The organism is Legionella steelei (assembly GCF_001468005.1).
GTDB lineage: Bacteria > Pseudomonadota > Gammaproteobacteria > Legionellales > Legionellaceae > Legionella > Legionella steelei.
Genome location: NZ_LNYY01000009.1, coordinates 1 through 57671 on the forward strand (window position 1 = coordinate 1; position 57671 = coordinate 57671).

Here is a 57671-nt window from a genome sequence, read left to right on the forward strand (position 1 = left end):
TTCTCAACTCATGTGTCAAGGATGTCCCCGAACAGTGTCAGGGATGTCCCCGGCTATACAACAGCCCAGCCTACGATGGGAATTTTTTCAAATTTTAATGTTTTTGCTCAGGTACCTGTACATCAGGAATTTTTGCTTCATCAAACTGTGGCTCAGGTTTTTTTGAACGATGATCTTCTGCGATGTATGTATACAACGTGGGTACTACAAACAAAGTGAACCCTGTTCCAATCAATAAGCCTGTGGCAATAACTAGCCCTATATCAAAGCGGCTCACTGCCCCCGCACCACTGGCAATGAGTAAGGGGAGTACACCAAATACCATTGCAGCGGTTGTCATGAGAATCGGTCTTAATCGAATTCCAGCTGACTCTTCTACTGCAGCGCGTTTATCGAGATTTTTTTCACGTTGCAAATGATTGGCGAAATCAACGATCAAAATTCCATGCTTGGAGATTAAGCCAATAAGAGTAATCAAACCGACTTGGGTGTAAATATTGATGCTTGCTAGTCCTAAATTCAGAGGAATTAATGCGCCGCAGATGGACATGGGCACACTAATTAAAACAATTAAAGGATCACGGAAACTTTCATATTGAGCAGAAAGTACCAAAAAGATAATAATGATTGCAAAGACGAATGCAAATAACAAAGCGTTTCCTTCTTGCATAAACTGCCTTGATTCACCACCATAGTCGTATGCGAAGCCTTTAGGTAATGTATCGTTCGCCGCATCTTGTAAAAACTGCAGACCTTCTCCAAGCGTTTTTCCAGGCATCATTACTGCTTGAATGGTTGCTGAATTCATTTGTTGAAAATGCGAGGCTGCATTAGGTGCAGTTTTTTCCACAGCAGTAACTACAGTTGAAAGAGGAACCATGGTCCCGTTGATGGTTTTCACATAGATTTGTCCTAATTGTTCAGGCGCCATACGAAATGAACGGCTTAATTGCGGAATAACTTGGTAACTACGACCTTCAAGGTTAAAGTAATTGACATAATTACCGGATAAAGCGCTGGTTAAGCTGCTTCCTACCGCTTGCATATCTAACCCCATTTCGGAGGCTTTAGAACGATTAATATCCAATATAATTTGTGGTTTATTAAATTTGAGTGAATTATCTACATAAATAAATAGACCACTCTTACGGGCTTTATCGGTAAGCTTATTGGAAACGTCTAATAGACTCTGAAAGTCATTTGTCGTTTTGATAACGAATTGTACAGGGGTACCGCCTCCGCCGCCTGGCAACGGAGGAGGAACAATTGCAAAGGCATTTAAACCTGCAATTTGTGATAATTTATCTTGCAGTGGTTGTTTTAAAGCAAACTGACTTTTACTGCGTTGATTCCATGGTTTCAATACCATTCCTGAGATGGTTTGGCTGCTGTTGTTTACAGTAAAATAATTTTCTGTTTCAGGAAAACTTTTATAAATTTCATCAAATGGTTTGGTGAAAGACTCAATATAATTCAGTGTTGCAAATTGCGGGATCATGGCCATGACGAAAAAGAAACCCTGATCCTCATCAGGCGCTGTTTCTGCTGAAGTATGTAGGTAAAGATAAGGTAGCATCAGGATAACAACTGCCGAAAAAAACAACATAATGACTCGAGTATTCAACAGGCTATGCAAGGCTTTTTGATATTTCAATTTAAGTTTATTGAAAAAAGTATCGAGAAAATGAACAAACTTGCCACTACTAATCTCTTTAGATAATACCTTTGAGCACATCATAGGAGATAATGTTAATGCAATGATCCCAGAAATGATTACTGCACTGGCTAGCGTAAAAGCAAACTCCTTGAATAATGCTCCTGTCAGTCCGCCCATAAATCCAATAGGTGCGTATACCGCAGCGAGAGTAATGGTCATTGCAATGACTGGTGTGGCTATTTCACGAGCACCAATTAATGCGGCATCAAACGGAGTTTTTCCTTCCTCAATGTGTCGATGGACGTTTTCGACAACCACAATGGCGTCATCGACTACTAAACCAATAGCCAAGACAAAAGCCAGTAAGGTCAGCAGATTAATGCTATATCCTAACGTCAGCATTAGGGTGCATACACCAACTAAGGAGAGAGGGATGGTGACAATTGGAATAAGCACCGAGCGCATGGAGCCTAAAAATAAGAAAATAACGACAATAACAATGAGGCCTGCTTCAATAATAGTATGAGTTACTTCATCTAGAGACGCTCTAATGAAAGCTGTTGCATCGTAAACTATTGTTCCCGTTAAGGATGGTGGAAATTCCTTAATTATTGAAGGAAGTATTTTTCTTACATCACTGATTACTGTGAGTGGGTTGGCCGTGGGGGTTGGGGTAATGGAGAGGAACACCGCCTTTCTTCCATTAAATGTAACAGAAGTATCATAGTCTTGTGAGCCTAATTCAATTTTACCAACATCGCGTAAACGAACTATTGACCCTTTATCACTTTTAACAATCAAATTACTAAATTGTGTCGCATCGTTAAGGTCTGTTTTTGCGGTGATGCTGATGGCGACGTATTCACCTTTAGTATTGCCTGCTGCAGTTAGGAAATTATTTTTAGCAAGTACAACCGATACATCCGAGGGAGATACACCTAATGCTGCCATTTTTATTGGGTCGAGGAAAATTCGCATCGAATAGGTTGCACCACCTAAAATGTCCGCTTTAGCCACACCATCTACTGTTTGCAGTTGCGGTTGCACAACACGGGTTGCGTAATCGGTAATTTGTTGCGGTGTCATTTCTGTACTGTCCAAACTGATGTACATCAATGCAGTTGAGCTATCGGATGCTTTTAATATAACTGGTTGTTGGGATTCTTTGGGTAGTTGATTTAGGGTTTGTTGTACTTTACTCATCACATCAGTAAAGGCTACTTGTGGGTCAAAGTTTAGTTTAATGTTTAGAGTAATCGTGCTTAAACCTTGTGTACTTGAAGAGGTCATATAATCAATCCCCTCCGCACTGGCGACCGCTTTTTCTAGAGGTGAGGTAATGAATCCGGCGATAAGATCAGCATCTGCTCCTGGATAACCTGTCATAATGGTAATTACTGTATTATCCATACGCGGGTATTGACGAATTTGCATTTTATAGATGGAGTTAATACCAAAAAGAAAAATGAGCAAACTTATTACCATGGCAAGTACGGGCCGTTTGATAAAAAGATCGGTAAATTTCATAACTTTTCCTGATTAAAAATGTAACTTGAGTGCGTTGTAGCCTGGGTGGAGGCATAGCCGTAACCCAGGGTATCTATAGTAGAAAGCTCCGGGGTTACGTTGTGCTGCACCCAGGCTACGATTCAACTTGGTTTTTTATTGTCCTAAGATATCCGGATTACTGACTTCATTTAGTTTGACCTCATTATTGATTACAACAGGCGTACCATTTTGTAATTTTATTTCTCCAGCACTCACAACTAATTGTCCTGCTTTAACACCTTTTTTGATGACTGTATAATTTCCATGCTGCTCACCCGTGCTGACAAAGACACGTTTAACAGTAAGCAAATCAGAACCGTCTGGATTTTTCTTACCCTCAGCATTTTTCTCAATAATGTATACCGCATTACCGTATAAGCTATAGGAAATCGCAGTGGAAGGAACAATAACTGTATTGGGTACAGGAGGTTGGCTGATTTCAATTGAAGCAAACATTCCTGGTACAAACGTAAAGCTGCGAACTTTATTTTTACCATTTAAGTCGGTATCGCAGGTGATAATTCGCTTATTTCCCATAGGCTCTTTTCGTATTTTCACTAAGGGTGAGTTTTCGGGATCCTTAATGGCTGATGTAGGACAATTAGCGAGAGTACCCTGAACCAACATATTGTGGGTATTGAGATCTACCTTGGAGTTAATTGCAGTGACTTTGGCCTCAAAAAGCGCATTAGGGAATCCTTCAACGGAAAATGTAATGGTTTGATCAGGGCGAATCCGTTTATAAAGTTGTTCCGGAAGATAAAACTCCAAATACAATGGATCTAATGACTGTAATGAAACAATTGTTGTTTGCCCTGGGCTAATAAATTGTCCCAAGTTAATTTGTCTTATACCTAATTTTCCGGCAAAAGGTGCAGTAATATGCTTTTGATTGATTTGTGCTTGCGTTTGCTCTAGTTTTGCTTGGGCTTGTCCAAGATTTGCTTTAGCTTCATCAACATTTGAAATAGGGGAGGCCCCTCGTTTAAATAAATCATTTTGACGTTGATAACTTAGGGTCTTTAACGTTAATTCGGCCTGATTAAACTTTAATATCGCTTGATCCACGCTGTCATCGATGGTAATTAACGGGGCATCTTTATCAACATATTGTCCTGACTCAAAATCAATTTTTACGACATTGCCAGATGCTTGGGCACTTACATCGACTCCATTTAGGGCAACGAAATTACCTACTGCATTTATAGTTGGTTGCCAATCTACGGCTTGAGCAACAGTAGAAGCAACAGAAACGGCGGGTGGTTGATAGCTTGCAAAGAAGCGCTTAATCAAGATGGATTTGATCAAGTTAAAGGCAATGATCCCACCAAAAACAATTAGTAAGGCTATTGCCATGATGGTCATTCTCTTTTTCATTATGCTCCCCTGAATACTACAAAAAAAAGGTAATTTTTAAAGTCCGCCAAATATAACATGAAAGATGAATATTATTACCCTTATTGTGCTTATAAGCTTCATTTTTATTTATTTCATGGTTATAAAAATATCCTATTGACTAAATACAACACTTTGTTACTATGCAGACTTTCAATAAAGTCAAAGGAGAAACCATGAAGTTGAAGTCCTTGTTATTTGCTCTTTGTTTTTGCTTAATTGGCCAAACTTTTGCTGCAAATGCTCATTTGCATCCAAAAGCTACTGAAGCTGATAAAAAGCCTGCTGGTAAATCAATGATGTTTCCAGGTTATTGTGAAATAGAAATCATCAACAACAGTATTGACAACGTTCGCGTATACGGTTCTTTTGATGATTCTACTCCATTAGAGCCTTTTACAATATTTTATTATGATGCACCTCATTACATTAGCTTGTACTACTATGGTTACTGTCATTCTGGTATGAACCTTATGATCCAAGGTCCTTACGGAACTATTTATTCTGGTTGGACTAATGTAAATAGCACTGTTCGCATTGTTAATTACCTGAATAAAGGTATTAAGAGTGAGAAAGTTGAAGTTACTGCAAAGAAATAAGTAATTTATAAAAAATAAGCGATAGTTTATTTGTTGATAGGGAAGTTGCATGTAATGCACCTTCCCTTTTTTTATGTTTCAGGAGTAGTTCATGAAGCGTTTAATCCCTTGTCTTATATTAGTTCCTTTTCTAACTTCATGTGATATTAGCGATCCCGAATATTATGATGCTGGTTATTATCATTCTGTTCCGCCACGAGCTGAAATTTATGGTTACGATGAGCGTCCCCATGATTATCGTCATCATTCTCGTCATCATCGCGGTCACAATGAAACGTATGTAGTTCCAAATCAACCTAAGACGCATGAGCATGGACATGGTCATCAGGAGCGCGGCCATAAAAAACATCATGAGCAAGCGGTTGTGACTGATAAAAATAAAAACAAAACGCACAAACATGATAAGGTCCGTATGATAAAGAAAAAAATTGGATGGTGAATCCAGTAAACAGTCTATAGGTTCATATTCACAATTCGTAACCAGTTAAATTTTGTGGTAATCTTATGGCGTTTTTTCTTTAGGGAGTTTTTGGATGTGTAACTCACTGAAAATGTTGTTTGTGGGACTTTTATCTATACTTATCATAGCATGTGTTGCTTCTCCTGGTACTGAGAGTACTGGGGAGTTTTTGGACAGTTCGACCACCACTACTAAGGTAAAAGCAACATTAGTGAATCAATTAGGGCGCACAGGTTTAGCAGTACAAGTTAAGACCTTTAAAGATGAAGTGCAACTCAGTGGTTTTGTTGCTACTCCTCGATTGAAGCAAAGAGCAGAGATCATCGCTGCGAACGTAGATGGTGTTAGAAAAGTGCGTAATGACATCATCGTTAGACCTTAACCATTTTCCCGAGGATTACTCATGTTTGACCAAAGCGATACCATAGAAAACTTTGATGATGAATTATTTCAAGCTATTGTTGATGAACAACGTCGACAAGAAGAGCATATCGAACTTATTGCATCGGAAAATTATGTGAGTCCTCGTGTTTTGCAGGCTCAAGGCTCTGTATTAACGAATAAATATGCAGAAGGATATCCTGGAAAGCGCTACTATGGTGGATGTGAGTATGTTGATGTTGCTGAAGAATTAGCAATCGCTCGTGCAAAAAAACTGTTCTCTGCTGATTATGTTAATGTGCAACCTCATTCTGGTTCTCAAGCTAATGCGGCGGTAATGATGGCTCTATTAGCCCCTGGAGATGTCGTTTTAGGTATGGCATTACCCCATGGAGGTCATTTAACTCATGGTTCTAAAGTTAATTTTTCGGGTAAGCTTTATCAAGCAGTCCCTTATGGTGTCGATGTAGAAACTGGTTTAATTGATTATGATGTTTTGGAGCAGCTGGCCCTTGAACATAAGCCTAAATTGATTATTGCCGGATTTTCTGCCTATTCACGTGTTCTTGATTGGCCACGATTCAGAGCAATCGCAGATAAAGTAGGCGCTTACTTGATGGCGGATGTTGCTCATGTTGCTGGTTTAATTGCTGTTGGTCTTTATCCTTCCCCGGTACCTTATGCTGATGTAGTGACCACCACTACTCATAAGACACTCAGAGGACCGAGAGGGGGAATGATTTTATGTCGTGCTAATGAAGAAGTAGAAAAAAAATTGAATTCTTCTGTTTTCCCTGGCAGCCAAGGTGGACCATTAATGCATGTCATTGCAGCGAAAGCTGTTTCTTTTGCTGAAGCGTTGTTACCCGAATTTAAAGACTATCAACAACAAGTATTATTGAATGCTAAGACCATGGCCTCTGTGCTTATGAGTCGTGGTTATAAAATTGTTTCTGGTGGCACGGATAACCACTTATTATTGGTGGACTTAATTGATAAAAACATCACAGGTAAAGATGCGGATGCCGCTTTAGATAAAGCAAATATTACAGTGAATAAAAATACGGTACCTAATGATCCTCGTTCTCCTTTTGTGACCAGCGGCTTACGTTTAGGAACTCCGGCAGTTACCACCAGAGGATTTAAAGAAAAAGAAATTACGCTTCTATCTAATTGGATAGCTGATATTCTTGATGATATTAACAATGAAACGACCATCGCAAAAGTTAAAGAGCAAGTATTGCTGTTGTGTCGTGAGTTTCCGGTTTATAAATAATTATGTTTTGCCCGTTTTGTCATGCAGAGGAAACAAAAGTAGTCGACTCACGCCTAGTTGCTGATGGTGCTCAGGTGCGTAGAAGGCGCGAATGCCTTATATGCCATGAACGTTTTACTACTTTTGAGACAGCCGAATTAATCATGCCGTTAGTTGTTAAGCGTGACAGCCGACGTGAAGCATTTAACATTGATAATTTACGGTCAGGCATGTTACGTGCCTTGGAAAAGAGGCCGGTGAGTGTTGATGCATTAGAGGCATCGGTTATTGCAATTACCCAAGAAATTCGCCGTCGAGGAGAGCGAGAAATCGATTCGCAGATCATTGGTGAATTGGTGATGAAGGAATTATATAGTTTGGATCATGTTGCTTATGTGCGGTTTGCATCGGTATATAAACGTTTTAAAGATGTCAGCGATTTTAGGCAAACAATCGATCAAATGAATAAAGATTAGTGTTTAATTTAGATTAGTATGTGCAAGGTGTAAGAGAGTGGGCACACACATTCACGTAAAGTTTGCGTGTCTGTGCCTGGTTTGTTACGCTTTGTCAGATTTTTTTTCCCCTTTTCAGGCGAAAAGGGGCTTTATAGATGTTACGAAGAGTTCATGAGGTTAAGGTGGAAAAGCAGTCGATAAGCGGTAAAAGAAAAGCCAGAAAATTAGCACTTCAGGCTCTTTATCAATGGTTAATGTCTGGAAGTGAATTACATGAAATCGAAGCACAATTTCGAGTCATTAATAATATGGATAAAGTTGATGTAGATTATTTTTGCCGTATTTTACACGGTGTTCCAGCCCATGTTGAAAACTTAGAAGCGAGTATTACTCCTTTTCTTGATAGAGAAATCGCTGGACTCAACCCAATTGAATTGACTGTATTACGTATTGGTGCTTTTGAATTATTCCATTGCCCTGAAATTCCTTATAAAGTTGTTCTTGATGAATCAATCTCCTTGACTAAAGAATTTGGTTCTCAGGATGGATACCGTTATGTCAATGGTGTATTAAATAATTTGGCACAACAGGTACGTTCAATTGAAATCAATTCATAACTATGGATGAGTTTTCACTTGTTGAGAATTTTTTCAAACCACTTGATCTAAAGCGTGATGATGTACTGTTAGGAATTGGTGATGACGCCGCGTGTGTACGTATTCCTCAAGGAATGAACATGTTGGTAAGTACAGATACTTTAGTTTCTGATGTTCATTTTCTTCCGCAGTGGGATGCGTATGACATTGCGTGTAGAGCAGTTATGGTAAATGTAAGTGACATGGCTGCCATGGCAGCAGAGCCTCGTTGGCTCACACTGGCTTTGACTTTACCTAAACTCGATGAACAATGGCTTACTTCGTTTGCTCGTGGACTAAAAGATTCGTTAAGTCGATATAATTTGACTTTAATTGGTGGTGATACAACACAAGGTCCTTTATCAATCACGCTAACTATTTTGGGTACTGCTCCAGACGGACACGCAGTATTGCGTAGTGGCGCAAGAGCTGGAGATATCATTGTCCTTTCAGGTAAGTTGGGTGCTGCAGCTTTGGCCGTTAAATTTCTCGAAAATCCTGATCTTCCTCCCCACGAACATGCAGAGTTAATGAATAAATTGCTCCATCCCAAGCCGCGTATTGATTTAATTGGTTTTTTGCGAAATTATGCCACTGCAGCAATCGATATTTCGGATGGACTTAGTGCTGACTTAAATCATATTTGTGTTGCAAGTGGCGTTGGGGCTTGCCTCAATGAAGACGCAATTCCTATACATGCTTTGGTAAATCAATATTGGGCTGATGCTGTTGACTTAGCTTTGACTGGCGGCGATGATTATGAGTTATGTTTTACTGTTGCGGAATATCGATTCGCCTCATTGATGAACGAGTTTAAAAAAGCTAATTTACTTTGTTATCCTATTGGCGTAATTGAGGAGACCCCTGGGTTAAGAATAAAAGATGCGAACAATCAATATCATAAGCTAACACCTGCTGGGTACTCACATTTTTGATTGCAGTCTATCAGCAAAACAAAATTTAAGGACTTGACCAGGATAGTTAAATTGTCAATAGACCCTATTGTAAGTTAGAACATTTTGATCCAACCTTTACGATTAGCTAAGCATAGAGAAAGAATAAAATGAAACAAATAAATTTAGCAAAAAGTGTTTTCCAGGATCCTATTTACTTTATCGCCTTTGGTTTTGGCACGGGTTTAATGCCTACGGCACCTGGAACATGGGGAACATTGGCAGCAATACCTCTTTATTTACTATTGGTCGGCACCCATTGGGGCGTATATCTTTTTTTTACACTCATCGCATTTATATTGGGTGTCTGGGTTTGTGATAAGGTGACTCAAGACTTAGGGGTGCATGATTATAAAGGAATTGTTTGGGATGAAGTTGTAGGGTATTTATTGACTATGTTTATGGCACCTCAAGGGGTGTCCTGGATGATTTGTGGTTTTATTTTGTTCCGAATTTTTGATATTTGGAAACCTCAGCCCATTGATTACATCGATCAAAAGGTACGAGGTGGTTTTGGAATTATGTTGGATGATGTGTTAGCTGCGGTGCCCGCTTGGTTATTGATGCAACTATTAGCATGGAGTCTTACTTAATGAATGAGAATCATAAAGAACTCATTAGTATGGGTTTGACTATTGGAATTGTAGCGCTTAGTTTATTTATTATTCATCGTTTTATCCCGTCACTGATATGGGCTTCTATCATTGTTATTGCAACTTATCCTTTGTATAAAAAATGGCGTCGTTTTTTTGGCAATAAAGAGAATCTCTCTTCCTTGCTGTTTACTACTTTAATTGGATTGCTGTTTATCCTTCCCTTAAGCTGGATACTAAGCCTTTTGATTAAAGAATCGCAAATATTTGTTAATTTTTTGCAATCCTTAAACCAACAAGGGGGGGCTGCTCCCGGTTTTTTAAAGGAATTCCCTTTAGTGGGAAATGATTTGGTAACTTATTGGGATAATCATCTTGGAAAGCCAGGAATGATAAAGGGGATTTTATCGAATGTTCATTTATCATTAACCCCAACGAGCTATTACGTAAAACAAATTGGCTCTAGTTTGGCACATCGAAGCGTTCAATTGGGCTTTACACTTTTAAGTCTATTTTTCTTTTATCGTGATGGGGATCGATTATTAGCACAGATTTACCAGGTAGGGGAGTATTGTTTGGGTAAAAGATGGTTTCGTTATGCCGACCGACTTCCTCGAGCATTGAGAGCCACAGTGAATGGAACTATTGTTGTAGGTCTTGGTGTGGGTATTTTAATGGGGATTTGTTATGGCTTAGTTGGTTTTCCAGCACCTACTTTAGTTGGATTTATCACTGCGCTTGCGGCAATGATCCCATTTGTTGTTCCCATCGTTTTTATTACCGTTGCGATTATTCTGTTGTCATTAGGCAGTATGGTTAGCGCAATCATTGTTTTGGTTTGGGGAACTATAGTCATGTTTGTTGCGGATCATTTTATCAAGCCCGCACTGATTGGTGGTGCGATCGAGTTGCCCTTTTTAGCTGTGTTATTTGGAATTCTCGGTGGCGTGGAAACTATAGGATTGCTTGGTTTATTTGTTGGGCCTTTAGTTATGGTCCTCTTTATGACTTTATGGCAAGAGCCGCAAGTTCTGGCTACTTCCAAAATAGGTCATTCATAAGAGTCCAACCTCTCAAATTACAGTCATTCTGGGGAGTTTACGATGAGGGATCTTCCTGATACCGGAGATCCCTCCTGTCGTTAGGGACGATGTATCGTTACAACCATTACTTATAATTGCAGCGATCGAAGCGATAAACAACACCTACATCACCTAAGTGAGCCTGGAATTTACGTCCAAAATCGTCTGATCCGCTTGTTGCCAAATAACGATAAGAAGCGTTCAATGCCCAGTTTTCTTCAAAGTTGAAGGTCAGTCCAGCCGTTCCTTGATAAGCAAAAGAATTGGCTTTTGCATTAAATGAAATTCCGTCAAATGGACCAGTACTGTTTAAAGTAATTTTGGTCGTTGCAGCGCCTATACCTACCCCCAAAAATGGTGAAATGGTTGGTAGAATGGCATCAGAGAAATCGTAATAGAGATTTATCATGCCTACATTAGATCGAGCTTCTCCAGATATTCCAGATTGTAGGACATCATCAAACTTGAACCTTCTAGTTTTAGCCTGAATATAAGTATATTCCAGTTCATAACGTATTGGATTACTTTGATAACCTAAACGAACCCCTGCGTTAAAACCATTGTGGTATGAAGCATCGGTGAGCTCTATGAGATCTCCAAGGAAGTGTATCGATACATTATTTGGTAAATAAGCATAACCACCAAATACACTGCCATACCACCCATTAACTGGAGTTGCAGCTGCAGCAATACTACTTGCTAATAAAGAAGCAGAGAAAAATGCAAATTTCATAACATCCCTTTGTAGTTATTATTTTTTTTGTGGAATCATGTTAACGTGTTACTTTAAATTTGCAAGTATTGGAAATGCATATTTTTGGAAAAGGGAAGTGTTAATGCAATTTTGTTGATAATAAAGTTGTTTTTTTGCTTAAAGGTGTTCCATTCGTCCTCACGAAGTACTCCTGGATAGTAGCATTATCAAACATGGTATTGATGTAAATTTGCATAGATCAATTTTTGTGGCAGGATCTAGAACAGGGACTATACTTCCAATTGGCATCTTATATTCTAGAGATGCATTTCAATAAAATAATGCCGTAAATAATGTATTCCGTGATTAAAAACACCGCAGCCCATATTGTGCTCACGCACTGCTTTTCAAGCTGAAATGAATCCAATTTTTATCTTAGGAAGATGAAAATCCAGCCTCTTATCTAACGGAAAGGATGATGTTTAGATGGTGATAATTATTAGTATTTCGTGTGGTGTAGAAAATTAACATGACTACATTTGACGAGCAATTTAGCATAATAATTTTCTACTTGTATAAATTTAATATTAATGCAATGATAAATTTTGCATTATGAAAAGGAGTTTCAATAAATGCCAAAGAATAAAAAAAAACCATTGGAAGTATCTAAAGAATTTGTTGAGCAAGTACTCGCTATCATTGCAAATGAGACAGAGGAAGGACGCAAAAAAATAGTTGCTATTGCTCGCAGAGCTGAAGAGAAATATGAACAGCCAGTCAAATCATGGATAACAGGTTGGGTTTATCAATACACCAGAACTCGCGGTGAAAAAGTAGAGCAATCCATTAATGTAATGGAAAACTTTCCTGATGCTTATACGCGCTTACAAGAATTTAAATTGATGATCAGCGAAGGCAAGTGGGAAGTTGGCTCCTATAATTATTACCTCTTTCTTGAATTAATCGATGCTGTTCCTGATTACCAAACTTTGCCAGACGTTCTTATTCAGCCATTTGTTATAGAGCTTAAAGAACAAGTAATGATGCAGATTAATGATTTTATGGCTCATTATAAAACTGTATTAGCAGAGATAAAGGCTCGAGAAATAGAGCGTGAAGCGGCACGCGAAAGTGCACGCCTATTAGCTGAAACGGTCGCAGTACTTAATAATTTGGACGCGGCGAAAGATTATCAATCCAATAAACAGGACAAAATTACTTTCTCACTAAATTATGAAAATGAACAATGGCATCTTTCTTGGGTTGATACGACGGGTGAAGTTTATCCGCTTATAGCGGGCGATGAGTTGGTGCAAAAACTAGCAACGTTAGAAGATAAAGACATAGAAAAATTAAGTCAAGTACGGTTAAGAGGAATTAAGAGGGAGTGCCTCAAAGCAAGAGAACAATATATTGCTAAGGTGCAAGTACATATTAATCCAAAAGATACTAATGCTGAGCAGGGCAATGACTATCTTAGTGAGCTGATCGAAAAGGGCACTACCTCAGCTTTTGTTTTACAGCATAAAGAAAAAGTGGCAAGTCTTTGTTGGATAAATACCAGGGGCATTTCCCAGGAGATTTCTTTGGCCAATTCTCCCAAACTATCTTCTTGGTTGGCTACTCATGAGGGGCCATTTAACGAAGCAGATACCCTGCAATTGAAAGCTTATTTGTTGCAAGTGAATATCACCCAATCAAAAATTGCTTCCGCAAAAATAGATAAAATGAATGCTATGTTTGCTAAAGTATTACAAAAGAAGGATGAGGTAGCTAAAGAAGAGACTCATAAAGATAAGGCACCGCAACCTAAAATAAACCTGAAGCAATTTGCCTTTCTTGAGCAGCATATGAAAGATCAAATTGAAAAAGTGGTCTCTAAGAAATCATCTACAGAAGTGGTTTCTAAGCCCGCACCAAAACTAGAACAGGGTGTAGACACTACCTCTCCGAAACTAACTACGGAAGAAGCAGTCTCTGAACTGCCAGCAAAGCTAGAGGCAAGTAGGTATACAGCGCTTTCACAGCTATCTACCTTTTGGCAACAACGTAAAAGAGTAGTGGAAGGCACAGTGGACAATGAAATAAAAAATTCGAGCCATCCTTAATCTTTGTTTAGGCCGGGTCTAGCGAAAGCAAGTGTAGGCTGGGCTGTTAAGCCCAGCATTTGCTGAATTAATTTTTATGCTCCAAAACGTCTATTCACGAAATCCATCACTATAAACCCAATTAACAAATACTTATCCATTGTTCTTAGAGAAAGAAATATATTGGCGTTGTTATATGCTGGGCTTAGCAGCCCAGCCTACGGTTATTTGTCTAACACATACCGGGATGACAGAGATGCTCTGGATGATAGCATCTTACAGATCAAAAGCCATTTGTGATTGGATAACGCCAGTCTTTACCAAAGGCAATAGGGCTTATTTTTATTCCTGGTGGAGATTGGCGACGTTTGTATTCATTGCGTTTGATTAATTGAATTACTTTAGTGACTGTCTCTTGCGCAAAACCTTGCTGAATTATCTCTTCAGGACTTAAGCACTTCTCCATATAGGCAACAATGATCGCATCCAATATTGCATAATCAGGTAAACTGTCCTGATCGGTTTGATCTGCCCGTAACTCAGCGGATGGGGCACGCGTAAGAACGCGTTCAGGAATAATTTCAGAAAGGCTATTGCGGTAGCGTGCTAGGGCATAAACCTGGGTTTTAAGCACATCTTTTAATACCGAAAATCCTCCTGCCATGTCGCCATATAAGGTGGCGTAACCAACGGCGGATTCACTTTTATTGGAGGTTGTAAGTACCATTTTGCCTGTTTTATTAGACAATGCCATAATCAACAAACCACGAATTCGTGCTTGAATGTTTTCTTCTGTAGTATCTGGGGTTAATCCTTTGAAAACTGGCTCGAGAGTCGTTATCAGAGTATTAAACGCGGGTTCAATTGAGAGAATGGCGTGCGATACATTTAATTTTTCTATTTGCCTTAAAGCGTCTTCATTGCTCATTTGTGCTGTATATCGTGAAGGCATAAGTACAGCATGCACTCGCTCTGCTCCTAATGCATCGACTGCCACAGTCAAAGTTAATGCCGAATCTACTCCTCCTGAGAGTCCAACTAAAACTCCAGGGAAGTGGTTTTTGTTGACGTAATCTCGAGTGCCGCAAACTAATGCTTGATAGATTAATGGTTCAAAATCAAGAAGAGGGGTGACTTCTCCCTTAACTTGATTTGCTTGGATCTCAACAGTGCGCAAATCCTCTTTAAATGCAGGAGCGCGTGCGCAAATTGTACCATGTGAATCAATTGCGAGTGATTGGCCATCGAATAAGAGCTCGTCTTGACCGCCAATTTGATTCACATAGATTATCGAAATTCCGCGTTTTGCATAAGCTTTTAAGAGGGTCTCTCTTTTCTGGTATTTGCTGTAATCAAATGGAGACGCATTTAAAACGAGGAGTATAGAAATCCCATTTTCAATTAAATCTTCAGCAGGACCTGGATGCCATAAATCTTCACAAATAATTACCCCTATTTTACTGTGATTTATCTCAATGATGCATGGATTTTTTTTCCCTGGAGTAAAGTAGCGTGCTTCATCAAAAATGTCATAGTTTGGTAAATTTTGCTTGTGATATTCTGCTATCTTTTGTCCTTGATAAAAAATACTCGCGCTATTATACAATCGTTGTTTCTCTCGGCTTGGATGTCCTACAAGAACGTAGCAATCTTTTGTTGCATCTTGAATTTGTTTTAAATGCTCAGTAATTGCTTGTTCAAACTCCTTGCGATAGAGCAAGTCTTCGGGGGGGTAACCCGTTAATGCCAGTTCAGGAAAGAGTATGATATGGTGATTTGCTTGCTCGCTTTCTATCACGTCAATAATTTTATCCCTGTTGGAGGCCAAAGCCCCTACAGTAGGATTAATTTGTGCCATAAGTACAGTAAGCTTATTCTGCATGATATATACTCTATTAAAGAACCCCAAGATGCGACAAACAGGATTTGTTGATAATTCTACTATCTTAGCTAAGATGATGAGATTTTAGCGCGTTTCATGTATGCATTGCTTCGATGCGCTAAAATCTCATCATTTTGTCTTAATCTAGAGAATTGTCAACAGACCCTAATACAAAAAATAAATCCTTAATTTAAAGATAAAATTGTTAATTAATTTAAAAATTGTCTAAAATAAACCCTTTGTCCGATAAAAAGCACATTTATGTTAAATGAAGCACTCTCAAAAATGCCAGAGGTCTTTGAGGCCAAAATATTATTGCGTGGCCAAGAATATTTTCAGAATGGACATGTGCTCAATATTCGTTTTAGTGATGGTTTACTAAAAGGTCGAGTAAAAGGCAGCTCAAGTCAGATTTATGATGTACATATGGATTTGAAGGTTTGGCCAAAAAAACTGGCGCACTGCACTTGTAATTATCAATATAATTGCAAGCATGCTGCTGCGTGCTTGTTCGCTTTACGTGATCGAGAAAAGGAAAACCTACCGTCGGTATTTGTCAATAAATTAGATAAAAGACTCGATAGCTGGTTGAAAAATTTACGAGCGCAAGAAGCAGCGGTAGTAAAGGCTCCGGAAAGCACCCACCATTTAGTCTATCTCGTAGAGTTAAGGCTTGCTGGACATGAGCATCGAGTCGCGATTAAGTTGGCTTTAGCCAAGTTATTAAAACGGGGTGGTTATGGAAAAATGATCACTTTTAATAGTCTTTCCGATTCTAAAAAACAGCATTTTGTGGGTGATGATAATGATTTGGTCGCCTTGCTGTTGTTTAAATGTGGTGTTTCTGGCTGGTTTGATACTTTAGTCATACGGAATAGCGAATTATTAGAACGAATCATTGCAACTGGCAGGGCTTTTTTTATACAGAATCAGCACGAGCCAATCCACTTAGGTGAGCCCATCCAAGGAACTTGTGAATGGAAGCTATCTCTGAACGGCAGTCAAAATTTATTATTAATGCATCAAAGTGAGGTTCTTGAACCTTTGCTATTGGATGATAGTTGGTATTTTAATCATTTAGAAAGCAAAATGGGGCATTTAATTACTGCATATCCAATAAAACAGCTGGGCTATCTCTTGGAGGCGCCTCCAATACCCATGGAACAAGCCGAGTTATTAGCAAATAAAATGGCTAAAACATGCCCTGAATTTCCTGTGCCGCAAGTTTTTGCACAACGAGAAATTCGCAATGTGATGCCAGTCCCTGTGATCGTTCTCGATGCGATTAGCGAATTTGATGAAGATGCTTCTTGGCTGTATGACGCTGAAGAAGAACTACATGTTTTATTTATTGCGCGCATTGTTTTTGATTATGAGGGTTTAATGATTGCGGGTTCTGAGGCGTGTGAAACCGTTGTTTGCCAACAGGATGGGGTTTTAGTTGAATACATGCGTCATAAGGATTTTGAGAAATCAAAATGGGATGAAGTGCAGGAAATCCTGGAGCTAAGAGTACCAAGGGCTTGGGAAAATGAACAATGGGAAAAAGTAAAGCGAGCTGATTTCGTTCTGCAAAATATTAATGTCTTGGCGGATTTAGAATATCTTTATAGTCAATTAATACCTGAGTTAGAAAGTCGAGGTTGGCGGGTTGAGCGTATCAGCTCTTTATATCAAGAAGTGATTAGCGCCGATGAAGTAGAGTGGTATTCGAATCTATCTGAAAGTACAACAGACTTTTTTTCCTATCAATTGGGGATTTTAGTTGAAGGTAAACCTGTCAGTGTCGTTCCTTTGGTAGCAGATTTAATTCAACGTTATCACGGTAATGACTTAGATGCTCTTCCCGATACACAATTAGTCAAGTTACCCTTGCATGATGGGCGTGCACTGCAGTTAGAAATGGGGCGAATTAAGCCATTAGTTCGATTGCTGCTACAGTTTGGCATACGCCATGTTGACGAAAATCAACAGGTGCAAATGAACAAATATCAAGTGATTTTGATGCGTGAAGCGGAATTGGCTATTGCAGCTACCAAAACCCGTTGGCAAGGGGCTGAAACTTTAAGAGAACAAATAAGAACACTTTCACAATTAACCCTTATTCCTGAAATAGAGCTGCCACTAGGTTTACATGCTCAGCTAAGGGATTATCAACGTTATGGGTTGAATTGGCTGCAATTTTTGAGAGTGAGCCATTTTAGCGGTATTCTCGCTGATGATATGGGGCTAGGTAAAACGGTGCAGACTTTAGCTCATTTACAGTATGAAAAGGAACAAGGGCGTATTAAAACTGCAAGCTTAATTGTTGCGCCGACCAGTCTTGTGGGGAATTGGCAGGCAGAAGCAAAACGCTTTACCCCTCAATTGAAAGTCTTAATTTATCATGGTTCTGAACGTCATCAGGATAATTTTGATGACTATGACATTGTGGTGTCTACTTATGGATTGATTCATCGCGATAAAGACAAATTTATTACCTATCCTTTCTATTATTTGATTTTAGATGAAGCACAGTTTATTAAAAACGCGCGCACCAAAACCACACAAATTATTCAACAATTGCATGCAACTCATCGTTTATGCTTGACAGGCACACCTTTGGAAAATCACTTAGGGGAGTTATGGTCTCTATTTCATTTTTTGATGCCAGGATTATTAGGTGATGCAAAACAATTTAGACTATGGTTCAGAACCCCCATTGAAAAATACGCAGATTTGAACAGAAGGGAAGTACTCATAAAAAGGATTCAGCCTTTTATATTAAGAAGAACAAAAAATCAGGTGGTTCGTGAATTACCACCCAAAACGGAAATGACTCGGACTATAGAAATTATTGGTCCACAACGTGACTTGTACGAAGCGATTCGCATGAGTATGGAGAAAAAAGTTCGTGATGCTATTGCAAAACAAGGATTGGGTAAAAGTCATATTCTTCTTCTGGATGCACTGCTGAAATTACGCCAAGTGTGTTGTGATCCCAGACTTTTGTCTTTGTCTGAAGCATCAATTGCACATGGGACCTCAGCAAAGCTCGAAGCGTTAATGGATTTATTGGACAATTTAGTGGGTGAAGGTAGGAGAGTATTGGTTTTCTCACAATTTACTTCTATGCTGCAATTAATTGAAGAAGAATTGCGTGCGCGAAACTATGATTATTTAAAGTTAACAGGCCAAACAGTGCATCGACAAGCCATGGTAGAAAAATTTCAGGAAGGAAACACCCCTGTTTTTCTCATTAGCTTGAAGGCGGGTGGTACTGGACTTAACTTAACACGTGCTGACACTGTAATTCATTATGATCCTTGGTGGAATCCAGCTGTTGAAGATCAAGCAACTGATCGAAGTCATCGAATAGGTCAGGAAAACCCTGTTTTTGTCTATAAGCTCATTACCTCAGGTACGGTAGAGGAAGCCATTTTAGGAATGCAAGATAAAAAGAGACAATTAGTTGAAGGGGTTTTATCGGCAGATCCCGCTAAAGCACTGACTTTAAGTGAAGAAGATATAGAACAATTTTTTATGCCATTGACAATATCGTAGCTTGAGTATAGCGCAGCGGAACTAGGGAGTGTATTGGCAAAGTTCCCGGGTTTCAGGCTACAACCCTAGATAATTCATTTTTTAAAATTTATTGCATTAAAACTGGCATAGTTATCAATCATGGCATAAGCTATTAAATGATTGTAAACATGGAGAAAATTATGAACTTATGGAAGCTCGCTTGTGGTTTTTTTATTGCTGTTTGCTATTTACCTACAGCACTAGCCGCATCTCAAGCACCGGTAGGTAGATGGGTCACAATTGATGATAAAACAGGTAAAAAGAGAGCAGTTGTCACCATTAGTGAATCTGGCGGACAACTAAGTGCGGTCATTGATAAGGTCTATCCACAACCTGGTGATACTGGGATTTGTGAGAAATGCCCTGGGGGTTTTAAAGGTAAAAAAATCCAAGGATTGCAATTTATGTGGGGATTAAAGAGTGAAGGTGAGAATGAATGGAGCGGTGGCTCTATTTTAGATCCTAAGTCAGGTAAAATCTATCGCGCAAAAGTCACAGTCCAAGGAAATAAACTCTTAGTCAGAGGATATGTGGGGATTTCTTTATTAGGTCGTACTCAAGTTTGGCAAAAACAATAATTCATCAATACATCCCGAACTGCTTTGTTCGGGATGATATTGTTTAAATATCACACAATTTCCTGTTCCAAATTGTCAATCTAATGACATCTTTTCAAAAGCACATTACAATATCCAGTTCCAAATTGTCACTGTGCTATTACTATGTATGATCTGCAAAACCCCAAAAAGACGGTTGATCCATTAAAACGCCCACCTCATTCAGTGGAGGCGGAGCAGTCCATTATCGGTGGATTAATGTTGGACAATCAGGTTTGGGACAAAGTCAGTAATAAATTATGTGAAGCAGATTTTTACCGCACCGAGCATCGAATTCTATTCCGCTCTATTGCTAATTTAGTAAAAAAAGATCAGCCTTTTGATGTAGTGACTTTGCTTGATGCATTAAAGTCGCATAATGAATTAGATGATGCGGGTGGTGAGGCCTATTTATTTGAACTGGCTAATAATACTCCTAGTGTTGCTAACGTGTCGGCTTATGCTGATATCGTTCGTGAAAAATCAGTTCAGAGACAACTGATTCATGTAGCTACTGAAATTGCGGATTCAGCATATAACCCCGCAGGCAGACAAGTTCCAGAGCTACTTGATATGGCCGAAACCAAAGTTTTTGCTATAGGTGAACAAACTGGTGGGGATGGTGGTCCTGAAAATATAAAATCAATTTTGGTGCGTGCAGTCGAAAAAATTGATGCGCTCTATCATAATGGCGATGCACTTACTGGGCTTGCTACAGGCTTATCCGACTTGGATGAAATGACTTCCGGGTTGCAGCCTTCCGATCTGATTATTGTTGCAGGCCGTCCTTCCATGGGTAAAACCACCTTAGTGATGAACATGGCAGAGCATGGCGCAATTAAGTCTGGAAAACCCGTTCTTGTTTTTTCTATGGAAATGCCGGCAGATTCTTTGGCAATGAGGATGATGTCTTCTTTAGGGCGTATTGATCAGCATAAGATTAGAACTGGTAAACTGGATGATGATGATTGGCCTCGTGTTACCTCTGCAGTACATATGCTTTCCGAAGCGCCTTTATTTATAGATGATACTCCAGCTTTAAGCCCAGGTGAAATGCGTGCACGTGCGCGAAGATTGGCAAAAGATCAGGGTACTAACTTGGGTCTCATCGTGGTGGATTATTTGCAGTTAATGAAAGTACCTGGATTTTCTGCGGATAATAGAACGGCAGAGATATCTGAAATTTCACGCAGTCTTAAGTCGCTTGCGAAAGAGTTGCAAGTACCCGTTATTGCCTTATCTCAGTTGAACCGGAGTTTGGAGCAACGGGCAGATAAACGACCAGTCATGTCTGACTTACGTGAATCGGGCGCGATTGAGCAAGACGCCGACTTAATTTGTTTTATTTATAGGGATGAAGTTTATAACGAAGATAGTCCCGACAAAGGTACGGCAGAAATTATAGTTGCCAAGCAAAGAAATGGCCCTATTGGTAAAGTGCGTGTTGCCTTCATAGGTAAATACACGCGTTTTGAAGATTTAGCTTATAATGGTTATCAAGGGGTAGACTAAGGTGTCCAGACCTACCAGATTGGTGATAGAGCCAAATGCTTTACACCATAATTTAGCACAAATAAGACGTTTTGCTCCTGGCAAAAAAATAATTGCTATGGTCAAGGCAAATGCCTATGGCTGTGGTGTGCATGTCGTAGCACCAATATTGGAAGGACATGTAGACGCTTTTGGTGTGGCTTGTATTGAAGAAGCGCTAGTTCTTCGTAAAATAGGGATTCGCACTCATTGTATTCTTTTTCAGGGTGTATTTAGTCCTGATGAATTTAAGGTGGTTGCACAGCATCAATTTGGTTGTGTCATCCATCAACCTCATCAAGTTCAGTGGCTTTTAAATACTCCGCTTGATACGCCTCTTAAACTATGGGTTAAAGCGAATACGGGTATGCATCGTTTGGGTTTTAAAACCCATGAACTGCCAGGGGTGATGGATGCATTGAAAACCTGCCCGTGGGTGGACAATGATATTGGTTTGATGACACATCTAGCATGTGCCGATGAGCCAGATCGCATAGAAAATGTTCAACAAATGGCTTTGTTTGATAGTATTTCTGTTGCAGGATTTAGTCAACGCAGTATTGCTAATTCAGCCGCTATTATTGCTTTTCCCCAAACTCATGCTGATGTGGTCAGACCTGGGATTATGCTTTATGGTGTATCTCCTTTTGCCAATCAGACTGCATTTGATTTGGGCTTGCTTCCTGTAATGCGTTTTGTTTCTGCAATTAGTGCAGTTCATTATAACCCACCATTGGCTCAAGTTGGGTATAGTGGTATTTGGAAAAGTGAAAAACCGTCAATCATTGGTATTGTTGCTGCAGGTTATGGTGATGGTTATCCACGGCATATTGCTGAAAATACACCGGTTTGGGTTCAGGGTAAAGAGGTTCCTATTGTAGGACGTGTCTCAATGGATATGCTGGCTGTGGATTTAACCAATCATCCAGAGGTTAAGCCTGGAGCACCCGTTGAGCTTTGGGGTACGCATGTTTTAGTTGAGCGAATCGCACAAGCAGCAGGGACCTCGGGCTATGAGTTATTATGTCAGATTTCCGAGCGAGTACGCCACGATTAAGTAACCATGCCTTAGTATCTATCGCTACGATGGGGATGAACGGGGTATGGATAATAACTGAACGTGATGTTAGAATCGAAACCGATTTATAACCTTTTAATTGGGTGAGATGTTATGAAAAAAATAGCAGTTACATCATTGTCGTTGTCTTTATTATTGGTTGGTTGTGCGCCAATGAATCATCAAGATGTAGGTACGCTCTCAGGTGGGGTTATTGGTGGATTAATTGGAAGCCAATTTGGTGGTGGCCCAGCAGCTAGATTGGCTGCAACAGCAGGTGGTGCTATTGCAGGTGCTTATTTAGGTGGTCAAATTGGTAAATATATGGATAAGGTAGATAGAATGGAAATGCAACGTGCCTTAGAAACTGCACCCACTGGCAGATCCGTACATTGGTCAAATCCAGACACTGGAAATAGTTATACTGTACAACCTACTCGTACTTATTATCGTGAGCGTTTACCTTGTCGTGAGTACTTAACTAAGGCAATCATCGATGGACGTCCACAGACATTACGTGGTAGCGCATGTCGCCAGCCAGATGGTACTTGGCATGTTGTAAATTAAAAACAATTCATGTTATCCATGTAGCCTGGGTGAACCCAGGCTACGCAATTAAATGTTATTTAACTTCTTCATCCTTTTTTTTGTCACAGCATATACATTTACAGCAACAAAATAGGTTATATAGCCAGGCAATAATAAAACCCATGATGAAGGCATCAATAAACCCTATAATACCTCCCAAAATACTTCCTTTAATTGAAGGAGTATATCCTGGATATAAAGAACCTACAGCGATTACAAAACCATGCCCATATGTATAAAAGTATGCGAGTAATCCTATCACCAAGATAGACACACCCCAGAGTACTCCAAATGCAAGACCTAGAGCCACAGGGCTTAATTTGCAACCTTTCATGTTCATCTCTCCTTAAGTATCTTGTAGCCTGGGTGCAGCGCAGCGAAACCCAGGAGATAGCAACAAAACCTGGGTTTCGCTGTGCCCAGGCTACGAAAACAGCAAAACTAGAATAAAATCAACTGCCTTTCTCAAAGTATAGACTAAGGTATTAATTAATTAACAATTTCTCGCAAATTGAAAAATATAAAGTTTCTAATTGATGTAAATCACTTAAAGAAACGCATTCATTCACTTGATGAATGGTGGCATTAACCGGTCCAAGTTCTACAACTTCAACACCATAGGGGGCTATGAAACGACCATCAGATGTCCCACCACTTGTAGAAAGCTCAGGAGAATTTTTTGTGAGCTCGATGATTGCTTCTTTACAGCTCTCCAGTAAGGCACCTTGGGCTGTCAGGAAAGGTTCGCCACTGAGACGCCATTCCATGATAGGATTCAGATCGTGATTTTGAAAAATAGTGGTCATTTTTTCTTTTAGCACACTATGTGTTTGCTCTGTCGAATATCTAAAATTTAAGTGTAAAACCAGATCCCCAGGAATTATATTGAGCGCTTGGCCTCCAGATTGAAGATGGGTAATTTGCATGGATGTTGGCGGAAAATGATGGTTTCCCTGATCCCAAAGCGTTGTACTTAGCTCGGCTAATACGGGACTAATTTTGTGTATTGGATTATCTGCCAAGTGAGGATAGGCAACATGACCTTGTTTCCCATGTAAGGTAATTTTCGCACTCAAGGAACCGCGTCGGCCAATTTTAAGCACATCGCCAACTCGATGTGTACTTGAAGGTTCACCTACAATACAATAATCAATGTGAATCCCTTGATTTTTTAAAAGCTGCATGACATAAGGTGTGCCCATATCATAATCATTACCTTCCTCGCCACTGGTAATAAGGAATCCCAATCTTCCCTGAAACTTGGGATAGGTTTTAACAAATCGTTGTGCCATAAGCAGCATACATGCAAGGCTTCCTTTCATATCAGCAACACCACGCCCAAAAAGCATTCCGTTTTTATGTTCCATGATAAACGGATCGGATAACCATTTTGTTGCATCACCGACAGGAACTACATCGGTATGGCCAGCAAAGACCAGAAGCGGGCCTGATTCTCCATAAGATGCGAAGAAGTTAGAAACGGGCTCCTTATTCATGCGTTGGCAACTAAATCCTATACGCTCCAAAAATTGGATCATAAACTCCTGACAACCTGCATCTTCAGGGGTAATAGATGGAAAGCGAACCAGTTTGTTTAATATTTCTTGTAATTCAGAATGTGGTGTTACTGATTCAGTCATTTTATCCTGCTCTCAATAATTCATTAATACTCACTTTTGCTCTAGTCTTTTCGTCCACCTGTTTTACAATGACAGCACAATATAAACTGTAGCTTTTATCTTCACTGGGTAAACTTCCAGCAACGACTACAGAACCAGCGGGAATTCGACCGTAGGTAATTTCGCCAGTTAGGCGATTGTATATTTTGGTGCTTTGCCCTAAATATACACCCATGGATAAGACCGAATTGCGTTCCACAATCACTCCTTCAACTACTTCCGAACGAGCGCCAATAAAGCAATTGTCTTCGATTATTGTGGGATTAGCTTGTAATGGCTCCAGAACACCTCCAATACCTACTCCACCTGAAAGGTGCACGTTTTTACCAATTTGCGCACAAGAGCCGACAGTTGCCCAAGTATCAACCATGACTCCTTCATCAATATAGGCGCCTATGTTGACATAAGATGGCATTAAAACGCAGTTGTTGGCAATGTATGCCCCTTTGCGAACCATGGCATGTGGCACTACCCGTACACCCGTTTGCTTAAATTGTTCTTCCGTATAGTTATTGTATTTGAGAGGAACCTTGTCATAAAACTGACAAAAACCTGAATCAATAACTTGGTTAGGATAAAGTCTAAAAGACAAAAGAACTGCCTTTTTTATCCATTGATGAACTACCCATTGCTCATTTATTTTTTCTGCAACACGGTATTGGCCGCTATCAAGGCAAGAAAGAACCTCATTCACTGCAGTGATGAGCTCAGGAGAAGCTGTTTCAATGGAGAGCGTTTGACGTTCTTCAAAAGCTTGTTCAATTGTAGATTGTAATGTATGCATCTGTTTTTCCTGTATCATTTTGTAGCCTGGGTGCAGCGCAGCGAAACCCGGGGAGTTCTAAAACAGTTAAACCTGGGCTCCGCAGCGCTGCACCCAGGCTACAATAATTAATACGCAAGTGCATATTCCAGATCCGCTTGTAAATCTTCCACGTGCTCTATACCTACTGAAAGACGAATAAACCCATCTTCTATCCCTAAAATTTTACGTTTTTCTGGTGGCACAGAAGCATGTGTCATAATCGCTGGATGCTCAATTAAGCTTTCTACTCCACCTAGGCTTTCGGCTAAGGTAAACAGCTCGCAGCGAGCAAGGAAGCGTTTGGCTGCATCAATACCGCCATCAAGTACCATGGAAATCATACCACCAAAACCATGCATTTGTTCTTTGGCCAAATCATGTTGAGGGTGGCTTGCAAGGCCTGGATAGATTACTTTCTTTACTTTAGGTTGCTTACTTAGCCAATTTGCCAGGTGATTTGCATTCTCACAATGTCGCTCCATGCGCAACGACAGGGTTTTCAAACTTCTTAAAACTAGGAAACTGTCAAAAGGACCTGCAACACCACCACAAGAATTTTGCAGAAAAGCAATTTTGTCAGCTAGATTAGGATTGTCACCAACAACCACAACGCCGCTGACTACATCTGAATGGCCATTAAGATATTTGGTTGCAGAATGAAGTACGATGTCGAATCCCAACTCGATAGGTCTTTGAATCCAAGGCGTCGCAAATGTATTGTCTGCAACGGCTATAAGATTATGGCGTTTTGCTATCTTAGCTATTTCACGTAAATTGGCTAGTTTTAACATAGGATTAGAAGGTGTTTCTACCCAGAGCATACGTGTTTTAGGAGTAATTGCTGCTTCAATATGGTCAGTATTAGACATATCTACAAAAGAAAAAGATAATTCTGACGTGCGGGTTTTAACTTTGTCAAATAAACGAAATGTGCCTCCATAAAGATCATCCATGGCGACTACATGATCTCCTGCATCTAATAAATCAACAACTGTATTAATCGCGGCCATTCCAGAAGCAAAAGCAAAACCACGTTGACCTGATTCCAAACTGGCAATACACCCTTCATAAGCATCGCGAGTAGGGTTATGTGTGCGTGAGTATTCATATCCAAGATGTTCGCCTGGAGCAATTTGTTTGTAAGTTGACGTTGCATAAATAGGGGTCATAACTGCGCCGGTACTTGGGCATGGTTTTTGACCTGCATGAATGGCTCGAGTTTCAAAGTGATTCTTCTTCATTGGATATCCTTAAGGGCGGTAAATTTTTATGCAATCGTTCACTATGTTCACTGAAAGCCATCTTGGTGGAGGTTAAATCTGACTTTTCGCTTGTGAATAGATACATTTTTGTGTTGATATCTTTCTTCCACTTGTGTACGAGTGATCTTTTCATAGTGGTTTATGTAGGATATTCTAGTGGGGGTTCTATTTATAGGCAAGTTCTACTTTGTGGGTAGCCAGGGGGCGGCTTAATGGCAATGCGGATGCAGCGAAGTTTGATACTTCAGGGGCGTTTTGATAATGAAATTTGATCTTCATGCTTTATTTTCAGCAAAATACGCACAATGGATTATTATTGCTTTTATTTCACTGTTTTCCATACTGATTATTACTGAATACGCTACTTTGATCTTTTCTCCTATAAAGATACACGCAGCACCTGAAGCTACAAAAGAGATGCCAGTGATACCCAAGCAGAATTCCTTCGATGCAATTTTACATTCCTCTTTATTTGGGGTGTATGTTTCTAATAATTTATCCAGTATTAAAAAATCCATGCTGAATGTTACTTTAGTAGGAATTTTACGTGCTCATAAGATCAATAATTCCCAAGTAATCATTCGTTCTGCAACTGGGGAGGAAAGAACTTATAAATTAGGCGATACCATCCCTGGGGGTGCCGTGATCAAGCGTATTATGACTTCCGGGATTTTGGTTGAACGCAATGGCGCATTAGAGAGTTTAAGTTTACCCAAAAATGAATTAATCTTTGAACCAGTGGCTAAGCCTTTGAAAGGGGAATAAAAATTTTATGAGACGCATATTTAATGTATTAATCGTTGTAATTTTTATTTCTACTCTTTCTGCCTGTGTTGTTACCCGTGCAAACAATTTGCGTGAAGGGATTGATAGCTTTAGACTCGAAAATTACCGTAAGGCGTTTATTCGCCTAAAACCAATAGCTGAAAAAGGCCAGCCTGATGCTCAATATGCCGTGGGCTATATGTATTATTATGGCAAAGGTGTAGTTGAAGATCGAAAGAAAGCGTGGTTTTGGATTAATGCTGCAGCAAATTTAGGACAGCCTGATGCCAAAGAAGCTATTCGCATATTGGCTCGTGGTGGCTCATTGAGTTAAAACTACAGTTCGATATTTTGTAGCCCGGGTGTAGCATGGCAGAACATGGGATTCTGAACATAGATAAGTATCTTAATCCCCGCGTTTCACTTCGCTGCACCCTGGCTACAAGGCAAAAATAATGCAGCCCTATTATTCTTTGAGGGCTTTAAATAAACATGCTGTAATGAGAAGACAATATTTTAGTAGTAGGTTGTGCTAATCCTAAGGCGTTTATTTGTTCTTTTGCAAACCACTGTCCCTGTTTCTCAGATAAGATGTTACCTAATGCTTTAGTTTTTATACTGAGCGCATTGATTTCCAAATGCAAATGAGTAAAACGATGTTTAAATGCGATCAATTTTTTTGGGGTTTCTCCTGATAAATCATAGTTCAGACGAATAAAATCAAGAGGGCAGTCCCCTTCATCCAAACTGGGTAAACACCATAAGCCTCCCCATAATCCAGTAGGGGGCCTTCTTTCTAAATAGATATGGCCTTGCGCATCGTGCAAAACCAGAAATTGCTGGAATTGCGTCGGTATGGTTTTTTTTACTTTTTTTGTGGGGTATAAATGTTGTTCCTTATGCTTCAATGCCAGGCAGTTATTCTGCACGGGGCAATTAAGGCAATTGGGATTTTTAGAGGTACAGCACGTTGCTCCCAAATCCATAATTGCTTGGGTGTAATCGGCACAATGTTCATTAGGCATGCATGAGTTAGCTAATTCCCACAGTGTTTTCTTTACTTGAGCCTGTTCTGGATATCCTTTGACCATGAAAAAACGAGTTAAAACGCGTTTTACATTGCCATCAAGAATAGCAACAGGTTGATTAAAAGCTTGTGACACGATGGCTGCCGCCGTAGATGGACCAATTCCTGGGAGTTCTTTTAATAACTGATAATCATCAGGTAAAACACCTTCATGATGTTCCATTACTCTTTTTGCTGTTTGGTGAAGATTTCTGGCGCGGCTGTAATAACCAAGTCCTGACCATAAAGAAAGTACCTCATCTTCCTGTGCCCGAGCCAAATCACTGAGCGTTGGGAATCGTTGCATAAAACGTTCGAAATAAGGGATAACTGTTTGTACTTGGGTTTGCTGAAGCATAATTTCAGAAATCCAGACTCTATACGCGCTACGAGGTAATTGCCACGGCAGATTGTGACGACCATAAAGAGCAAACCACTGTAGCAAAGGTTGACTAAATTGTTTGTATAAATTTTGTTTGTTCACGCGCCACTTCTTTGATGCTTTATTGTTGGCGTACTGTAAAAAAAGTAATGCTCCAGGTCAATGAGATATCGTCACAATATGTTAAGAGAGGCTATATATGCGCTAAGTTCCAAATCTACGGTTGGTGAATAAAAAAATGTGTTGGGCTCAGTGGTATAAAACTCATCATTAAATCGAGTTTTATCCTCTTCTTTAAGAAAAGGCCCAGGACCTAAATTTCTCATAATGGAAGTGACGGTATTATTTGGGATTAAATGAAATTTTGTAGGCTCTCCGTTGTCTAAGTTAGTCTGAATGGATAAGACTGGTTTTAGAGTTTCAACACACTGCGCGACATCTTTTTGAGTTTTTAAGTCGCTAATGCTATGAATAATATTAGAAGGGTAGGCATAAATGTTAACGTCTGCATAAATATTACGGATGTGTTGGAAAGTTTCCTTGTCAGACCAGCTCTGTTGTAGAATTACTGCATCATTGACCATCTGTTTAACACGTGCAAAGCCATATTGTTCCATTAGACTCACAAGTAAATCATGTAATTGTTTAAATGATTCCTCGTCAAAAATATCCATAGAAAACTGTTCTATCTTGTTTGCTTTTAAAAATTTAATAAAACCATCTACGAATAACAAGGGATTGGTTTCGGAACTCGAACTAAAATAGGCTTTGATTAATTTCCAACTGTCTGCAACTTGGGGACTTAGATCAACGATGATGATTTGAGGCACACTACTTACTTTTTCTCCTAAGTGAGAGGCTAAAGCAATAGAGCCAAAGATAGAGGTACCTACAAAGACAAAAGGTTTATCTGTTTGATACGGCTCCAGATCTTTCTTTTTAATAGGATCATTACCTAACCAAAATGCAAAGCATTCATTTAATTGCTCTGTTGGTAGTTGTCGGATTTTAGATAAAAGCTGAAGTCGTTTGTTTTGTGCTCTGTCACTTGGAGTTATTTCTAAATTTTCAAACATGATTGTGCATTGCTATTTGTATAAATTAGAATCATTATACCTCATTTTGATTTTAAATTAAACACTATGTTTGTTGTTTGTTGCTTGTTAGTTTTGAGCATCAAAATCATGAAAAAATTAAAGCGATACGCGGTGGCGATATGGCGATATATGGTCTATCGTTTTAAATAGGGGCCTGTTGTACTCAGGATGAGTCAAATCAAGCTGAATCATTTTGCTAGAGATTGTCGCGAATGCATTTACTGCATTGACGATGTGAGTTTTTTTAGGATTTTTTCAGGAAAAAAAGAAAATACTAAAGGGCAAAAAATCTTAAAAGCGTATCACGTCAATACATTAAATGAACGCAGTAAATCTGTTGGTGAGGGATTTAGGTAAAACAAGGAGAGGGATATGCGTCATAGCCAACACGAAATAGTAGTATTAAAACCTACGGCTGTTTTTTTATCATTTCTTGCCTCACAATTACCTGAGACTAAATTACCGGATCTTAGATTATTACAGATTGATAACACGGCTTACGTCTTACAAAAACAAAATTCAGATGACGCGACTCTAGATGAAATAGAGAAGTATTTTTCAAGGATGTTTCGTCATGAAATTAGTCGTTGGCTGGGCGATAAGGCACGTAATGCAATAGAAACCAATTTTCTTGATTTTCTTTGTTGTTTTAAATTTGAATTACACAATCATATTTTATTAATGGAACCCTCCATAGAAACAAGCCATCAATTGTTACTCATTAAGCCACGTCTAGCTTTACTTAATTGGATCAAAGAAAGCTTGGAAGGTCAGGATGATTTGGTGGATGTTATTGAAAAAGTAGAATTATCTCATTTGGAAGAAAATGCAACGGTGTTAGTTAAGAATTTTTCTAATTTGACTGAGATAAAACCTTTCATTAAAGAAAATTACATTCCCATTTATTCAGCTGCCATGAGCAGGATGTCGAGCCAACCCGATCAATGGCCATCAATTAATTCTTTTCAAGACTTTAATCGTTATTTTGCTATTGAAATACATACTCAATTGATTCATTTGTCTTAATTCAAGGAGTTGACTATGGAGCCAGTCAGTATAGCGCTTATTTGTGCCGCGGTATTGGGAACTGTTGTGGTTTTAGCTGCATTTATCCGACAAATCCTGCTAAGCCGAGACAAACAATTAAATGACGATGCGCAAACTAGGGCATTGTCTCATGAAGTCAAAGAATTGGAGCAAATGCGTGTGCAAATGCAAAGTGAGAAGCGTTTTGATTCTCATTATCAAGTTCTTGGTGCGAATAAAGAGGCGATTAGGTACATTGATACACAAATCGAAGAAATTTTACGTAAAAAAACAGAATTGATTGAGCGTTATGCTTTAGCTATTGTTAAAGAGTCCGGCTCTATCGTCAGTGGGGAAATTTCAGTTGATCGTAAAGTTGCTTGTGAGCGGTTAAGAGATGAAATTGATAAGAAAATTGCATTTTATGAGAGCGAGCTCAAGGAATTACAAGAAAGAAGAGGCTCTCTATGGGATGCGCATACTGATTTTCAACGATATCTCTTAAATCAAGAAAGGTCACGCAATGCCAGTTTGGATAGCGTCTACAAACAACATTCTGCTTTGTTAGAAAAAGTATATCTACGTCATATTGATGATACTGAAATTGTAGCGGTTAAAAGTATGGAAGCATCAACGATGACCTTTAAAGATATGTTTATGATTCCAATACAATTTTTGATGCAATTTTTTGGAGTATCAGTAACACCTGGGATTTCGCTTGTGCAAACGCGCGTCGAGAATATTGCGCGTACCGAAGTAGATAAAGTACAACACGAAATAAATGATCCCGCACCTGAGAAACAAGAAGATGTAGAGCACAAAGAGAATAAAAAGCGGACATCGCAGGAAGCCCATCAAGGTAAACCACAAGATGCAGAGCAAGATGAGGAAGAAAAGGAACATGTGACAATTAATGCAACGACATTTGCGTGAAAATTATTCTTCTGAGCCATTTAGTGACATTTTTGATTGTATATATTACAATTCACTTGCATTTGGGGGAATGCAAGGTTTTGAGCTAATTGGTGGAGATATATTGAATGGCAAGACATCGTTTTTTATGGTTAAGTACTTTTATGCTGTGTTCTATTCTGGCTTTTCCAGGACATAGCGCTAATGTAAGCTCTCTTCTTCCTGATGAACAAAATACTGTGACAGTTTTTCACGAGGCATCACCTAAAGTAGTTTATGTTCACAGGTTAGCAACAGTTACTAATAGAAATAGATCTGCTGCGCGTACAAAGCAAGTACCTGATGGTGCTGGCTCTGGAATTATCTGGAGTAATAACGGTTATGTAGTTACTAATTTTCATGTCATCAAAGGCGCTGATAAACTGGCTATTACATTGGGTAAATTGACAGTACCCGTTAAAGTAGTTGGAGCGGAGCCACGTAAAGACATTGCAGTACTAAAGATCGAATCACCACAAGCATTGGCTCTACTCAAAGGGTTCAAGCCGTTTGACGTAGTGCATCTTCATGATCTTATGGTAGGACAAAAAGCGATTGCGATTGGTAATCCTTTTGGACTTGATCATAGTTTATCTAAGGGTGTGATTTCTGCTTTGGGTAGAAAAGTTCCTGGAATTGGTGGGGTTACAATTCGCAATATGATCCAAACAGATACACCAATTAATCCAGGTAATTCAGGTGGTCCATTATTGAATAGTGCCGGACAGTTAATTGGTATGAACACCATGATTTTTTCTCATTCGGGCACTTCTGCAGGAATTGGTTTTGCTGTTCCGGCGGATGATATTGATCGAATTGTGACACAAATTATTAAAAATGGGAGAGTGGTACTGTCTGGAATAGGCATTCAAAGCGTACCGCCAAATATTGCCCGCCAATTAGGTATACGTAAAGGAATATTAATCGCAGATATTATTCGTAATACACCTGCGCATAAAGCTCATTTACGAGCTACTCACAGAGATGCTTGGGGACGTATCGAATTAGGTGATATTATTGTAGCTCTTAATGGGCATGCAGTGCCTAACTATGATGTTTTGTACAATATGCTTACTGAAATAAAAGTAGGCGAGCAAGTAACTGTTTCCATCCAGCGTGGTAATAAACAAATGGATGTAAAAATGAGAACAATTGATATAGCTGGTGTTTAGCCGTTTACTAAACTTCCACTAATAAATTGCTTATAGCCTAGATGAGGTTCCCCTCATCCGGGCTATAAGTTTTTATAAGTATTTAAATTTCAAGGTTCGTGCAAATATCTGCTTAAGGAGAATAAGGATGTTACTGAATAAAGAGGACTCACTTTTATTATTAGTTGATGTACAAGAAAAATTAACACCTGCCGTATTAGATAGTGAAGCATTTATCGCGCGATGTGAATGGCTTTTAAAATTGGCCAAACGCATGAGCGTCCCCATTCTTGTGAGTGAACAATATCCACAAGGTCTTGGTTCAACGTTAAACCAATTTCAAGCGTATTTTGATCAGCAAGAGTGTGTTGATAAAGTATATTTTTCCTGTATGGGTGAGCCAAGTTATGTTGCGCGACTCAAGCAATTCCATAAAAAACAATTAATTCTTATTGGTATCGAGACACATGTTTGTGTTTTACAAACAGCCTTAGAAATGCGAGAGGCAGGATTTGATGTTTTTGTTGTTGCTGATGCAGTGAGCTGTCGTGGTGAACAAAATATGAAATATGGACTGAAGCGAATGAAACAAGAAGGGGTACACCTAATTACCTCTGAAATGGTATTTTTTGAATGGTTAAGAAAGGCAGGAACTCCTGAGTTCAAACAATTAAGCAAGGAGTTTTTTTAGTTTAAGTCTGGGCTACAAATGATCCGGGCTACGTGACACACAAACCACAAATCATGGAGAGTTATAGTGAATTTTACGAATCAAATCGCATTAATTACCGGTGGTGCTTCAGGTATGGGCAAAGCATCCGTTCAATACTTACAGAAGCGGGGAATGCGGGTTGTAGCTTGGGATAAGCAGGAAGACAAGCAAAGCGAAGCCGATTTATTTATCAATTGTGATGTAACCAGTGATGAATCGGTAGAAAAAGCGATGCAACAAACAATCGAACAATTAGGAACTCCACGAGTTTGTATCAATTGTGCCGGAATTGCTCCTGCAAAGCGTATCGTTGGAAAAGATGGGGCTATGCCTTTGGCCGCGTTTAAACAAGTAATTGATATAAATCTTATTGGCACTTTCAATGTCATGCGCGTTGCTGCGCATGCGATGAGCCACCTAGAGTTGGAAGGTCATTCCCAGGAACGTGGCGTTATTATTAATACCGCATCTATCGCTGCATTTGAAGGACAAATCGGGCAAGCGGCATATAGTGCGTCTAAAGGGGGGGTTGTTGCGATGACACTTCCTGCTGCACGTGAGTTAGCCCAGTTTTCTATCCGCGTTAATACGATTGCACCTGGATTAATCGCTACGCCAATGTTATTGAATATGCCACAAGAGGTACAAGATAATTTAGTGGCGACTATGACTTTTCCAAAACGCTTTGGAAGACCGGATGAATTTGCTTCTTTAGTAGCACAGATTATTGAAAATGGGATGATTAACGGGGAAGTGATACGCTTGGATGGTGCGCTGCGCATGCGCTAATATGTATCAACGAGAGCTCCATTGAGTCTGCCTAAACGGTCAAAATTTCTCTGTTGTTGCTGACAAAGGTAGCAACAACAGAAAGAATATTGGATCGAGCTCACTTCATCCAGTATGAACTATTGAGGTTTAGTTGGATTAAACAACAATTGGCTTAGGGGACTATCACTGTTCACCGTTTCAGAAAGCAGGCAGCTATTGAACATGGTTAATTTCGTAGTTGAGTAACTTTGCTCCTGTCCTGTTGGGGTAGGAAATAAGCCTGGATCTTGATTAGGAAGAGATTCTGAAGCATGGATTGTGTCAAAAAAGACGCTTTCATCGCCTTCCCCATCCAACGCGTCTTTGTAGTAGGGATTTATTTCATGAGTATCAACTAAAACAACTTGTTTGGGAGAGGTCTCCTCAGGTCCTTGCATCCAGCCCATCTTCTTCACCTAGATCAACCCAGCGGTGTCCTGAGCTGTCAACAACTAAATAAGATTTATAGGCAGCCACTTCAGTATAGATACCTTTTTCAGCTAATTTTAGATGCAGAGCGGCAATGAATTCTTTCATTGCGCCTAAATGACAGGCGATGAGGGTAATTCGTTTAACTGCTGTCAATGAACAATCCTCTACTAGACGTTCTACAAGCATGTCAACATCACAGCCTGAAAACTTTTGTTTCTTTTCTCTGCCGTGACCAACCAAATAGAGGCGAGATTGTGTTGTTAATTGACTTAGATCAGGATAACTTTCAAGACGGGAAGAATATATTAAGCGATTTTTTCTTGCAAATGAACAGATAATAAGTTTTTAGCGTTTTCCTTGATTGCACTATCCTGTGTTGATTTATCTGAGTAAAACTCAACTACAACGGTCTGATCATATTTTTTTGAAAAGAATTTCATATAATGTGATAAAAAAATTTTGACCATTATACATTTATTTAACACGATTGCGTTAATTTAGAGCAAAAATAAAGTACTGTTTGGCAATTTACACAGTGTGATTTGAAAAATCTCCCTACAGTTGAGAGAGGGAACCCTTTGAAGCCCCTCTCCCTCAGGTGGAAGAGGGGGAGGGGAAATTTTTATCATTTATTAGTGAAAATCAGAAGTTTCATCCTGACAACACTTTCTCTCTTATGGGAAAAGAGGATGTGTCATTGAAGATGCTCCGTATTTAGGCTTCTTGATGATGTGTATTATCTTGAGATGATTTTATATTTCCAGTCGACGTGTACACACTGATCGCATCTGTTTTATTTCCTGACAGTGTATTGACAATTTCTTGACGTATATAAAGATTACTGGTAATTATTTGTCCGTTAACTGCATTTAACTCACGGCAACGAGTCAGAGTTTCAGCAAGTTTCGTATTTAATTGGTTAATTAAAGTTGCTTCGTCCACACTACAGTCTTTAAGAAATTCTGATAAAGCCAGATTCATCGATTGAGCGGGATTATTATGATTAATAAGCTGCATGCGCTGTTTAGCACTTTCTTCCAGTTTATTAGATAACTCCTGTTTTTTATTGGCAAACTCTTCAAGTCTATTGAATTGGCGAGATGATAATACTTCTTTTTCTTCAACCAACAAGGAATTGAGTGACTCTATCCAATTAATTTCCTGTTCCAAATGGTTACCTAACATGCCGATCTTATTATCCATATCATTGCCCTTAGAAATTAAGCAGGTTCTACATTTAACATTTTCATGGCAATTTTGTCACTATCAATCTGATAGTTTCCAAGCGCAATTTCAGTTTTGAAATATAAAACACGAGCTTCATTAACTTCAGAAACATCTTTAAGAGAGTTTTTTATCGCTTCTAACTGTTTGGAGGTATCACTTATGCTGACAAGTGATGAGGGATCCTCAATCAAGCTTTTGATTTTATCTTGTTGCTTCGTTTTTAAACGATTGTCAGAATCCATAGTTTTAACAGGAACTGCATCACTGATTTGATTAAACATAATTTATCCTCAATCACGTTCGACTTCTTTATGTATCGGCTTTTTTTAAAAAATCTTTAGTAAATTTTTAATTAGAGCTGTTTTTTGTTTCCTACATATTGGCGATCCGCTTATATTTTACGCGATCTGATGCTTGCACTCCCTCTGCCATCCCGTGCTTGTTAAATAATAACATTTACTTTCTTTATACCAGCAATTTGTGCTTCAATAATTTTTTTGGAGGATAAGTTGCGTACTTTTATGGTTTCGCCCAATGAGCCTTCCTCAATAGCCACCCCCTCCATACTTACAGTTAAATTGTTATCATTGACAACAATAGAAACACGCTCTCCTTTGTTAATTAATTTTGCAGCCTCAATATTATGTGGATTAAATGGACTGTTTGCGGGAATATTTTTTTTGCACACTTGTCCTATTAACAGATCCTTTTCAGTAAAGTATCCATTACTTAATCTTTGTACATCCATTTCTGTTTGGTAGATATCATCTCGGCTAAGCCTTGTCCCTTTAACAAGAGTACGTTTGGCCACATATATTGTTTTCGAAACGGTTATTCTAACAGGGACATACAAAGACCAGCGATTGTCATTTTCTTGGCATTTAATACCCATTGTGTTTGTGTTTAAGATAGGAGACTGATAAGGATTAAAAACAACTAATTGATCTTCAGCACAAGCTTTCAGATTTAAGCGAGAGTCAATTTTATCCGCTGTTACCCGAACTTTCCCTTCATTATATGAAGCAAGTTCGCTATGTATGTATTGTTCTACTTTATTTGTTAATACCTCAGGCGACTGTATTGCATCAGAATGCGATACAGTGCTTGCAAAAAATAGTAAAACACTTAGTATGCACTTTTTCACAAATAATCCCTCTTTGAGTAACTCGTTGTAATTAGCAAGTATTGTGCCAATTTTCTGGAGAGTATGACATGAACTTTTGCTTTAGTATTTATGCCATGGCTTTATTGATGTTTCAATTACCGGTTTATGCAGAAAGCCATCGTCCCCAAGAATTTTTAAAATCGATTAGTGGCAGCAAAAATGAAGGGGAACAAATTTATAATCATTTTTGTGTGAATTGCCATGCAAGTAAGCCATTAATTCCCATAGGTGCGCCAAGAATTGGAGAGGAATCTGATTGGAAAGGGCGATTAAAACAAGGAATGAATGTGCTTTTTGAACATACCAATGAAGGTCTAAATGCAATGCCATCAAGAGGTGGATGCTTCGAATGCACTGATAAACAGTTAATGCACGCTATTGAATATATGCTCCCAAAACGACCAAAAAAGTAATCATTAAATGCTCTCTGAGATCATAAAAAAAACACAATGTAAAAAAAATTTATAAAAAAACCTAAACCTATTTTCAAATCTCCCGATAAATAAGAAAAAAAGAGGGAGAAAAAAAGTGAAAAAATATCTAGCGTTAGTTCCAGTATGTGCTTTAGCTACATCCTGTGCTTCCATGGATAGATCGGTTCCTATAGTTGATGATGCGGGGAATACGCATTACACAATGAGTATGGCATCTGATCATAAGGGGGCTAGTTATTTTCCTAAGAAAAGAGCTGCGACAGGGAAAAAAGTGATTGTATTTGACCCTAAAGCAACTGCATGGGCCGCGTACGATAAAGAGGGTAACCGGGTAAATACTGGTAGTGCCTCTGGTGGTAAAGATTTCTGTGAGGACGAAGGCAAGCCATGTCATACAGTTACTGGAACATATAGCATTTACTCTAAAAAAGGAGAAGATTGTACCTCCAGTATTTATCCATTGGAAACACATGGTGGTGCAAGAATGCCGTACTGTATGCATTTCCATGGAGGCTATTCTATCCATGCAGCATATGAAGTACCAAACTACAACGCAAGCCATGGTTGTATCCGGGTTTTACCCAGTGCAGCAAAATGGTTAAACGAAGATTTTGCAGACATTGGTACTACAGTGATTGTTAAACCATACTAATCAATTTGCCATCAGAAAGAGTGTTTTATTTCTGGTGTCAAATTCACATTAATAAAAACATGACAATCTCCACAAAAGCCCTGCATAAGCAGGGCTTTTTTTATGAATTCTACTATCTTGTGCCAAAATGGCGAATTGTAATGTAAATAGAGCCTAAGAATTCAGCCGTTTTTTCATGTAACAACTTGCTAATAAGAGAATCACAATTTACTATCATATTTTTTAAAAATGGGCATGTGGCATTATGATTCTTTGTATTGATGTTGGAAATTCTCATATCTATGGAGGCGTCTTTGATGGAGAAGAGATAAAGCTTCGTTTTCGCCATACGTCTAAAGTAGCTACCTCGGATGAATTGGGTATCTTTTTGAAAACCGTTTTACGAGAGAATAATTGCTCTCCCGAAGCAGTGAAACAAATTGGCATCTGTTCTGTAGTTCCTCAAGTGGATTATTCACTGCGCTCTGCATGTGTTAAATATTTTTCTTTAGAACCATTTTTGTTGCAAGCAGGGGTTAAAACGGGGCTGAATATCAAATATCGTAACCCTATAGAAGTGGGTGCCGACCGAATTGCAAATGCGATTGCAGCAACTCATATTTACCCGAATCAAAACGTGATTGTGATTGATTTTGGCACTGCAACTACTTTCTGTGTTATTAGTGCCCAAAAGGCGTATATGGGCGGGGCTATTTTGCCTGGAGTTCGACTCTCAGTAGATGCTTTATCAAAAAATACAGCAAAATTACCTGCTGTAGAAATAATAAAAATTGAAAATGCGGTTGGACGCTCAACAATAGAAAGCATACAGTCTGGTGTTTATTACGGCGCTATTGGTGCGTGTCGCGAATTGATTCAGCGTTTGAAACAGGAAGCCTTCGGAGCAGAAAAAGCGTTGGTATTAGCAACGGGGGGATTTGCTTCCTTATTTGAAAAGCAAGAATTGTATGATCATCTTGTTCCTGATTTGGTTCTGCAAGGGGTAAGACTCGCTGCTTTGATGAATAATTGATTTAATTAGTAATAAGTATCTAATAGAATTGACTTATTCTTAAATTTAATATGTTAAAAATTCTTTGTTCGAGCAAACTACACAGATACTTTTTTAAAGATAATCCATTTAATCATAAAGAAAGTATCTGCAAAAACTAAATTATTGGAAGCTAATCGTATTAGTTCTTTCTTTATTATAATCTTCTTGGTGCTCTTCAAAATATTCCGTTAAGCTTTCTGGCATGATTCCTTTTATTTCCTCATGATCATCAAGAAATTGAACTAAATTTCCCTGCTCCATATCTTTTCCTGTTAAAAAGTTTTCCAAGACCTTAGCAAGCTGGCTTCCTTTACCAAATAATTCTGATGCAAGAATTTTATTATGTACTAAAGCCGCAGCTTGAACTCGAATAGGCTCCTCACAGTCTGTATGTTTTGAAATGGTATTTAAAAACTCAATTTCTTTGGCTCGGTCGCTCTTCCGAAATATGTTTTTAACCCATCCCCAAAATCGACCATAGGAATCCTCGTATGCTTTTTCATAGTGTTCAGCAATTGCTTGAATAGAGATTTCGTGACCCTTCAGAGACTTCATTTTCTTGTCTGCTAAATGCAAAGAAACCTCGTTTACTTTCTTTTTAAAAAAATCAACTTCATCTTTAAGAATTTCATTCTGCGCTTCTACATACCCAAATCGTTCATTAAAATCATTTCTATTTACTCGATTATACATAAGAAATGCTTCAGCCATTATTTGTTGATACTTTAAAAGAAGGTCCAAGGCTTGATAATATTGTTTTGTAGCTATTTCAAATTGATGTCTATTTTCTTCATTATCTACCCGCATTATTTTTTGTGCTGACTGAATGAAATGATTTTTATATGGAGAAAAGGCTGGTAAAAATTCGTCTTTATATATCCTTTGTTGCTCATTTAGGTCATCCATCCCTAAACTTAACATCTTATTAAAAATGCCCGTGTGAAGTAGGATTCTTTCATTTACACGAGTCATCTCACTGGCGTTTCCATATGGGTCATCTTTAGCAAGAGATTCTTTTGATAGTTCATATTGTTCAATTAAGAGATTAACCCTTGTTGTATTGGTGTTTTGACTCACTTTTCTCTCCGTTTATCAACGACAATGACTATAATACCGTTAGCAACATCAGCACAGTACTAAAATGATGCCTATAGGCTATATTGTATGCTATATTTTTCTACAATGTAATCTTTATATGGTCATTTTTCAGATTTTTAGTGCGTTGAGTGTATTATTATTGTTATGACTTTTTGATTTCGGCCTTGGATATTCTATTGAAGTTTGAAGTTCATTTTGATTATCTTTTCAAGACGCATTTTCTTTTAAATTACCCTGGCTCGTGGTGCCAAGAAGAAAAATAGATACTGAATCAGCACGCGCTACATCCCATGCCCCGGTTATGCCTTTTAATGAATTCCTTTTTTAATTGAGCACTGCTCATAATTTTTGTATAAAGATCTGTTTTTAATCATCTATTTCATGACCTCTAAATAAATTAATTAAAAAGTGGGTTTTTATCTTGACGCATGGAGAAATGTGTTCCTATAGTGTATAAAAGTGGGTTAAAATAATAAAAAAGTGGAGAATTGTGGGGGGATTAAAACTTCCACATAAAAGAAAGCAATGTTCCGTGGAATAAATGCCATCACCATCGATACCAAAGGGCGCTTAGCCATCCCTACGCGTTATCGTTCTGCGCTGGGTGCTGAAGAAAAAACGCCGCTGGTGGTGACTATTGATACGGAAGAAACATGTTTGTTGCTCTACACAGCGGCTCAATGGCAAATAATTGAAGATAATTTGCAAAAATTACCCAGTTTTAATGCAGCGGCACGAAGAATTCAGCGTTTATTAATTGGTCATGCGACTGACGTTGAGCTCGATGCAAATGGACGAGTGTTGTTACCTACAGTTTTAAGAAATTATGCGCAGTTGGAAAAAGATGTAGTGATGATAGGCCAAGGAAATAAATTTGAAGTATGGAATAAGGATCTTTGGGAAACCCGACGTGAACAATGGTTGGCTGAGGAAAGCTCTGGAACCAGTGGGTTACCTGATGAAATGAAAACGTTTTCTTTGTAATGGAAACAAAAATGGCAATGCATCAGTCAGTATTACTACATGAATCAATAGAAGGTTTGGCCATTAAAAATGGTGGAATCTATTTTGATGGTACATTCGGTCGAGGTGGCCATAGCAGAGAAATTTTACGCCATTTAAATGATCAAGGTCGTTTATATGCCATAGATAAAGACATAGATGCAATTGTGTATGCCGGAGAACATTTCGGTGAAGACAAACGGTTTCATATATTCCAAGGCTCATTTTCACGAATTCAAGAGTTTGCAACCGAAGCCGGTGTGGTGGGAAAAGTAGATGGCATTTTACTGGACTTAGGTGTGTCCTCGCCGCAGCTGGATAATCCTGAACGCGGTTTTAGTTTTATGCAGCAAGGTCCATTAGATATGCGTATGGATTTGTCTCAACCTCTGAGCGCCGCTCGATTTGTTAATGAAGCAGAAGCAGAAGAGATGGCTTCAGTGTTCAGGGTGTATGGGGAAGAGCGTTTTGCAGGCCGTATTGCAAAGGCAATTGTTGCTGCGAGAACCATTACCCCTATCACTACTACCTTGCAGTTGGCGGAAATTGTAAAAGAAGCAAATCCAAAATGGGAAAAGCACAAACATCCTGCAACACGGGTGTTCCAAGCTATACGAATTCATATAAATCAAGAGTTAAATGATTTAAAGAGTTGTTTGGAGCAATGCATTAATGTCTTGGCGCCCAAAGGTAGGCTGGCAGTGATTAGTTTTCACTCCCTTGAAGACCGTATAGTCAAACAATTTATGCGTGATAAAGAACAGGGGGCTAAACCACCTCCAGAAGTGCCCATTCGTTATGAAGAATTAACAACAAATTTTAAAAGAATAGGTAAGGCGATTATGCCGAAAGAAAGTGAAGTAAAAGAGAACGTCAGGGCTCGAAGTGCGGTACTGAGAATAGGGGAGAAATTAGCATGAATGCTGCAGCGAAAGTAATCAATCAAGGGACTTTATTTAATGGTCAACTGGCAGATATGCACATGTCAAAATCATTATACATGCTGGTTATATTATTAGTTGCTGTATTAGTGAGTGCTTTGGCAGTAGTATACAGTACCAATTCATACCGAGTGACTTTGAACAAGGTTGAACAACAAGAACAGCTAACACACTATTTACAGTTGCAATGGGGACAGTTACTTCTCGAACAAGCAAGTCTGGCTACTCCTGCTCGAGTGGAGGAATTGGCTGCCGAAAAATTACAAATGGTTTTACCAACCTCTAAAAATACTTATTGGTTGCAAGCACAGCAGTAGAAGTTTTTGTTTTAAACGAGTACCATTGCCGTTTAGTTTGAATAACGTAGCCTAGGTGGAGGCAAAGCCGTAACCTGGGATTCTAGTGCAATAAAAACCTGGGTTATGATATATCGCCTATCCTTAAAAGGAATTCCCCGCTCCCAGTAATGGGAGAGTAGGGATGAGGGAAATCAGCACCTCATTCGTCCTAAGGGCACCTTCTTCCCTGAGGAAGAAAGGAATTTTCTTCATTAAAGACAGTGCGGCTTTGTCTCCACCCTGGCTACAGATGGATAATATCCATGAAAAACTCAACTCATTTAAATAGACTTATTATCGTATCTTCCTTTTTTTCCCTGCTCTTGCTTATTTTGATTTGGCGCATGGTTGATTTAACGGTACTGCATCGACAATTTCTCCAGGGGCAAGGTAATGCACGGAGTTTACGTGCTGTAGCTATTCCTGCCCATAGAGGAATGATCATGGACAGGAATGGTACGCCATTGGCAATTAGTACACCTGTGGAGTCTGTTTGGGTGAATCCTAAAGAATTTTCACCCGATAAAGAACAATTTATGTCTTTGGCTGAATACCTGAATTTGACACCCAAACAATTAAGCAGAAAAATAGTAGATGCAGAAAATAAAGAATTAGAGTTCCTCTATTTACAAAGGCAATTACCTCCACCTTTAACTAAAAAAATAAAGGCACTAAAAATTCCAGGAGTTAATTTCCAAAAAGAATTCAAACGTTATTATCCTGATTCTGATAGTATTTCTCAGTTGGTTGGATTTACTAACGTAGACGATCAAGGTTTGGAAGGAATCGAACTTGCCTATCAAGATTGGTTGAAAGGTGTTGAGGGTAAAAAAAGAGTAATTAAGGATCGTTTAGGACGAATTATCGAAGAGTTAGGGGTAATCAAAGAACCACGCCCTGGGCGTGATATGACTTTAAGTATTGATAGACGCTTACAATATTTAGCCTACAGTGAATTAAACAAAACAGTTGAGGAGTTCGGTGCAAAATCCGGCTCTGTCGTTGTTGTTGATACGGAAAACGGTGAGATTTTAGCCATGGCTAATGTCCCTTCGTATAACCCTAATTCAAGAGGACGTTACGATAAAGATACTTATAGGAATAGGGCGGTCACCGATACGTTTGAGCCCGGCTCGGTGATTAAGATGTTTAGTATTGCCAGTGCTTTGGAAACAGGTTTATATTCACCGACAACGATTATTGATACTAATCCAAGCTGGATGATTGTCCACGGCCATACCGTTCGAGATATTCATAATTATGGTGTCTTGGATGTAACGGGTGTATTGCAGCACTCGAGTAACGTTGGGGTAACGAAAATGGTTTTAGCCAGTCCCCCAGAACAATTAATTGGCTTGTTACAACGTTGTGGTTTTGGACAACGAACGGAAAGTACTTATCCTGGTGAAAGTGAAGGGGGTATCGTTAATGTGAAGGATGCAAATCCTTTTGTATTAGCTACTTTGAGTTTTGGTTATGGTTTATCAGTTACCGCGTTACAATTAGCTAAAGCCAATATGGTTTTTGCAAACCAAGGTAAATTAATTCCAGTCACTTTATTGCATAATGACCCACCTACTGCAGGTGTGCAGGTAATGAAACCCGAGACAGCACAGCAGGTTCTCTCTATGATGGAAGCCGTTTTGGGTAAAGATGGTACTGGGAAAGCAGCAAGAGTGCCTGGTTATCGAGTGGCAGGAAAAACAGGAACAGCGCGTATAGCAGGAAAAGATGGCTACAAAGATAGAAGATATACTGCAAGTTTTATAGGGATTGCACCAGTTTCAAAACCAAAATTTGTTGTAATTGTCATCATTCATGAGCCTTCTCGTAAAAGTTATTATGCGGCAGCGGTTGCAGCTCCTTTGTTTGCTAAAGTGATGTCAGGAGCCTTACGATTATTTAATGTACCTACTGATGAGCTGGTGGGATAAATTTTGTTCATAGGATAATAAACTAGTTGGACCGCAACCCCTAACCTTGTTTGGGAATACAGTACTTCCAGGTTTCGCTACGCTCACCCAGGCGACAATGGTACAAAGTGCGTTGGCTACTTTTAGAACTTATTGGAAATCAAGTGATGAAACTCTCACAATTATTAAAACCATGGATGCATCATATACAATCGGATTGCGCTATTAGCGGCCTGGAAAATGACAGTCGTCGTGTTCAACCTGGTGATTTGTTTATTGCTTATGCAGGTGCCGCAGCTGATGGCCGATTATTTATAAATAAGGCAGTATCTGCAGGTGCCGTTGCAGTTGCCTATGATCCTTCTCATTTTCCGTCGGATTGCATCTTACCTGAGACAATCCCATGTGTTCCTGTCCCTGATTTAGCGACACAACTCGCGGTGATTGCGAAACAATTTTATGAGGATCCAGGTTGTTCTTTAACTATAACTGGTGTAACGGGGACTAACGGTAAAACAACGATTGCTTATCAATTGGCGCAAGCCCATCATCTACTGGGTCAGGGTGCAGCATATATTGGCACTATTGGCCAAGGCAATGTAAATGAACTGCAGCTTATAGATAACACCACACCTGATTCGCTATTTTTGCAAAAATTATTGCATCAATACAAAAATCAAGGGCTAAGACAAGTATGTATGGAAGTATCTTCACATGCTTTGGCACAACATCGGGTAGATGCGGTCGAATTTGACCAAGCTATATTTACTAACCTCACGCTTGATCATTTGGATTATCATCTGAGCATGGAAAATTATGCCATGGCAAAAGCAATGTTGTTTGCCCGGGAGTCATTGCAATGGGCAATAATTAATAAAGATGATGCGTATCAAGAAAAAATGGCAGCGGTAGTTAAGCCACATGTGAGAAAATTAACTTATGGAATACATCAAGATTGTGATGTAAAGGCTGTAAGTTGGTCTATGGACATTAATGGTACCGAAATTGAAGTTCACTCTCCTTGGGGGCGACATCATTTAAGAATAAAAGCTCTAGGAGAGTTTAATATCTATAATAGCTTAGCTATATGGAGTAGCCTATTGGCTTGTGATTATTCACCTGCACAGATTATCGAAGTAATGGCGCAATTAAAAGCAGCCCCAGGGCGGATGGAAATTGTCGCCAATGCGCCTTATGTACTTGTGGATTATGCACATACTCCTGATGCCTTAGAGAACGCTTTAACTACCTTAAATCAATTAAAAAAAGGACGTCTGTGGGTTGTGTTTGGTTGTGGCGGAGACAGGGATAAAACTAAAAGACCTGTGATGGGTAGTGTTGCCAGTAAACTTGCAGATCACATTGTAATTACCAGTGATAACCCGCGCACAGAGGATCCACAGGTAATAGTCAATGAGATAGCACATGGAATTTCGAACCCATCTAATGTCATTCAACTCCTTAATCGTGAAGAAGCAATTGCATATGCCTTAAATGAGGCAGATGAACATGATGTCATTTTGATTGCAGGGAAAGGGCATGAGGCTTATCAGCAAATTGGTAAGGTAAAACATACTTTTTCGGATCAGGATGTAGTGAAAAAATTAATCCAAAATTAAATATAAACCATAAGTTGGATGGATGCTTTGTAGAATGCGTAGGCTGGGCTGTTAAGCCCAGCATTTAACAACACTTCCGATTAATTGGGCTTAAGAATTAATTCAATAAACGCTGGGCTTAGCAGCCCAGCCTACAAAACCCAGCTACATTTTCTTAGTGTTTGTGGATGTATTGCTTAAACCTCATCGGTGATATATCAACAAAGTCTTTAATTGCAACTGCAAAAAGATTGGGATCACCTGTTTCATAGAAACACACTAACTCCCCGTTTCTACCATGTTCAGGAATTCCTTGGGCAGTCAACTGGTCCAAAATATCGTTTGTTATCTCGAGGGTCTCTTCTTCCGATTCTGCTTCTATAGGACCAATAGCAAATCCCCAGCTTGCAGAGGTGTTGTAATTATTGATTGAATAACCAATATAATAATTATAACCCAGTTGCGATGCCATTTCGATTCCAACTGTCTGAACGTCATTGAGCTTGGGGCAAACTGCCTCATTTGCAAATGCAGATCCAGTAAAAACTAAAACAGCTGCTAAAGTGGTTAATTTTGCTCTTACAGACATATTTTCACTCCTTGTTAAATCCAATTATTCCAAATTAATCCGGGTTGAATTTGTCTATGTAACCCGAAGAAGTACATAGTTTTGTGCTTTTACTTGTGGGCCTTTTGTAAGTATTGTTTTAACTTTATTGGACTAATTGCATAATCTCTAACGGCAATAGAATATATATAAGGATTACCTGTGTCATATAAACACACTAATACGTCTCTATCGAGCTCCAAAGGAAATCCAGGAGTAGTCATATTATTTAAAATTTGATTTGAAGTATCTAGCGCATCTTCATCTGAATCTGCCTGCACTGGTCCAATAGCAAAGCCCCAGTTCGAAGAAGTACCGAAGTTACTGAGTGAATAACTGATATAATAGTCATTACCAATAAGGTCCGCCATTGTGATCCCTTCTGCTTGAATAGCACTCAGATCTGGACAACCTGTATCAATTGCAAAAGCAGAACCAGCAAGAACTAATGCTGCTGCAAAAGTAGATAATTTTACTCCTAAAGACATAACACATACTCCTTTGTTTTTTTTAAAATCGGAAAAAGAGTATCATTTGATTTCCTAATTTACAATGGACGGTTTTAGATTTATTCATGTACATAAAGTAAATAATTAGGATAAGAATTGCCTTGTTTTTTTACATTCCAAGCACTAACTTGGTTTCATTGTTCACAATAGATCCCGTAGGATATCGAGAAAAATCATGGCGCATTTGATGCTGTTTTCGTAAATCTAAGAAAGCAGTTTTTTTATCTAAAGCTTGCTTTAAGAATAATGTTTCTTGAGTGGGGTCATAAATGTTCAAGATCGATTCGTACCATAACTCGTTTTTTTTCAAGTTAAGGCTATTAGGCAATTCTGGTGCTGCAAATTGTGGAAGGGGGAGTCCTGCGATTTGATGTAATGCTGCGCTGACCATCGCAACCGCAGCGTATTTTGCTTCGAGACTATGGCCTGCAATATGCGGGGTGCATATGGTGGACTTATCAATAATGCGTGCGTCAATGTTAGGCTCACTGAGGTAGACATCAGTACAATAGATTAGTGGTTTTGAAGTGTGAAGAAGTGCTTCTTCATTGACAATACCCCCACGCGCGGCATTGATAATGACACAACCTGGTTTTAAGCGATTAAAAAAATCTTGATGAATTAAGTTAGCACTAGGGTAGGGCTGCTTATTATGTAATTCAGCATGGATGCAAAGAAGGTCAACTTGGTATAGTTCTTCTAAACTGCAACTATGAAACGTTTCACGTGTTGCTTTGAGCGGGTCATAGGTACGAATTTGCAAGCCAGCGGCCTGCAAACGGACAGCGACTTGAGATCCTACTTTTCCCAAACCAACAATACCGGCAGTATGTCCATGTATAAGACTTTGCTGTTTCAATACAGCAAGAGATGCAACGACATAATCAGCCACCGCTCGTGCGTTCGAACCTTTCGCATCGATTATTTGAATGTTTTGAGAATTCAGCCACAGATGATCCAAATGATCAGTTCCGCTGCTTGCGGTAGCAACATAGCGCAAAGAATGATTTTTTAATAAAGATTGATTTACTTTGAGCGCAGCACGACATAGGAGAACATCTTGTCCAAGAAGTAATTGGTTAATTTCATCAGGCTGATGATATGTTGTTACGTGAAATGGTTTGGGAAACGCTGCCTCTAGCCCAGGGAGAGAGGCATCAGCAAGAATATTCATTGTATTGCTTACTCCAGATCAATAGATTGCCTCTTCATCATATTTGAAAAATGGCACTTAGAGTGATTAGTCCCAGGTTAATTAGTGGCGTTAATATCATGCCAAGAACTCCAGTAAATACCAAAAGAATGAGGATAAAAAATCCATAAGGCTCTATTTTTGCATAGGCGATAGCCTGACGAGGAGGTAAAAGGCTCATGACTACCCGACTGCCATCTAATGGTGGAATAGGAAGGAGATTTAATGCCGCTAAAATCAAATTGATAAAGATACCTGCTTGGGCTGTTGCATAAAGAAACAGTACGGCCATCGAGGTGTTTGGATTCAGAATTATAGCGATTTTGTCACAAGCAGCCCATAAAACGGCCATCAGAATATTTGATACGGGGCCGGCAAGGGTTACCAAAATCATGTCACGTCGCGGGTGACGAAATTGGTTCCAATTAATGGGGACAGGTTTTGCATAGCCAATGACAAAATTAAATTGCGTTAAAATACCAATCAATAAGGGGATAAATACAGTACCTATTGGATCAATATGTCGAATCGGATTTAAGCTTAATCGACCAAACATTTTTGCAGTAGTATCACCGCAACGATATGCAACATAGGCATGGGCCGCTTCATGTAAGGTGATAGCGAGTAAAATGGGAATGGCCCAGATACATATTTTTTGGATTAAAGTAAATTCTATCATTAAAAAAGGACCTGTAATAAATATCTGATTCTATCGAATAGTAGCTTTCAATAACAAGTACAAAGGATATTAAAGTATTTGCCTCATTATATACCTAATTTTTAAACCTATTTTTTATTTTTTTTACTCTCCAAAATGCATCTTCTAAGTTCTTGATTAAATTGAAATCAGAAAGTTGATTGGTTGATCTGTGCATGATAATATTCTGCTCGAAATTTAACTAGTCTAGGAGACAAAATGCCAGCATTAAAAAAAATAACACCTGAAGTTAAAGAGGCCTTAGGTACATTGAACAGTTTTGAAACTCGATATGCAGGGTTAGTGAAAAAAAGTGAAGAAGGGCAATTGAAAGACAATCAAGATGCAATTCAGTATATTGATGATGTTATAAAAAGATATGCAATGATCAAAAAAACATCACCAAGTGCGTCAGCTGCGCAAGCAAAAAAAGAAGCTTATTTGCCAGCTTTAAGATCGCATGCTGCTGAAATCGGTGTCCTTACTTTTTCTAAGCCAGGAGATTTCGCATCTCGACTCAAAGAGCTGGATTTTGAACCCAGTAAAATTGAAGAAATTACTAAAGGGTTAGAACAAGCAGGAGGAGATGATGACTTACTCGCTACCCTCTCATCGTTAGTAATAACCAGCGCAATCTGCGGCGATGATGGTCATCATCATCATCATCATGGTTATCATCATGGTCCCTCTGCAGTTGTAACCTCATATGGTGGTAGCCGTAATAACCATGGTCACTGGTAATTAAGTAGTCATTAAGTCTAGGGGAGAGCGGTCATGTTAGTAATGAAGGATTGCGCTATTGATCCAGGCGATATCGTCTTTGTGGTCTCAAATAGCAGTAAACCTATAGTACGCCTAAAACAGGCCGCTCAATCCCTAACTACTGCTGGCAACAAACATGGACATAGAGAAGTCATTACAGTCTTTGTTTGTACTGGAAAGAATAAATATGGCGTCATTTGCCATAATTACGAACGACAGCTGTCTGTACCAACAGCACGATTTGTTGAAAAACTTCAAGAAAAAACTGTAGAAGAATTAACAACATTACTTTTAAGTTACTGTACTAAAGAGCTCACCCCAGTCCAAATAAGGGAGGCACTTTCAGGCGGTGCTAAATGGATGAAGCAATTGGCCTCTAAGATGACTGGCCTTGAGGACCCAGAGGAATTAATTGAACGATTTCTTACCGCGTCTCGAGCGAATAAAGCAAGATTAATTCAATTGCTGATTGCATTCTGGCGTGCTTCGGGGCAAGCAGAAATCCTTCCTGTGGTGAATTCAAGCTTATTAGTGTTTAAGCATACTGATAGCAAACAAAGACAGCAATTTTTAGATGCTTATCTTAAGCAAGTCAAAGTAACTGAACGATTGTATGCACAAGGGAAATTTCGTACCAGTTTCTGGGCTGTGGTTAAATCTTTTTTTCAATGGTCAAATCAGCAAGATGAAAAAGACAGACGACACATTACTCCTTCGGAAGCAACTTTTTGTTCACGCAACGTGATGCAAGTGTTAAATCAGGTTAATCCTAATCTGGTCAACAGAGGAAGGCATGTTTTACCAAAAACGTTGGAAGCAGGTCTGCGGGAAGCAACAAAAGGTAAACCGCAACCTGAAGAGTCTACAGCTGAGTCCGATGATTTTGAAGCAATGATTGCAGCACAAGAACAATTTCTGCCTGCATTTAAATTACAAATTTTGCCTGCGTCAGGCAAAGAGCTGGTGAGTACCTTACTTACTACAATAGATAAAGAAATTCAGCGCATAGAATCCAAATGGTGGATCAATGAAGCGGATAGAAAAAAAGCTGCTGACTTGAAAAAACTACTTACTCCTTTTCGTCATCCTAAATATCAATACTATACTGTTGAAGTTCAGGTTGATTTTGCTTTAGAGCTTATTGCAACCTTACTGCCAACTTTACAAAGGAAAACAGGATTTTGGGGCGAATGGTTGCCGTCAACTGCTTATACCAATGTAAGAGCATTTGCACGAACACAGGGGATTTTTGATGGGGATATCCGTGAGGCAGCTGAAAAGCTAAAAACTAAGCCATCAATCACCATGCAACAAGGGATGCCAAAAGAAGTGGTTAAAGGGCAGGAGTCATCGCCTACTGGTCAAATTTATATTTTTTCTGACTGGTCATTTTCCAACTGGCCAACAACTAAGCGCGAACAGTTGTTAAGACATATGAGTGGATTGCTTGTTCACGGCCATGCGTTATACGCCTTGGAAAATGGACAATTAGTCAAAATGAGTCAAGAGACCTTAAAGAATGCGATTAATGGAGAGGATTTTGATGATTTGCTGGCATCTAAATTAAAACCGGCAACCCGCGCTACAGTGCTTGCGCAAGCTAAGCTGCAGCAATTGGATACAACACAGGTGCACTTTCTTGATTATAAAATCTGCCAAGAAATAGCTGATGATCACCAAACTCTTGCAACACATCTTGACCAAGTCGCGCCAATATTCTCGCCCAAATTGGACGAGTATCACTTAAATCAAACAAAACAAGCGATAATTGACGTTGAACTGGAAAACTCTGAGTATGGTGAAAATTCGCGATTAGCGTTGCAAAGATTGAAGCAACAAATTATTACCCAGAAAGAAATAAAACAAAAAACATACCAAAGTGGTGTTGATACGAAAGCTTTTGTATCTCAAGCACGACATAGAAAACCCATATTTACACCCGTTGATACACTGTCTTTTACACCATCGACTAAGTATTATCGTGATGAAGTGTATTCCGACTTGGTCATTAAGAAAGACCCATCGTCCCCATTCCAATATTTCGAATTAGTAGGAATGAATGCCACTCAAAATTTAGTGGCTTGTAACTATGAGTTTCACCCTGAGGGATTAACTGAAGAACTCATTGAGCAAAGGAAAGAGGAATCAAATTTTGTCCTTTTGAAAGGAAAAAAGAAATTAAGTTTGACTGCAAATTGGCAAGCATTGCCTTCAGTACATCCTGGTGAAACCTTGCTGGATATTGCCATTAAAGGATTAAAAAAAGATGACTTTGAAATAAAGTACTCTAAAGAAAATCGTTTGCACTATATTCGCCTACTTAAACCAACAACAGAGCCACAGAAAGCCGCTATTAATTTATTGTTACGTATGCCGAAACAATATAGAGCACACCCTGTTTTTAATACTGTGGCTGCGCACCGTGAGCATGAAGAGATACATCATTTATTGATGAAGTATCTTAAGTTTGGCAAAGATCATGGGCTATTACGTAACGCCAAAGTTCATGATGGCAATGAATATCTTGACGAAGCAAGAAAATTAACTGTTGGAAGTTGCCGTTTAAGGGCTATTGCTTTTAAAGAAGAAATGGGGCGTTTGTATCCCGAAGTTCCTGTCTCTATTGATATTAACCCAGATCACTGTTTTATTGAAATGGAATTAGATGGTCAATGGGAGAGATACTGTCTCGGTGGGTATAGGGATGTCCCAAGTTTGATCGAATCAGTCCAGGAAGATACCCTGACCTCTATGAACTCCGGTTCAAAAAAACATCGATTTTTTGCTGAAAAAGAGAAACCGCAATTGCCAATTGAGGCTCCTGTTGAAGATAAGATGTTTATTAATCGCTTTGGTTAGTTTTGCGTAGCCTGGGTCTAGCGGAGTCGAACCGGGAAAGTCTATGATAAGAAACCCGGGTTTCGCTGTCGCACACCCAGGCTACAAAGCAGTGCAGGGAAATATACAAAAAAGGACAAAAATGCTTAACCTATTTGATGCACATTTGCATATTATCGATTACCGGTTCCCCTTAGTTGCCAATCAATCCTATTTGCCTAATGAGTTTACGGTTACTGATTATCTTAACATTGCAAAACCGTTGCATATTATTGGTGGGGCAGTGGTATCGGGTTCTTTTCAAGCGTTTGACCAGACATACCTCGTCAATGCTTTGCAAACATTGGGTCCTAATTTTGTTGGGGTGACGCAATTACCAGCCACAGTACATGATGAGCAAATTATTGAGTTAAATCAGCAAGGGATTCGCGGTATACGATTTAATTTAAAACGTGGAGGCTCAGAAACCGTCGAACATTTAAGTGACATGGCACATCGAGTTTATGAGATTGCCAAATGGCATGTTGAATTATATGTTGACGCTTCCGAGCTTGCAGAATTAACCGATCTTTTGCTCGCTGTACCTGCTTTGAGTATCGATCATATGGGCCTATCAAAAGACGGACTACCTGTATTATTTGAGCTCGTTGAACAAGGAGTCAAAGTGAAAGCATCAGGATTTAGCCGAGTTGACTTTGATGTAGCTAAGACTTTAAAAACGATCGCTTCTATTAATCCGGATGCATTGATGTTTGGCACCGATCTTCCTTCAACGCGCGCGCCGCAGCCTTTTAAAAAAGAAGACATTACCTTTCTTTTGGATATATTTGATGAGCATATGGCTAATAAAATCTTATTGACTAATGCGGCCGATTTCTATCGTCTACAGTTTAAGAATTAGAAACGTCGGGCATTCTTGTTGGTCGACTCAAATTCGGCATTAAACCTATTATTATCTTTTAGCACCGCTTCCAAAGATGTCTTTATTAACATTTATTGAATAGATACAATGGATTAAAAATCTTGAGGTGATAGGGATATGTCAATCATAGATAAAATCTTGGGAAAGCCTCTTTCGCTAAGGGCTAGGAAGTCACAAGAGTTATCGATATTAACCGGGGTTCCTGCACTGGGATTGGATGCTCTGTCTTCAACCGCTTATGGACCAGAGGCTGCACTTGCTATTCTCTTACCCGCAGGAGTATTCGGACTACATCATTTTTTTGCTATATCCTTATTGGTTGTTGTTGTTCTACTGTCTTTGTATTTTTCTTATATGCAAACAACCGCAGCATATCCAAATGGAGGAGGGGCATACGTTGTTGCCAGTGATAATTTGGGCAAAAAATATGGTTTAGGCGCGGCAATTTCCTTAATATTGGATTATTTATTGAATGTTACTGTTGGTATATCAGCTGGTGTTGGTGCCATAGTATCAGCAATCCCGGCGTTGCATCCTTACACACTGACATTATGTCTTGTGATCTTACTCATGCTTACCTTAATTAATTTGCGAGGAATTCGTGAGTCAGGAACACTTTTTGTAATTCCAGTAATTTATTTTTATAGTGTGCATATTAATTACTCTGCTTATTGGATTAGGGCAAGTCTGGATAAGTGGTGGACATCCACAACTTGTGCATAGCTTAACAAAAACGCAAACGAACTCAGTAGCTGAAACATTGACATTTTGGATGTTGTTAACCGCTTTTGCCAATGGTTTGACTGCGATGACAGGGGTAGAGGCTGTGAGTAATGCAGTGCCCTTATTTCGCAAACCAACCATTCGAAATGCACAATGGACGTTGACTATAATTGTTGGCACGCTTGCCCTATTTTTAATAGTCATCGGTTATCTTTGCCCTGCTTACCATATCGTCGCTATGGATCAGAATCATTCAGGATATCAAACTATACTGTCGCAATTAGTTGAAGCAACAACAGGAAAAGGTATTTTTTATTATATTTCGATTGCTAGTATTTTCATTGTTCTTGCCTACTCAGCACAAACCAGTTTTTCAGCTTTTCCAAGAGTCTGTCGCTTCCTAGCTGAAGATAATTACTTACCCTATTTTTTTGCTGAACGTGGTAGACGCCTGGTTTTTTCTGTCGGAATTATTATTTTGGCAATTTTTTCTGCACTCATTTTGATTGTCTTTAAAGGAATTACCAATAATCTGATCCCATTATTTGCTGTTGGTGCTTTTAGTGCTTTTCTCTTTTCCCAGATTGGCATGGTAAGGTATTGGTTACGTAAGGAAAATCAACAATTTCGCTATAAATTAATAGTCAATGCAGTAGGAGCCGCAGTCACCGCGATTGCGCTTATTATTATCATCATGACAAAATTTGTAGAAGGCGCATGGATAATTATTGTTCTTGCACCTACATTAGCATTTCTAATGCATCGTATTAAACGTCATTATAGAAAAATTGCTCAGGAAATAGAAAATCCAATAAAAATAGATCCTAGTGCACTAAAGCATCCTATAGTAATTATTCCAATTCATGGTTTGGATTTAATTGCAGAAAAAGCAATTCAATTTGGCATGCTGCTTTCGAATGATATTACTGCTGTGTTTATCGATGCAGGATATGGAAATGTTGAGCGTTTGCAACAGCTTTGGCATGAAAAAATTGAAATACCAGCTAAAGAAGCAGGTAAAAAAATTCCCAAACTAGAAATTATTAAATCACCGTATCGGCGTATTTACAAACCATTATTAAATTTTGTGGCTCAAGTAAGAAAAGGGAAGAAAAACAGGCTTATTGCGCTTATTATACCTGAGTTGGTAGAGCCTAAATGGTATGAGTATTTACTTCACAATATTCATGCACCAGGATTACGTACTTTGCTTTTTTTAAAGCGAGATCCAAATACGATTGTTATTACCATTCCATGGTACCGATGTGAAAAATAAGGATTTAATTGATGACACAATTTGATAAGTTATTTCATTTTATGAAAAAACCCTGGGTTATTATTGTTTATGCAATTTTTGTAATTTTAGCCTATTATTTTGTAGACAAGCCTTTGGCGATTTATTTTTATCACCTGGCTCTTGGAACCAAGGTTCCTTTTTTGGAAATACTGACTGCGTTTGGTAAATGGATTGCGTATATCATTTTGTTTCTTGTTGCAGGATTGTATTTTCGTTATATTCAAGTGAATGCGATATATGAAGCCCGATCATGGTATTTGCTAGGTTGTGTGTTTTTAGCCAATGTGGTTTGTACGATTTTGAAAGTTACATTAAGCCGTGCTCGTCCTGACTTATTATTTTCAAGCAATGAATTTGGTTTTTATTGGTTTAAATTAAGTTCTAACTATTGGTCTTTACCTTCGGGGCATACAACGACAGTGATTAGTTTGGCCGCAGGGTTGGGGATACTTTTTTCTCGATATTTTTATGCTTTACTGGTTATGGCCCTATCGGTTGTCACCTCGAGAGTCTTACTCTGCTTTCATTATTTGAGTGATGTAATGAGTGCATTTTATATTAGTTTGTTGGTTGTTGGCTTTTTTACTGAATATCTTAAACGAAAGAATTGGTTTAATAAAATGGATTGTACTGTTCGATAACTAGAGATCTTAGATCTCCACGTTGACTGAGTTTTTCGCAGTATCGATCCGAGTAACCAAGGAGTGGTTATGACTATAGAGACTGAATTAAAAACTCTGGTGAGCATCTATGCCAGTTATGATGAAGAAAAAAAATGTTATACCAGTAATTTGAATAAAGAGGCTCTTTTACGTCTGGATGCTGATTTTATTAAATTAAATAATAAGTTGTTGCTGCAAGATGGTCCAGAAAAAGCAAAAATCCGAAAAAATTATAAAAGTTTATCTTTGTTCTTTCATCCAGACCGTATAGAAAACTTTGAAGCGGAGATAAAATGGATCGAAAAAAATTTATCTGAAGATCGTAATGATGGGGCTTGTTTTAAAACATTAAGCCTCTGTTATGGGAAATTAACAACTCCTCAGGATTTTAAACCCATTAAATTTGAAGAAATTTCAACCCGAGAGGATCTTAAAAAATGGTTGGAAAACTTAAGAAATACTTCCAGAACATTTACTGAACGTAATTTTTATATAAGCCTTTTAGGTTTGCTTGATCAGTCGTCGGGTTATTTTGATGAGGTAGGAAAGATAAAGCCTAAGGGGATACGGGCTTTAATTTCATTTCTACCAATGGTTTTTATCAGTTTTGGTACCTTTGTTTTTGCTGAGGAATTATTTGCTGTTTACGCACTTTATTTTGCTTTATTGAAGAGCGGACAATATATGGAGAGTAGCAAGTCAAAAGAATTACAGACCCTTGGGAGTACTTTGCAAAAAATTACTATGGTTTCAGCTACGACGACTACAACTTTATTGGTGCGTCTTGTTGAAATGACCTTTTGGGCATCTCGACATTGTTATGAGATGAGTTTGCAGATAGGCTCTACTCTTTTAACTCCATTAATTGGCTACTCTCCTGAAGTTACATTTGATGGTGCTGCGGTTGAG

Annotated in this window: 56 protein-coding genes and 1 pseudogene (1 of these 57 running past the window's edge); 37 read left to right on the forward strand and 20 right to left on the reverse strand. The window is 38.9% G+C overall.

The annotated features are described in order from the left end of the window. Nucleotides 1-94 precede the first annotated feature (94 nt). Nucleotides 95-3184 carry an efflux RND transporter permease subunit gene (locus tag Lste_RS02765; RefSeq protein ID WP_058509571.1) on the reverse strand — a complete coding sequence of 1030 codons (3090 nt, stop codon included), beginning with the start codon at nucleotides 3182-3184 and terminating at the stop codon, nucleotides 95-97. Nucleotides 3185-3319: 135 nt separating this feature from the next. Continuing rightward, nucleotides 3320-4582, reverse strand: a complete 1263-nt coding sequence (locus Lste_RS02770; protein ID WP_058509572.1) for an efflux RND transporter periplasmic adaptor subunit — start codon at nucleotides 4580-4582, stop codon at nucleotides 3320-3322. Nucleotides 4583-4776: 194 nt separating this feature from the next. On the opposite strand from Lste_RS02770, the gene Lste_RS02775 reads away from it, so the two are divergent. The 9 genes from Lste_RS02775 to Lste_RS02815 all read left to right on the forward strand — a co-directional run bounded on the left by Lste_RS02775 (nucleotide 4777) and on the right by Lste_RS02815 (nucleotide 10995). Then, on the forward strand, nucleotides 4777-5199 hold the full coding sequence (locus tag Lste_RS02775) for a hypothetical protein (RefSeq protein ID WP_058509573.1): 423 nt from the start codon (nucleotides 4777-4779) through the stop codon (nucleotides 5197-5199). A 91-nt stretch (nucleotides 5200-5290) separates the two neighbouring features. Beyond that, a complete protein-coding gene (locus tag Lste_RS02780) occupies nucleotides 5291-5638 on the forward strand; it encodes a hypothetical protein (RefSeq protein ID WP_058509574.1) in 348 nt (115 codons plus the stop codon). A gap of 94 nt (nucleotides 5639-5732) precedes the next feature. Continuing rightward, nucleotides 5733-6041 carry a BON domain-containing protein gene (locus Lste_RS02785; protein WP_058509575.1) on the forward strand — a complete coding sequence of 103 codons (309 nt, stop codon included), beginning with the start codon at nucleotides 5733-5735 and terminating at the stop codon, nucleotides 6039-6041. Nucleotides 6042-6062: 21 nt separating this feature from the next. Further along, a complete protein-coding gene (glyA, locus tag Lste_RS02790; protein WP_058509576.1) occupies nucleotides 6063-7316 on the forward strand; it encodes a serine hydroxymethyltransferase in 1254 nt (417 codons plus the stop codon). Between the two features lie 2 nt (nucleotides 7317-7318). Beyond that, a complete protein-coding gene (gene nrdR / locus Lste_RS02795) occupies nucleotides 7319-7771 on the forward strand; it encodes a transcriptional regulator NrdR (protein WP_058509577.1) in 453 nt (150 codons plus the stop codon). A gap of 164 nt (nucleotides 7772-7935) precedes the next feature. Next, on the forward strand, nucleotides 7936-8370 hold the full coding sequence (gene nusB / locus Lste_RS02800) for a transcription antitermination factor NusB (RefSeq protein ID WP_058509626.1): 435 nt from the start codon (nucleotides 7936-7938) through the stop codon (nucleotides 8368-8370). Nucleotides 8371-8372: 2 nt separating this feature from the next. Continuing rightward, nucleotides 8373-9323 carry a thiamine-phosphate kinase gene (thiL, locus tag Lste_RS02805; protein WP_058509578.1) on the forward strand — a complete coding sequence of 317 codons (951 nt, stop codon included), beginning with the start codon at nucleotides 8373-8375 and terminating at the stop codon, nucleotides 9321-9323. Nucleotides 9324-9451: 128 nt separating this feature from the next. Beyond that, nucleotides 9452-9934 (forward strand): phosphatidylglycerophosphatase A family protein, encoded by a 483-nt coding sequence (locus Lste_RS02810; RefSeq protein WP_058509579.1) that lies wholly within the window; start codon nucleotides 9452-9454, stop codon nucleotides 9932-9934. Beyond that, on the forward strand, nucleotides 9934-10995 hold the full coding sequence (locus Lste_RS02815; RefSeq protein WP_058509580.1) for an AI-2E family transporter: 1062 nt from the start codon (nucleotides 9934-9936) through the stop codon (nucleotides 10993-10995). Before Lste_RS02810 ends, Lste_RS02815 begins: the two co-directional genes overlap by 1 nt. Nucleotides 10996-11101: 106 nt before the next feature. Here the strand turns inward: Lste_RS02815 and Lste_RS02820 are convergent, their stop codons facing one another. After that, nucleotides 11102-11749 carry an outer membrane protein gene (locus Lste_RS02820; RefSeq protein WP_058509581.1) on the reverse strand — a complete coding sequence of 216 codons (648 nt, stop codon included), beginning with the start codon at nucleotides 11747-11749 and terminating at the stop codon, nucleotides 11102-11104. Between the two features lie 593 nt (nucleotides 11750-12342). On the opposite strand from Lste_RS02820, the gene Lste_RS02825 reads away from it, so the two are divergent. Further along, entirely contained in the window at nucleotides 12343-13818 is a 1476-nt protein-coding gene (locus tag Lste_RS02825; protein WP_058509582.1) for a hypothetical protein, read from the forward strand. A gap of 262 nt (nucleotides 13819-14080) precedes the next feature. On the opposite strand, the gene Lste_RS02830 is transcribed toward Lste_RS02825, so the two are convergent. Beyond that, entirely contained in the window at nucleotides 14081-15679 is a 1599-nt protein-coding gene (locus Lste_RS02830) for an NAD+ synthase (RefSeq protein ID WP_058509583.1), read from the reverse strand. 261 nt (nucleotides 15680-15940) lie between these two features. Here Lste_RS02830 and Lste_RS02835 point away from each other — a divergent pair, with 261 nt between their 5' ends. The 5 genes from Lste_RS02835 (at nucleotide 15941) to Lste_RS02855 (ending at nucleotide 22993) form a co-directional block, all read left to right on the forward strand. Next, entirely contained in the window at nucleotides 15941-19222 is a 3282-nt protein-coding gene (locus tag Lste_RS02835) for a DEAD/DEAH box helicase (RefSeq protein WP_058509584.1), read from the forward strand. 161 nt (nucleotides 19223-19383) lie between these two features. Further along, the gene (locus tag Lste_RS02840) at nucleotides 19384-19821 is read left to right on the forward strand and encodes a DUF2147 domain-containing protein (RefSeq protein WP_058509585.1); all 438 of its coding nucleotides are present in this window, start codon (nucleotides 19384-19386) and stop codon (nucleotides 19819-19821) included. 144 nt (nucleotides 19822-19965) lie between these two features. Beyond that, complete coding sequence (gene dnaB, locus Lste_RS02845) at nucleotides 19966-21351, forward strand: replicative DNA helicase (RefSeq protein ID WP_058509586.1); 1386 nt, start codon at nucleotides 19966-19968, stop codon at nucleotides 21349-21351. A 1-nt stretch (nucleotide 21352) separates the two neighbouring features. Continuing rightward, nucleotides 21353-22426 (forward strand): alanine racemase, encoded by a 1074-nt coding sequence (alr, locus tag Lste_RS02850; protein ID WP_058509587.1) that lies wholly within the window; start codon nucleotides 21353-21355, stop codon nucleotides 22424-22426. Nucleotides 22427-22540: 114 nt separating this feature from the next. After that, nucleotides 22541-22993 (forward strand): RT0821/Lpp0805 family surface protein, encoded by a 453-nt coding sequence (locus tag Lste_RS02855; RefSeq protein WP_058509588.1) that lies wholly within the window; start codon nucleotides 22541-22543, stop codon nucleotides 22991-22993. Between the two features lie 55 nt (nucleotides 22994-23048). On the opposite strand, the gene Lste_RS02860 is transcribed toward Lste_RS02855, so the two are convergent. The 4 genes from Lste_RS02860 to Lste_RS02875 all read right to left on the reverse strand — a co-directional run bounded on the left by Lste_RS02860 (nucleotide 23049) and on the right by Lste_RS02875 (nucleotide 26739). Beyond that, on the reverse strand, nucleotides 23049-23348 hold the full coding sequence (locus tag Lste_RS02860) for a bacteriophage holin (RefSeq protein ID WP_058509589.1): 300 nt from the start codon (nucleotides 23346-23348) through the stop codon (nucleotides 23049-23051). Between the two features lie 151 nt (nucleotides 23349-23499). Beyond that, complete coding sequence (gene dapE, locus Lste_RS02865) at nucleotides 23500-24654, reverse strand: succinyl-diaminopimelate desuccinylase (protein WP_058509590.1); 1155 nt, start codon at nucleotides 24652-24654, stop codon at nucleotides 23500-23502. 1 nt (nucleotide 24655) lies between these two features. Continuing rightward, nucleotides 24656-25477, reverse strand: coding sequence for a 2,3,4,5-tetrahydropyridine-2,6-dicarboxylate N-succinyltransferase (gene dapD / locus Lste_RS02870; RefSeq protein WP_058509591.1), 822 nt, complete (start codon nucleotides 25475-25477; stop codon nucleotides 24656-24658). Between the two features lie 107 nt (nucleotides 25478-25584). Continuing rightward, nucleotides 25585-26739, reverse strand: a complete 1155-nt coding sequence (locus Lste_RS02875) for a trans-sulfuration enzyme family protein (protein WP_058509592.1) — start codon at nucleotides 26737-26739, stop codon at nucleotides 25585-25587. A gap of 282 nt (nucleotides 26740-27021) precedes the next feature. Between Lste_RS02875 and Lste_RS02880 the strand changes: the two genes are divergently transcribed. Both Lste_RS02880 and Lste_RS02885 read left to right on the forward strand, forming a co-directional pair. After that, a complete protein-coding gene (locus Lste_RS02880) occupies nucleotides 27022-27525 on the forward strand; it encodes a type II secretion system protein N (RefSeq protein WP_058509593.1) in 504 nt (167 codons plus the stop codon). Between the two features lie 7 nt (nucleotides 27526-27532). Further along, complete coding sequence (locus tag Lste_RS02885; RefSeq protein ID WP_058509594.1) at nucleotides 27533-27859, forward strand: tetratricopeptide repeat protein; 327 nt, start codon at nucleotides 27533-27535, stop codon at nucleotides 27857-27859. A gap of 148 nt (nucleotides 27860-28007) precedes the next feature. Here Lste_RS02885 and mutY read toward each other — a convergent pair whose 3' ends face one another. Both mutY and Lste_RS02895 read right to left on the reverse strand, forming a co-directional pair. Then, nucleotides 28008-29075 carry an A/G-specific adenine glycosylase gene (mutY, locus tag Lste_RS02890; protein ID WP_058509595.1) on the reverse strand — a complete coding sequence of 356 codons (1068 nt, stop codon included), beginning with the start codon at nucleotides 29073-29075 and terminating at the stop codon, nucleotides 28008-28010. A gap of 71 nt (nucleotides 29076-29146) precedes the next feature. Further along, entirely contained in the window at nucleotides 29147-30049 is a 903-nt protein-coding gene (locus Lste_RS02895; protein WP_058509596.1) for a hypothetical protein, read from the reverse strand. A 189-nt stretch (nucleotides 30050-30238) separates the two neighbouring features. Between Lste_RS02895 and Lste_RS19380 the strand changes: the two genes are divergently transcribed. From Lste_RS19380 to Lste_RS02925, 6 genes are all read left to right on the forward strand, one after another. Further along, nucleotides 30239-30427 carry a hypothetical protein gene (locus Lste_RS19380; protein WP_058509597.1) on the forward strand — a complete coding sequence of 63 codons (189 nt, stop codon included), beginning with the start codon at nucleotides 30239-30241 and terminating at the stop codon, nucleotides 30425-30427. Nucleotides 30428-30442: 15 nt separating this feature from the next. Continuing rightward, nucleotides 30443-31096: a hypothetical protein gene (locus Lste_RS02905; protein ID WP_058509598.1), complete on the forward strand. Its 654-nt coding sequence runs from the start codon at nucleotides 30443-30445 to the stop codon at nucleotides 31094-31096. Nucleotides 31097-31111: 15 nt separating this feature from the next. Next, a complete protein-coding gene (locus tag Lste_RS02910) occupies nucleotides 31112-32029 on the forward strand; it encodes a hypothetical protein (protein ID WP_058509599.1) in 918 nt (305 codons plus the stop codon). 107 nt (nucleotides 32030-32136) lie between these two features. Next, complete coding sequence (locus tag Lste_RS02915) at nucleotides 32137-33219, forward strand: S1C family serine protease (protein ID WP_058509600.1); 1083 nt, start codon at nucleotides 32137-32139, stop codon at nucleotides 33217-33219. A 127-nt stretch (nucleotides 33220-33346) separates the two neighbouring features. Next, entirely contained in the window at nucleotides 33347-33889 is a 543-nt protein-coding gene (locus Lste_RS02920; protein WP_058509601.1) for a hydrolase, read from the forward strand. Nucleotides 33890-33955: 66 nt separating this feature from the next. Beyond that, entirely contained in the window at nucleotides 33956-34699 is a 744-nt protein-coding gene (locus tag Lste_RS02925; protein WP_058509602.1) for an SDR family NAD(P)-dependent oxidoreductase, read from the forward strand. A gap of 119 nt (nucleotides 34700-34818) precedes the next feature. Here the strand turns inward: Lste_RS02925 and Lste_RS19520 are convergent, their stop codons facing one another. From Lste_RS19520 to flgA, 5 genes are all read right to left on the reverse strand, one after another. Then, nucleotides 34819-35127: a hypothetical protein gene (locus tag Lste_RS19520; protein ID WP_058509603.1), complete on the reverse strand. Its 309-nt coding sequence runs from the start codon at nucleotides 35125-35127 to the stop codon at nucleotides 34819-34821. After that, entirely contained in the window at nucleotides 35105-35392 is a 288-nt protein-coding gene (locus Lste_RS19525; protein WP_237760407.1) for a C80 family cysteine peptidase, read from the reverse strand. The genes Lste_RS19520 and Lste_RS19525 overlap by 23 nt, the downstream gene beginning before the upstream one ends. 474 nt (nucleotides 35393-35866) lie before the next feature. Further along, nucleotides 35867-36355: a flagella synthesis protein FlgN gene (locus Lste_RS02940; protein ID WP_058509605.1), complete on the reverse strand. Its 489-nt coding sequence runs from the start codon at nucleotides 36353-36355 to the stop codon at nucleotides 35867-35869. Between the two features lie 17 nt (nucleotides 36356-36372). Beyond that, nucleotides 36373-36660, reverse strand: a complete 288-nt coding sequence (gene flgM / locus Lste_RS02945) for a flagellar biosynthesis anti-sigma factor FlgM (protein ID WP_058509606.1) — start codon at nucleotides 36658-36660, stop codon at nucleotides 36373-36375. A 161-nt stretch (nucleotides 36661-36821) separates the two neighbouring features. Next, the gene (flgA, locus tag Lste_RS02950; RefSeq protein ID WP_058509607.1) at nucleotides 36822-37523 is read right to left on the reverse strand and encodes a flagellar basal body P-ring formation chaperone FlgA; all 702 of its coding nucleotides are present in this window, start codon (nucleotides 37521-37523) and stop codon (nucleotides 36822-36824) included. Between the two features lie 68 nt (nucleotides 37524-37591). On the opposite strand from flgA, the gene Lste_RS02955 reads away from it, so the two are divergent. From Lste_RS02955 to Lste_RS02965, 3 genes are all read left to right on the forward strand, one after another. Further along, the gene (locus tag Lste_RS02955) at nucleotides 37592-37957 is read left to right on the forward strand and encodes a c-type cytochrome (RefSeq protein ID WP_058509608.1); all 366 of its coding nucleotides are present in this window, start codon (nucleotides 37592-37594) and stop codon (nucleotides 37955-37957) included. Between the two features lie 115 nt (nucleotides 37958-38072). Next, complete coding sequence (locus Lste_RS02960; protein WP_058509609.1) at nucleotides 38073-38630, forward strand: L,D-transpeptidase; 558 nt, start codon at nucleotides 38073-38075, stop codon at nucleotides 38628-38630. Nucleotides 38631-38874: 244 nt separating this feature from the next. Then, nucleotides 38875-39642 (forward strand): type III pantothenate kinase, encoded by a 768-nt coding sequence (locus Lste_RS02965; RefSeq protein ID WP_058509610.1) that lies wholly within the window; start codon nucleotides 38875-38877, stop codon nucleotides 39640-39642. 141 nt (nucleotides 39643-39783) lie between these two features. On the opposite strand, the gene Lste_RS02970 is transcribed toward Lste_RS02965, so the two are convergent. After that, the gene (locus Lste_RS02970; protein WP_058509611.1) at nucleotides 39784-40740 is read right to left on the reverse strand and encodes a hypothetical protein; all 957 of its coding nucleotides are present in this window, start codon (nucleotides 40738-40740) and stop codon (nucleotides 39784-39786) included. A 546-nt stretch (nucleotides 40741-41286) separates the two neighbouring features. On the opposite strand from Lste_RS02970, the gene mraZ reads away from it, so the two are divergent. From mraZ to Lste_RS02995, 5 genes are all read left to right on the forward strand, one after another. Then, entirely contained in the window at nucleotides 41287-41745 is a 459-nt protein-coding gene (mraZ, locus tag Lste_RS02975) for a division/cell wall cluster transcriptional repressor MraZ (protein ID WP_058468368.1), read from the forward strand. 11 nt (nucleotides 41746-41756) lie between these two features. Beyond that, nucleotides 41757-42683, forward strand: coding sequence for a 16S rRNA (cytosine(1402)-N(4))-methyltransferase RsmH (gene rsmH / locus Lste_RS02980; RefSeq protein ID WP_058509612.1), 927 nt, complete (start codon nucleotides 41757-41759; stop codon nucleotides 42681-42683). Next, nucleotides 42680-43021: a cell division protein FtsL gene (gene ftsL / locus Lste_RS02985; RefSeq protein ID WP_058509613.1), complete on the forward strand. Its 342-nt coding sequence runs from the start codon at nucleotides 42680-42682 to the stop codon at nucleotides 43019-43021. The genes rsmH and ftsL overlap by 4 nt, the downstream gene beginning before the upstream one ends. A gap of 284 nt (nucleotides 43022-43305) precedes the next feature. Next, nucleotides 43306-44976 carry a peptidoglycan D,D-transpeptidase FtsI family protein gene (locus tag Lste_RS02990; protein WP_058509614.1) on the forward strand — a complete coding sequence of 557 codons (1671 nt, stop codon included), beginning with the start codon at nucleotides 43306-43308 and terminating at the stop codon, nucleotides 44974-44976. Nucleotides 44977-45122: 146 nt separating this feature from the next. Continuing rightward, nucleotides 45123-46574 carry a UDP-N-acetylmuramoyl-L-alanyl-D-glutamate--2,6-diaminopimelate ligase gene (locus tag Lste_RS02995; protein WP_058509615.1) on the forward strand — a complete coding sequence of 484 codons (1452 nt, stop codon included), beginning with the start codon at nucleotides 45123-45125 and terminating at the stop codon, nucleotides 46572-46574. Between the two features lie 154 nt (nucleotides 46575-46728). Here Lste_RS02995 and Lste_RS03000 read toward each other — a convergent pair whose 3' ends face one another. From Lste_RS03000 to Lste_RS03015, 4 genes are all read right to left on the reverse strand, one after another. Continuing rightward, the gene (locus Lste_RS03000) at nucleotides 46729-47142 is read right to left on the reverse strand and encodes a DUF4949 domain-containing protein (protein ID WP_058509616.1); all 414 of its coding nucleotides are present in this window, start codon (nucleotides 47140-47142) and stop codon (nucleotides 46729-46731) included. 89 nt (nucleotides 47143-47231) lie between these two features. After that, complete coding sequence (locus Lste_RS03005) at nucleotides 47232-47648, reverse strand: DUF4949 domain-containing protein (protein ID WP_058509617.1); 417 nt, start codon at nucleotides 47646-47648, stop codon at nucleotides 47232-47234. Between the two features lie 130 nt (nucleotides 47649-47778). Then, a complete protein-coding gene (locus Lste_RS03010) occupies nucleotides 47779-48843 on the reverse strand; it encodes a 4-phosphoerythronate dehydrogenase (RefSeq protein ID WP_058509618.1) in 1065 nt (354 codons plus the stop codon). 37 nt (nucleotides 48844-48880) lie between these two features. Further along, nucleotides 48881-49540: a site-2 protease family protein gene (locus Lste_RS03015; protein WP_058509619.1), complete on the reverse strand. Its 660-nt coding sequence runs from the start codon at nucleotides 49538-49540 to the stop codon at nucleotides 48881-48883. Nucleotides 49541-49777: 237 nt separating this feature from the next. On the opposite strand from Lste_RS03015, the gene Lste_RS03020 reads away from it, so the two are divergent. The 6 genes and pseudogenes from Lste_RS03020 to Lste_RS03045 form a co-directional block, all read left to right on the forward strand. Further along, the gene (locus tag Lste_RS03020; protein WP_068310877.1) at nucleotides 49778-50299 is read left to right on the forward strand and encodes a hypothetical protein; all 522 of its coding nucleotides are present in this window, start codon (nucleotides 49778-49780) and stop codon (nucleotides 50297-50299) included. A gap of 33 nt (nucleotides 50300-50332) precedes the next feature. After that, nucleotides 50333-53179, forward strand: a complete 2847-nt coding sequence (locus tag Lste_RS03025; protein ID WP_058509620.1) for a hypothetical protein — start codon at nucleotides 50333-50335, stop codon at nucleotides 53177-53179. Between the two features lie 121 nt (nucleotides 53180-53300). Then, complete coding sequence (locus Lste_RS03030) at nucleotides 53301-54059, forward strand: amidohydrolase family protein (protein ID WP_058509627.1); 759 nt, start codon at nucleotides 53301-53303, stop codon at nucleotides 54057-54059. 138 nt (nucleotides 54060-54197) lie between these two features. After that, nucleotides 54198-56079: pseudogene (locus Lste_RS03035) on the forward strand (APC family permease). A gap of 11 nt (nucleotides 56080-56090) precedes the next feature. Continuing rightward, a complete protein-coding gene (locus Lste_RS03040) occupies nucleotides 56091-56741 on the forward strand; it encodes a phosphatase PAP2 family protein (protein ID WP_058509621.1) in 651 nt (216 codons plus the stop codon). Nucleotides 56742-56810: 69 nt separating this feature from the next. Beyond that, nucleotides 56811-57671, forward strand: partial view of a hypothetical protein gene (locus Lste_RS03045; protein ID WP_058509622.1) — the 5' portion only. The gene runs 393 nt beyond the window's last position; the window shows 861 of its 1254 coding nt (coding positions 1-861); its start codon is at nucleotides 56811-56813; its stop codon lies off the right edge, out of view.

Coding starts and splice junctions, on each gene's coding strand:
- Lste_RS02765 (WP_058509571.1), bottom strand. CDS start 3,184: ATGAAATTTACCGATCTTTTTATCAAACGGCCCGTACTTGCCATGGTA.
- Lste_RS02770 (WP_058509572.1), bottom strand. CDS start 4,582: ATGAAAAAGAGAATGACCATCATGGCAATAGCCTTACTAATTGTTTTT.
- Lste_RS02775 (WP_058509573.1), top strand. CDS start 4,777: ATGAAGTTGAAGTCCTTGTTATTTGCTCTTTGTTTTTGCTTAATTGGC.
- Lste_RS02780 (WP_058509574.1), top strand. CDS start 5,291: ATGAAGCGTTTAATCCCTTGTCTTATATTAGTTCCTTTTCTAACTTCA.
- Lste_RS02785 (WP_058509575.1), top strand. CDS start 5,733: ATGTGTAACTCACTGAAAATGTTGTTTGTGGGACTTTTATCTATACTT.
- glyA (WP_058509576.1), top strand. CDS start 6,063: ATGTTTGACCAAAGCGATACCATAGAAAACTTTGATGATGAATTATTT.
- nrdR (WP_058509577.1), top strand. CDS start 7,319: ATGTTTTGCCCGTTTTGTCATGCAGAGGAAACAAAAGTAGTCGACTCA.
- thiL (WP_058509578.1), top strand. CDS start 8,373: ATGGATGAGTTTTCACTTGTTGAGAATTTTTTCAAACCACTTGATCTA.
- Lste_RS02810 (WP_058509579.1), top strand. CDS start 9,452: ATGAAACAAATAAATTTAGCAAAAAGTGTTTTCCAGGATCCTATTTAC.
- Lste_RS02815 (WP_058509580.1), top strand. CDS start 9,934: ATGAATGAGAATCATAAAGAACTCATTAGTATGGGTTTGACTATTGGA.
- Lste_RS02820 (WP_058509581.1), bottom strand. CDS start 11,749: ATGAAATTTGCATTTTTCTCTGCTTCTTTATTAGCAAGTAGTATTGCT.
- Lste_RS02825 (WP_058509582.1), top strand. CDS start 12,343: ATGCCAAAGAATAAAAAAAAACCATTGGAAGTATCTAAAGAATTTGTT.
- Lste_RS02830 (WP_058509583.1), bottom strand. CDS start 15,679: ATGCAGAATAAGCTTACTGTACTTATGGCACAAATTAATCCTACTGTA.
- Lste_RS02835 (WP_058509584.1), top strand. CDS start 15,941: ATGTTAAATGAAGCACTCTCAAAAATGCCAGAGGTCTTTGAGGCCAAA.
- Lste_RS02840 (WP_058509585.1), top strand. CDS start 19,384: ATGAACTTATGGAAGCTCGCTTGTGGTTTTTTTATTGCTGTTTGCTAT.
- dnaB (WP_058509586.1), top strand. CDS start 19,966: ATGTATGATCTGCAAAACCCCAAAAAGACGGTTGATCCATTAAAACGC.
- Lste_RS02855 (WP_058509588.1), top strand. CDS start 22,541: ATGAAAAAAATAGCAGTTACATCATTGTCGTTGTCTTTATTATTGGTT.
- Lste_RS02860 (WP_058509589.1), bottom strand. CDS start 23,348: ATGAAAGGTTGCAAATTAAGCCCTGTGGCTCTAGGTCTTGCATTTGGA.
- dapE (WP_058509590.1), bottom strand. CDS start 24,654: ATGACTGAATCAGTAACACCACATTCTGAATTACAAGAAATATTAAAC.
- dapD (WP_058509591.1), bottom strand. CDS start 25,477: ATGCATACATTACAATCTACAATTGAACAAGCTTTTGAAGAACGTCAA.
- Lste_RS02875 (WP_058509592.1), bottom strand. CDS start 26,739: ATGAAGAAGAATCACTTTGAAACTCGAGCCATTCATGCAGGTCAAAAA.
- Lste_RS02880 (WP_058509593.1), top strand. CDS start 27,022: ATGAAATTTGATCTTCATGCTTTATTTTCAGCAAAATACGCACAATGG.
- Lste_RS02885 (WP_058509594.1), top strand. CDS start 27,533: ATGAGACGCATATTTAATGTATTAATCGTTGTAATTTTTATTTCTACT.
- Lste_RS02895 (WP_058509596.1), bottom strand. CDS start 30,049: ATGTTTGAAAATTTAGAAATAACTCCAAGTGACAGAGCACAAAACAAA.
- Lste_RS19380 (WP_058509597.1), top strand. CDS start 30,239: ATGAGTCAAATCAAGCTGAATCATTTTGCTAGAGATTGTCGCGAATGC.
- Lste_RS02905 (WP_058509598.1), top strand. CDS start 30,443: ATGCGTCATAGCCAACACGAAATAGTAGTATTAAAACCTACGGCTGTT.
- Lste_RS02910 (WP_058509599.1), top strand. CDS start 31,112: ATGGAGCCAGTCAGTATAGCGCTTATTTGTGCCGCGGTATTGGGAACT.
- Lste_RS02915 (WP_058509600.1), top strand. CDS start 32,137: ATGGCAAGACATCGTTTTTTATGGTTAAGTACTTTTATGCTGTGTTCT.
- Lste_RS02920 (WP_058509601.1), top strand. CDS start 33,347: ATGTTACTGAATAAAGAGGACTCACTTTTATTATTAGTTGATGTACAA.
- Lste_RS19520 (WP_058509603.1), bottom strand. CDS start 35,127: ATGGGCTGGATGCAAGGACCTGAGGAGACCTCTCCCAAACAAGTTGTT.
- Lste_RS02940 (WP_058509605.1), bottom strand. CDS start 36,355: ATGGATAATAAGATCGGCATGTTAGGTAACCATTTGGAACAGGAAATT.
- flgM (WP_058509606.1), bottom strand. CDS start 36,660: ATGTTTAATCAAATCAGTGATGCAGTTCCTGTTAAAACTATGGATTCT.
- Lste_RS02955 (WP_058509608.1), top strand. CDS start 37,592: ATGAACTTTTGCTTTAGTATTTATGCCATGGCTTTATTGATGTTTCAA.
- Lste_RS02965 (WP_058509610.1), top strand. CDS start 38,875: ATGATTCTTTGTATTGATGTTGGAAATTCTCATATCTATGGAGGCGTC.
- mraZ (WP_058468368.1), top strand. CDS start 41,287: ATGTTCCGTGGAATAAATGCCATCACCATCGATACCAAAGGGCGCTTA.
- rsmH (WP_058509612.1), top strand. CDS start 41,757: ATGGCAATGCATCAGTCAGTATTACTACATGAATCAATAGAAGGTTTG.
- ftsL (WP_058509613.1), top strand. CDS start 42,680: ATGAATGCTGCAGCGAAAGTAATCAATCAAGGGACTTTATTTAATGGT.
- Lste_RS02990 (WP_058509614.1), top strand. CDS start 43,306: ATGAAAAACTCAACTCATTTAAATAGACTTATTATCGTATCTTCCTTT.
- Lste_RS02995 (WP_058509615.1), top strand. CDS start 45,123: ATGAAACTCTCACAATTATTAAAACCATGGATGCATCATATACAATCG.
- Lste_RS03000 (WP_058509616.1), bottom strand. CDS start 47,142: ATGTCTGTAAGAGCAAAATTAACCACTTTAGCAGCTGTTTTAGTTTTT.
- Lste_RS03005 (WP_058509617.1), bottom strand. CDS start 47,648: ATGTCTTTAGGAGTAAAATTATCTACTTTTGCAGCAGCATTAGTTCTT.
- Lste_RS03010 (WP_058509618.1), bottom strand. CDS start 48,843: ATGAATATTCTTGCTGATGCCTCTCTCCCTGGGCTAGAGGCAGCGTTT.
- Lste_RS03015 (WP_058509619.1), bottom strand. CDS start 49,540: ATGATAGAATTTACTTTAATCCAAAAAATATGTATCTGGGCCATTCCC.
- Lste_RS03020 (WP_068310877.1), top strand. CDS start 49,778: ATGCCAGCATTAAAAAAAATAACACCTGAAGTTAAAGAGGCCTTAGGT.
- Lste_RS03025 (WP_058509620.1), top strand. CDS start 50,333: ATGTTAGTAATGAAGGATTGCGCTATTGATCCAGGCGATATCGTCTTT.
- Lste_RS03030 (WP_058509627.1), top strand. CDS start 53,301: ATGCTTAACCTATTTGATGCACATTTGCATATTATCGATTACCGGTTC.
- Lste_RS03040 (WP_058509621.1), top strand. CDS start 56,091: ATGACACAATTTGATAAGTTATTTCATTTTATGAAAAAACCCTGGGTT.